Source organism: Streptomyces sp. NPDC053750 (assembly GCF_044544295.1).
In the GTDB taxonomy this organism is placed as follows: Bacteria; Actinomycetota; Actinomycetes; order Streptomycetales; family Streptomycetaceae; genus Streptomyces.
This window is the reverse complement of sequence record NZ_JBITXB010000019.1, coordinates 1-57,671: the sequence shown is the minus strand read 5'-3', so window position 1 is coordinate 57,671 and position 57,671 is coordinate 1. Positions and strand designations below refer to the sequence as shown.

Annotated in this window: 45 protein-coding genes and 1 pseudogene (1 of these 46 running past the window's edge); 22 read left to right on the top strand and 24 right to left on the bottom strand. The window is 73.2% G+C overall.

All coding sequences use genetic code 11. From position 1 onward, the window contains the following. The 3 genes and pseudogenes from ACIGO6_RS35070 to fxsA all read left to right on the top strand — a co-directional run. Positions 1 to 1,374: the 3' portion of an amidohydrolase gene (locus tag ACIGO6_RS35070; protein WP_399883565.1), read on the top strand. 231 nt of this gene lie to the left of the window's left edge; only the last 1,374 of its 1,605 coding nucleotides appear in the window; its start codon lies beyond the left edge, outside the window; the stop codon is at positions 1,372 to 1,374. Between the two features lie 526 nt (positions 1,375 to 1,900). Further along, positions 1,901 to 2,788, top strand: a pseudogene (locus tag ACIGO6_RS35065) (polyprenol monophosphomannose synthase); the annotation flags it as partial. A 175-nt stretch (positions 2,789 to 2,963) separates the two neighbouring features. After that, positions 2,964 to 3,548, top strand: a complete 585-nt coding sequence (fxsA, locus tag ACIGO6_RS35060; protein ID WP_399883562.1) for an FxsA family membrane protein — start codon at positions 2,964 to 2,966, stop codon at positions 3,546 to 3,548. 116 nt (positions 3,549 to 3,664) lie between these two features. On the opposite strand, the gene ACIGO6_RS35055 is transcribed toward fxsA, so the two are convergent. From ACIGO6_RS35055 to ACIGO6_RS35040, 4 genes are all read right to left on the bottom strand, one after another. After that, entirely contained in the window at positions 3,665 to 4,039 is a 375-nt protein-coding gene (locus tag ACIGO6_RS35055; RefSeq protein WP_003977404.1) for an RNA polymerase-binding protein RbpA, read from the bottom strand. A 277-nt stretch (positions 4,040 to 4,316) separates the two neighbouring features. Next, positions 4,317 to 5,672, bottom strand: a complete 1,356-nt coding sequence (locus ACIGO6_RS35050; RefSeq protein WP_399883560.1) for an MFS transporter — start codon at positions 5,670 to 5,672, stop codon at positions 4,317 to 4,319. Between the two features lie 75 nt (positions 5,673 to 5,747). Beyond that, on the bottom strand, positions 5,748 to 6,515 hold the full coding sequence (locus ACIGO6_RS35045) for a glycerophosphodiester phosphodiesterase (RefSeq protein ID WP_399883557.1): 768 nt from the start codon (positions 6,513 to 6,515) through the stop codon (positions 5,748 to 5,750). Further along, positions 6,512 to 7,174, bottom strand: a complete 663-nt coding sequence (locus tag ACIGO6_RS35040; protein WP_399883554.1) for a YitT family protein — start codon at positions 7,172 to 7,174, stop codon at positions 6,512 to 6,514. Before ACIGO6_RS35040 ends, ACIGO6_RS35045 begins: the two co-directional genes overlap by 4 nt. Positions 7,175 to 7,272: 98 nt before the next feature. Here ACIGO6_RS35040 and ACIGO6_RS35035 point away from each other — a divergent pair, with 98 nt between their 5' ends. After that, on the top strand, positions 7,273 to 8,772 hold the full coding sequence (locus ACIGO6_RS35035) for a PLP-dependent aminotransferase family protein (RefSeq protein ID WP_399883551.1): 1,500 nt from the start codon (positions 7,273 to 7,275) through the stop codon (positions 8,770 to 8,772). Between the two features lie 68 nt (positions 8,773 to 8,840). Here ACIGO6_RS35035 and ACIGO6_RS35030 read toward each other — a convergent pair whose 3' ends face one another. Both ACIGO6_RS35030 and ACIGO6_RS35025 read right to left on the bottom strand, forming a co-directional pair. Then, positions 8,841 to 10,613 (bottom strand): hypothetical protein, encoded by a 1,773-nt coding sequence (locus tag ACIGO6_RS35030; RefSeq protein ID WP_399883548.1) that lies wholly within the window; start codon positions 10,611 to 10,613, stop codon positions 8,841 to 8,843. A gap of 52 nt (positions 10,614 to 10,665) precedes the next feature. After that, entirely contained in the window at positions 10,666 to 10,860 is a 195-nt protein-coding gene (locus ACIGO6_RS35025) for a hypothetical protein (RefSeq protein WP_399883545.1), read from the bottom strand. Between the two features lie 311 nt (positions 10,861 to 11,171). Between ACIGO6_RS35025 and ACIGO6_RS35020 the strand changes: the two genes are divergently transcribed. From ACIGO6_RS35020 to ACIGO6_RS35005, 4 genes are all read left to right on the top strand, one after another. Beyond that, positions 11,172 to 11,564 (top strand): ankyrin repeat domain-containing protein, encoded by a 393-nt coding sequence (locus ACIGO6_RS35020; RefSeq protein WP_399883542.1) that lies wholly within the window; start codon positions 11,172 to 11,174, stop codon positions 11,562 to 11,564. A gap of 346 nt (positions 11,565 to 11,910) precedes the next feature. Beyond that, positions 11,911 to 13,329, top strand: coding sequence for a HEAT repeat domain-containing protein (locus ACIGO6_RS35015; RefSeq protein WP_399883539.1), 1,419 nt, complete (start codon positions 11,911 to 11,913; stop codon positions 13,327 to 13,329). Positions 13,330 to 13,786: 457 nt separating this feature from the next. Beyond that, a complete protein-coding gene (locus tag ACIGO6_RS35010) occupies positions 13,787 to 14,914 on the top strand; it encodes a glycosyltransferase (protein WP_399883536.1) in 1,128 nt (375 codons plus the stop codon). After that, complete coding sequence (locus ACIGO6_RS35005) at positions 14,911 to 16,068, top strand: glycosyltransferase (protein ID WP_399883533.1); 1,158 nt, start codon at positions 14,911 to 14,913, stop codon at positions 16,066 to 16,068. The genes ACIGO6_RS35010 and ACIGO6_RS35005 overlap by 4 nt, the downstream gene beginning before the upstream one ends. Before the next feature lie 375 nt (positions 16,069 to 16,443). Here the strand turns inward: ACIGO6_RS35005 and ACIGO6_RS35000 are convergent, their stop codons facing one another. The 5 genes from ACIGO6_RS35000 to ACIGO6_RS34980 all read right to left on the bottom strand — a co-directional run bounded on the left by ACIGO6_RS35000 (position 16,444) and on the right by ACIGO6_RS34980 (position 20,906). Further along, positions 16,444 to 17,313, bottom strand: coding sequence for a biotin-dependent carboxyltransferase family protein (locus tag ACIGO6_RS35000; RefSeq protein ID WP_399883530.1), 870 nt, complete (start codon positions 17,311 to 17,313; stop codon positions 16,444 to 16,446). Continuing rightward, a complete protein-coding gene (locus tag ACIGO6_RS34995) occupies positions 17,310 to 17,936 on the bottom strand; it encodes an allophanate hydrolase subunit 1 (protein WP_399883527.1) in 627 nt (208 codons plus the stop codon). The genes ACIGO6_RS35000 and ACIGO6_RS34995 overlap by 4 nt, the downstream gene beginning before the upstream one ends. Next, complete coding sequence (locus tag ACIGO6_RS34990) at positions 17,933 to 18,691, bottom strand: LamB/YcsF family protein (RefSeq protein ID WP_399883524.1); 759 nt, start codon at positions 18,689 to 18,691, stop codon at positions 17,933 to 17,935. Before ACIGO6_RS34990 ends, ACIGO6_RS34995 begins: the two co-directional genes overlap by 4 nt. Before the next feature lie 62 nt (positions 18,692 to 18,753). Further along, on the bottom strand, positions 18,754 to 19,569 hold the full coding sequence (locus ACIGO6_RS34985) for a putative hydro-lyase (protein WP_399883756.1): 816 nt from the start codon (positions 19,567 to 19,569) through the stop codon (positions 18,754 to 18,756). Between the two features lie 14 nt (positions 19,570 to 19,583). After that, positions 19,584 to 20,906 carry an MFS transporter gene (locus ACIGO6_RS34980; RefSeq protein WP_399883521.1) on the bottom strand — a complete coding sequence of 441 codons (1,323 nt, stop codon included), beginning with the start codon at positions 20,904 to 20,906 and terminating at the stop codon, positions 19,584 to 19,586. A 129-nt stretch (positions 20,907 to 21,035) separates the two neighbouring features. Here ACIGO6_RS34980 and ACIGO6_RS34975 point away from each other — a divergent pair, with 129 nt between their 5' ends. The 4 genes from ACIGO6_RS34975 to ACIGO6_RS34960 all read left to right on the top strand — a co-directional run bounded on the left by ACIGO6_RS34975 (position 21,036) and on the right by ACIGO6_RS34960 (position 29,063). Then, positions 21,036 to 21,731, top strand: a complete 696-nt coding sequence (locus ACIGO6_RS34975; protein ID WP_399883518.1) for a GntR family transcriptional regulator — start codon at positions 21,036 to 21,038, stop codon at positions 21,729 to 21,731. Positions 21,732 to 21,844: 113 nt separating this feature from the next. Beyond that, positions 21,845 to 23,371 carry a hypothetical protein gene (locus ACIGO6_RS34970; RefSeq protein ID WP_399883515.1) on the top strand — a complete coding sequence of 509 codons (1,527 nt, stop codon included), beginning with the start codon at positions 21,845 to 21,847 and terminating at the stop codon, positions 23,369 to 23,371. A 61-nt stretch (positions 23,372 to 23,432) separates the two neighbouring features. Then, positions 23,433 to 24,314 (top strand): hypothetical protein, encoded by an 882-nt coding sequence (locus ACIGO6_RS34965; RefSeq protein ID WP_399883512.1) that lies wholly within the window; start codon positions 23,433 to 23,435, stop codon positions 24,312 to 24,314. Between the two features lie 87 nt (positions 24,315 to 24,401). Continuing rightward, entirely contained in the window at positions 24,402 to 29,063 is a 4,662-nt protein-coding gene (locus ACIGO6_RS34960) for a hypothetical protein (protein WP_399883509.1), read from the top strand. On the opposite strand, the gene ACIGO6_RS34955 is transcribed toward ACIGO6_RS34960, so the two are convergent. From ACIGO6_RS34955 to ACIGO6_RS34935, 5 genes are all read right to left on the bottom strand, one after another. After that, entirely contained in the window at positions 29,052 to 30,173 is a 1,122-nt protein-coding gene (locus ACIGO6_RS34955; protein WP_399883507.1) for an aromatic ring-hydroxylating dioxygenase subunit alpha, read from the bottom strand. The genes ACIGO6_RS34960 and ACIGO6_RS34955 overlap by 12 nt on opposite strands. Next, positions 30,170 to 31,339 carry an N-methyl-L-tryptophan oxidase gene (solA, locus tag ACIGO6_RS34950; RefSeq protein WP_399883504.1) on the bottom strand — a complete coding sequence of 390 codons (1,170 nt, stop codon included), beginning with the start codon at positions 31,337 to 31,339 and terminating at the stop codon, positions 30,170 to 30,172. The genes ACIGO6_RS34955 and solA overlap by 4 nt, the downstream gene beginning before the upstream one ends. Before the next feature lie 10 nt (positions 31,340 to 31,349). Next, positions 31,350 to 33,803 carry an FAD-dependent oxidoreductase gene (locus ACIGO6_RS34945; protein ID WP_399883501.1) on the bottom strand — a complete coding sequence of 818 codons (2,454 nt, stop codon included), beginning with the start codon at positions 33,801 to 33,803 and terminating at the stop codon, positions 31,350 to 31,352. After that, a complete protein-coding gene (locus ACIGO6_RS34940; protein WP_399883498.1) occupies positions 33,800 to 34,885 on the bottom strand; it encodes an S-(hydroxymethyl)mycothiol dehydrogenase in 1,086 nt (361 codons plus the stop codon). The genes ACIGO6_RS34945 and ACIGO6_RS34940 overlap by 4 nt, the downstream gene beginning before the upstream one ends. A 92-nt stretch (positions 34,886 to 34,977) precedes the next feature. After that, on the bottom strand, positions 34,978 to 35,802 hold the full coding sequence (locus ACIGO6_RS34935; RefSeq protein WP_399883495.1) for an IclR family transcriptional regulator: 825 nt from the start codon (positions 35,800 to 35,802) through the stop codon (positions 34,978 to 34,980). A gap of 249 nt (positions 35,803 to 36,051) precedes the next feature. On the opposite strand from ACIGO6_RS34935, the gene ACIGO6_RS34930 reads away from it, so the two are divergent. Both ACIGO6_RS34930 and ACIGO6_RS34925 read left to right on the top strand, forming a co-directional pair. Then, on the top strand, positions 36,052 to 36,375 hold the full coding sequence (locus ACIGO6_RS34930) for a bifunctional 3-phenylpropionate/cinnamic acid dioxygenase ferredoxin subunit (RefSeq protein WP_399883492.1): 324 nt from the start codon (positions 36,052 to 36,054) through the stop codon (positions 36,373 to 36,375). Further along, positions 36,372 to 37,556: an NAD(P)/FAD-dependent oxidoreductase gene (locus tag ACIGO6_RS34925; protein WP_399883489.1), complete on the top strand. Its 1,185-nt coding sequence runs from the start codon at positions 36,372 to 36,374 to the stop codon at positions 37,554 to 37,556. The genes ACIGO6_RS34930 and ACIGO6_RS34925 overlap by 4 nt, the downstream gene beginning before the upstream one ends. A gap of 13 nt (positions 37,557 to 37,569) precedes the next feature. Here the strand turns inward: ACIGO6_RS34925 and ACIGO6_RS34920 are convergent, their stop codons facing one another. Continuing rightward, positions 37,570 to 38,139 (bottom strand): hypothetical protein, encoded by a 570-nt coding sequence (locus ACIGO6_RS34920; protein WP_399883486.1) that lies wholly within the window; start codon positions 38,137 to 38,139, stop codon positions 37,570 to 37,572. 422 nt (positions 38,140 to 38,561) lie between these two features. Between ACIGO6_RS34920 and ACIGO6_RS34915 the strand changes: the two genes are divergently transcribed. The 4 genes from ACIGO6_RS34915 to ACIGO6_RS34900 are packed head-to-tail and all read left to right on the top strand — an operon-like array spanning position 38,562 to position 42,767. Then, the gene (locus ACIGO6_RS34915; protein ID WP_399883483.1) at positions 38,562 to 41,273 is read left to right on the top strand and encodes a nitrate- and nitrite sensing domain-containing protein; all 2,712 of its coding nucleotides are present in this window, start codon (positions 38,562 to 38,564) and stop codon (positions 41,271 to 41,273) included. Beyond that, positions 41,270 to 41,704, top strand: coding sequence for a roadblock/LC7 domain-containing protein (locus ACIGO6_RS34910; protein ID WP_399883480.1), 435 nt, complete (start codon positions 41,270 to 41,272; stop codon positions 41,702 to 41,704). The genes ACIGO6_RS34915 and ACIGO6_RS34910 overlap by 4 nt, the downstream gene beginning before the upstream one ends. A gap of 10 nt (positions 41,705 to 41,714) precedes the next feature. Continuing rightward, positions 41,715 to 42,110: a DUF742 domain-containing protein gene (locus tag ACIGO6_RS34905; RefSeq protein WP_399883476.1), complete on the top strand. Its 396-nt coding sequence runs from the start codon at positions 41,715 to 41,717 to the stop codon at positions 42,108 to 42,110. Positions 42,111 to 42,161: 51 nt separating this feature from the next. Next, the gene (locus ACIGO6_RS34900) at positions 42,162 to 42,767 is read left to right on the top strand and encodes a GTP-binding protein (RefSeq protein WP_399883473.1); all 606 of its coding nucleotides are present in this window, start codon (positions 42,162 to 42,164) and stop codon (positions 42,765 to 42,767) included. Positions 42,768 to 42,856: 89 nt separating this feature from the next. On the opposite strand, the gene glpK is transcribed toward ACIGO6_RS34900, so the two are convergent. From glpK to ACIGO6_RS34880, 4 genes are all read right to left on the bottom strand, one after another. Further along, positions 42,857 to 44,377 (bottom strand): glycerol kinase GlpK, encoded by a 1,521-nt coding sequence (gene glpK / locus ACIGO6_RS34895; protein ID WP_399883470.1) that lies wholly within the window; start codon positions 44,375 to 44,377, stop codon positions 42,857 to 42,859. A gap of 81 nt (positions 44,378 to 44,458) precedes the next feature. Then, positions 44,459 to 45,208 carry an MIP/aquaporin family protein gene (locus ACIGO6_RS34890; RefSeq protein WP_399883467.1) on the bottom strand — a complete coding sequence of 250 codons (750 nt, stop codon included), beginning with the start codon at positions 45,206 to 45,208 and terminating at the stop codon, positions 44,459 to 44,461. A gap of 786 nt (positions 45,209 to 45,994) precedes the next feature. Further along, positions 45,995 to 46,186 carry a hypothetical protein gene (locus tag ACIGO6_RS34885; RefSeq protein ID WP_399883464.1) on the bottom strand — a complete coding sequence of 64 codons (192 nt, stop codon included), beginning with the start codon at positions 46,184 to 46,186 and terminating at the stop codon, positions 45,995 to 45,997. A gap of 56 nt (positions 46,187 to 46,242) precedes the next feature. Continuing rightward, the gene (locus tag ACIGO6_RS34880) at positions 46,243 to 47,868 is read right to left on the bottom strand and encodes a GGDEF domain-containing protein (RefSeq protein ID WP_399883461.1); all 1,626 of its coding nucleotides are present in this window, start codon (positions 47,866 to 47,868) and stop codon (positions 46,243 to 46,245) included. 149 nt (positions 47,869 to 48,017) lie between these two features. Here ACIGO6_RS34880 and ACIGO6_RS34875 point away from each other — a divergent pair, with 149 nt between their 5' ends. Continuing rightward, on the top strand, positions 48,018 to 48,842 hold the full coding sequence (locus ACIGO6_RS34875; protein WP_399883458.1) for a M15 family metallopeptidase: 825 nt from the start codon (positions 48,018 to 48,020) through the stop codon (positions 48,840 to 48,842). Positions 48,843 to 48,889: 47 nt separating this feature from the next. Then, positions 48,890 to 49,426, top strand: coding sequence for an NUDIX domain-containing protein (locus tag ACIGO6_RS34870; protein ID WP_399883455.1), 537 nt, complete (start codon positions 48,890 to 48,892; stop codon positions 49,424 to 49,426). Here the strand turns inward: ACIGO6_RS34870 and ACIGO6_RS34865 are convergent. After that, complete coding sequence (locus ACIGO6_RS34865) at positions 49,417 to 51,795, bottom strand: glycoside hydrolase family 31 protein (protein ID WP_399883452.1); 2,379 nt, start codon at positions 51,793 to 51,795, stop codon at positions 49,417 to 49,419. The genes ACIGO6_RS34870 and ACIGO6_RS34865 overlap by 10 nt on opposite strands. Before the next feature lie 213 nt (positions 51,796 to 52,008). Here ACIGO6_RS34865 and ACIGO6_RS34860 point away from each other — a divergent pair, with 213 nt between their 5' ends. After that, positions 52,009 to 53,985 carry an acetoacetate--CoA ligase gene (locus tag ACIGO6_RS34860; RefSeq protein WP_399883450.1) on the top strand — a complete coding sequence of 659 codons (1,977 nt, stop codon included), beginning with the start codon at positions 52,009 to 52,011 and terminating at the stop codon, positions 53,983 to 53,985. Positions 53,986 to 54,106: 121 nt separating this feature from the next. Further along, positions 54,107 to 54,997: a hypothetical protein gene (locus ACIGO6_RS34855; RefSeq protein WP_399883448.1), complete on the top strand. Its 891-nt coding sequence runs from the start codon at positions 54,107 to 54,109 to the stop codon at positions 54,995 to 54,997. Between the two features lie 60 nt (positions 54,998 to 55,057). On the opposite strand, the gene ptsP is transcribed toward ACIGO6_RS34855, so the two are convergent. Together ptsP and ACIGO6_RS34845 are read right to left on the bottom strand one after the other, a co-directional pair. Next, the gene (gene ptsP, locus ACIGO6_RS34850) at positions 55,058 to 56,728 is read right to left on the bottom strand and encodes a phosphoenolpyruvate--protein phosphotransferase (RefSeq protein WP_399883446.1); all 1,671 of its coding nucleotides are present in this window, start codon (positions 56,726 to 56,728) and stop codon (positions 55,058 to 55,060) included. Positions 56,729 to 56,804: 76 nt separating this feature from the next. Beyond that, complete coding sequence (locus ACIGO6_RS34845; protein ID WP_399883444.1) at positions 56,805 to 57,254, bottom strand: PTS glucose transporter subunit IIA; 450 nt, start codon at positions 57,252 to 57,254, stop codon at positions 56,805 to 56,807. Positions 57,255 to 57,671 lie beyond the last annotated feature (417 nt).

The window sequence follows — 57,671 nt, the reverse complement described above, 5'->3', positions numbered from 1 at the left end:
GGCCTCGCCCTCACCGGGCTCGACCTCTCCGGCGCCGCCTCGCGTCCGGAAGCGCTCGCCCGCGTACGGGACTTCGCCGCGGCCCGCCCGGACGACCGTGTCCTGCTGGGCCACGGCTGGGACGCCTCCCGCTGGCCCGACGGCCTCCCCCCGACGCGTGCCGAGCTGGACGAGGCCACCGGCGGTCGCCCCCTCTACCTCAGCCGTATCGACGTCCACTCGGCCGTCGTCACCACCGCCCTGCTCGACCTCGTCGCCGGTGACCTCGCGCGCGTGGACGGCCCGCTCACCGCCGACGCCCACCACGCGGTGCGCGCCGCCGCCCTCGGGGCCGTCACCTCCGCCCAGCGCACCGAGGCCCAGCGCGCCGCTCTCGCGCACGCCGCCTCGCTGGGCATCGGCACCGTTCACGAATGCGCAGGCCCGGAGATCTCCTCCGAGGACGACCTCACCGGGCTGCTCCGCCTGGCGGCCGAGGGGGGCGTGCCGCGCGTGCTCGGCTACTGGGCCGAGCAGGATGTCGACAAAGCGAGGGAGCTGGGCGCGATCGGGGCCGCCGGTGACCTCTTCGTCGACGGCGCCCTCGGTTCGCACACCGCCTGTCTGCACCAGCCCTACGCCGACACCGGCCACACCGGTACCGCCCACCTGGACGCCGCCGCGGTCGCCGCCCACGTGGTCGCCTGCACCGAGGTAGGCCTCCAGGCGGGCTTCCACGCCATCGGTGACGCCGCCGTGACCACCGTCGTGGAGGGCGTGCGCGCCGCCGCCGACAAGCTCGGCCTCGCCCGGATCCGCGCCGCCCGCCACCGTGTCGAGCACGCGGAGATGCTCACCCCCGAGACCGTCGCCGCCTTCGCCGAACTGGGCCTGACCGCCTCCGTCCAGCCCGCCTTCGACGCGCTGTGGGGCGGCGAGGACGGCATGTACGCCCAGCGCCTGGGCGCCGAGCGGGCCCGCACCCTCAACCCCTTCGCGGCCCTGCTGCGCGCGGGTGTCCCGCTCGCCTTCGGCTCCGACAGTCCGGTCACGCCCCTCGACCCGTGGGGCACCGTCCGGGCCGCCGCCTTCCACCGCACACCGGAGCACCGCGTCTCCGTCCGTGCGGCCTTCACGGCGCACACGCGCGGCGGCTGGCGCGCGATCGGACGCGACGACGCGGGCGTCCTGGTGCCGGGCGCGCCCGCGGACTACGCGGTGTGGCGTACCGACGAGCTGGTGGTCCAGGCCCCCGACGACCGGGTCGCGCGCTGGTCGACCGACCCGCGCTCCGGGACCCCCGGCCTGCCCGATCTGACCCCGGGCCGGAACCTGCCCGTCTGCCTGCGCACGGTGGTGGGCGGCCGGACGGTGTTCGTAGGGCCGGGCGAGTGATCTCCACGGCCGACGGGACGGTGATCTTCTACCGCGTACTCCCGGGGCGTCCTCCGCGCTGACCTGGGCATTGGCGCGGAAGTCGCAGGTCGAACGACTGTTGACAGGCAACCGCGGGGGGCCGGTAGGTTCGGCGGAGTCCACCACCGGACGCCCGACCGGGGAACCTTCCGCGCATGTGTCGCGGCGCCGCTGGGTCAGGGACGGTGTGCCGCACCGGGGCACCGCCACTGGGAGCCAGGCTCAGCGCTCGCGCAGCGACCAGGGAACGTTCCGGCCGGTCGGGAGGTGTGACCCGGGTGGGGCCCGGGCGCTCAGTAGACAACGGCTCAGGTCGACCCGCAGCCGGCGGGTCCCTGGCCGGCCCGAAGGGCGCCGGGCCCCCATCCGCCGTGGAAACCGTCCTTAACCGCGCATCCCTACCCCGCTTTTGTGGAAACGACACCACCATACGAACGTCCTGTCACGTCGGCGCAGGCCGCGGCCATTATGGTGGTCCTCTGCGTACGGACATGAAGGGACAGCGGTGAACGACGGCGACGGGACGCCCGCGGCAGCGGGGCAGGGGAGGCGGTTCGGCCCCCTGGGCACGGCCTTGGTGATCATTCCGACCTACAACGAGGCGGAGAACATCAAGGCGATCGTCGCGCGCGTGCGCGAGGCGGTCCCCCGGGCCCACGTTCTCGTGGCCGACGACAACAGCCCCGACGGCACCGGCAAGCTCGCCGACGAACTGGCCGCCGAGGACGACCACGTCCACGTTCTGCACCGCAAGGGCAAGGAGGGCCTGGGGGCCGCCTACCTCGCGGGCTTCCGCTGGGGCCTGGAACACGGCTACGGCGTGCTGATCGAGATGGACGCCGACGGTTCCCACCAGCCCGAGGAACTGCCTCGTCTGCTGACCGCCCTCAAGGGCGCCGACCTGGTGCTCGGCTCCCGCTGGGTGCCCGGCGGCCGGGTGGTGAACTGGCCGAAGTCCCGCGAGTTCATCTCCCGCGGCGGCAGCATGTACTCGCGCCTCGCCCTCGACCTGCCGCTGCGCGACGTCACCGGCGGCTACCGCGCCTTCCGGCGGGAGACCCTGGAGGGGCTCGGCCTGGACGACGTCTCCTCCCAGGGCTACTGCTTCCAGGTCGACCTCGCCCGCCGGGCGATCAAGGCCGGCTACCACGTCGTCGAGGTGCCGATCACGTTCGTCGAGCGCGAACTCGGCGACTCCAAGATGAGCCGCGACATCCTCGTCGAGGCGCTCTGGCGGGTCACCACGTGGGGCGTGGGGGAACGGGTCGGCAAGGTCCTGGGCCGGGACAGGCTCCCCGGCAGGGCGACCGGTGGCCAGGCGGGCGGCCCGACCGACGGGCCGACGGCCGAGGCGACGGAGAAGCCGAGCGAGGAGCCGGCCGAGGCCGCCGGGAAGCCTGCCGACGTCAGCGAGAGGCGGGCCGAAGACGGCGAGGAGCCGGCCGAGGCTGCCGAGAAGCCGACGGAGGCGTCCGGGGAACCCGCCGACAAGTCGACACAGGCGCCGGACAAGAACGCCTGATCGTCCCCTTATCCCGCACTGAGCCGGGGCCAGGCACACTGGGGGCATGACGACTGGCGCCCAGACCCCCAGGTCCCCCGCCCGGCCCCCACGCTCGCGGCTGCGCACGTTCCTGCCGCTGGGCATCGCCGCCTGGCTCGTGCTGGAGATCTGGCTGCTGACCGTGGTCGCGGGAGCGTCCAGCGGGTTCGTGGTCTTCCTGCTGCTGGTGGCGGGCATCGTCCTCGGCTCGGTGGTGATCAAGCGCGCGGGCCGCCGGGCCTTCAGGAACCTCACGGAGACGCTGCAACAGCAGCAGGCCGGAATGATGCCCGAGGCCCGTCCGAACAGCGAGGGCAACGGCCTGATGATGCTGGGCGGTCTGCTCCTGATGATCCCCGGCCTGATCTCGGACGCGCTGGGCCTGCTCATGCTGCTGCCACCGGTCCAGAAGGCCGTGAGCCGCTATGCCGAGCGGACGGTGGAGCGCAAGCTCCGCGAGGCCCGCCCCGGCACTCTGGGCGACGCCTTCCGCCAGGCCCGTATCCACCAGCCGGACGGCAAGGTCGTCCAGGGCGAGGTCATACGCGACGAGCCGCACGACGCCCCCGACGACGCGCCGCAGGGCCCCCGCCCTCCGCTGACGCGCTGACCCGACCGGGCGGGCCCGGACCCGGCCCGCCGGAACACACCAAAACCGCGGGTGCCGTACGTGAAGCTCACGTACGGCACCCGCGGTGTTCGGTCTGTGCTGTTTACGGTTTCCCGCTACGCACTCTTGCGGCTGTCTCGCGGATGCACCGCGATGTTCATCGCGCCGGAGCGCAGAACGGCCAGCCGCTCCTCGAGGACCTCTTCGAGCTCCTCGCGGGTGCGCCGCTCCATCAGCATGTCCCAGTGCGTACGCGCGGGCTTGGCCTTCTTCTCCTCAGGGCCGTCGCCATCCACCAGGAGTGCCTGGGCCCCGCAGACCTTGCACTCCCACTCCGGCGGGATCTCCGCCTCGACCGAGAAGGGCATCTCGAATCGATGCCCCTTCTCGCATGCGTACTCCACGGCCTGGCGCGGGGCCAGGTCGATGCCGCGGTCCGTCTCGTAGCTGGTCACCACGAGGCGCGTGCCGCGAAGAGCTCGCTCACTCATGAATCGTGCCTCCCGGGCTTGTCGCCCACAGGACAGGTGTCGCTGTCGTCGTCATCCGGTCAACGTCCGGGCGGCGGTAAAGATTCCCGTCCGGACTCCCGATCCGGGCCCTGCGTCGCCGTCGCAGCCGCAGCCTTGCAACCAGTGCAGTACCCGCCGACGTCCGGTTTGTCACCTCTGCTAGCAGATGTGACATAGCGATTCGGCACCTTTGACGCGCAGTAACGGTACGCCTGGCAGGCCAAACGCGTACACTACAGCCCTTTCGCGCCGAGTGCTAAATCCTTTCGGGTACGGGATTGCCCGCGTCGCCGATCGCCCGCCGCACCGGGACCCGTGCGAGCAGCGCGAAACCGAGGACGAAGAACACCACCAGCGAGATGATCGCGTCCCGGTAGCTCCCGGTCAGCTGGTAGGTGAGCCCGAACAGCAGCGGCCCGAGCCAGCTCATGCCGCGGTCGCTGAGCTCGTACGCCGAGAAGTACTCGGCCTCCTTGCCGGGCGGGACCAGATGTGAGAACAGGGAGCGGGACAGCGCCTGGCTGCCGCCCAGGACGAGCCCGATCCCGGCGGCCAGCACGAAGAACCACACCGGTTCCCCGGCCGGCAGGAAGTACCCGGCCGCGAGCGTGACCGTCCAGGCGACCAGCGACCCCAGGATTGTGCGCTTCGCCCCGTACGTCCGCGCCAGCCGGCCCAGCGCCAGCGCGCCCGCCACCGCCAGCGCCTGGACCAGCAGGACGGCCACGATCAGCGTGGACTGACCCAGGTCCAGCTCCTCGGAGCCGTAGACCGACGCCTGGGAGATCACCGTCTGGATGCCGTCGTTGTAGACGAGGTACGCCAGCAGGAAGGCCAGGGTCAGCGGACGGCGGCGCATGTCGCGGACGGTCGCCGCCAGCTGCCGGAAGCCGGGCAGGGCGGCCTCCCGCGCGGGGGCGCGGCGGTCGCGCAGCCGGCGCAGCGGGATGAGCGCGAAGGCTCCCCACCACAGGCCGGCCGATGCCAGGCAGATGCGGACCGCCGCGCTCTCGGTCAGCCCGAAGGAGTCGTGGGCGGTGTAGAGGATCAGGTTCGCCACCAGGACCAGCGCCCCGGCCGCGTAGCCGAAGGCCCAGCCGCGCGAGGAGACCGCGTCGCGTTCCTCGGGCGGGGCGATCTGCGGCAGGTAGGAGTTGTAGAGCATCATCGCGACGGACTGGGCGGCGTTGGCGACCACCAGGAGCAGACCGCCCAGGAGATAGCGGTCGCCGTCGAGGAGGAACATGGCGGTCGTCGCCGCCGCTCCGGTGTACGCGGCGGCGGCCAGCAGCGGCTTCTTGCGGCCCGTGCGGTCGGCCGCGGCCCCCACCAGGGGCATCACCAGCACTGCCACGATCACCGACAGGGACACCGAATACGCGAAGAACGACCCGGCGCGCATCGGTATGCCCAGCGGGTGCACGTATCCGTCCGCGTCGGCCGCCGACTCGGCGACCGAGGTCAGATAGGGGCCCAGGAACACGGTGAGCACGCTCGTCGAGTAGACCGAGCACGCCCAGTCGTAGAAGTACCAGCCGCGCTGTTCGCGCCGCCGTTCGGCGGCTCCGTCGGCTCCGTCGGCCGCGTCCGTCCGCAGGGTGTCGGTACCCACCCGTGCCCTCGCTTCCCCGTGAACGCGCGACGTCCCGGGAGCCGGGCCGCCGGCCTCGGACGGTCCCGGACGGTCTCAGACCCAGACGCCGCGGTCCTCCATGACCTTGCGCAGTGTGTCGATGTGATCGGTCATGATGCCATCCACGCCCAGGTCCAGGAGCCGGTGCATGCGGTCGGGGTCGTTCACCGTCCAGACGTGCACCTGGAGGCCGCGCGCGTGGGCGGTGCGCACGAAGCGGTGGTCCACCACCTGGATGCCCGACTGGGCCTCGGGCACCTGTGCGGCCACCGCCGAACGGCGCAGCGCGGCCGGGACGCCCCAGGATCGCAGCCGCAGGTTGAGGACGCCGCGGGTGCCGTACGAGGTGGCGAGGCGGGGGCCGGCCAGCCGCTGGGCGCGCACCACGCGTGCCTCGGAGAACGAGCCGACGCAGATCCGGTCCCAGGCGTCCGTCCGCTCGATCAGTTCCAGGAGGGGCCGCAGGGCCGGCTCCGCCTTCACGTCGATGTTCCAGCGCACCTCGGGGAACGTCTCCAGGAGTTCCTCGAAGAGCGGCACCGGTTCCTCGCCCGCCACGCGCGCGTGCCGCACCTTCTCCCACGGCAGGTCGGCGATCCGCCCGGACCCGTCCGTCACCCGGTCCAGGGTCGCGTCGTGGAAGGCGACGAGCTTGCCGTCCCGCGTGGCGTGGACGTCCGTCTCGATGTACCGGTAGCCCGCCTCGACCGCGCGCCGGAACTGTCGCAGGGTGTTCTCCAGGCCGTCCGCCGCACCGCCCCGGTGGGCGAAGGGGATGGGGCCGGGATGGTCCAGGTAGGGGTGGCGTATCGCGGTGCTCACCCCCGCAGTATGGCGCGCCGGGGTTGACCTGCGGCAACCACCGTGCTGCCGCCGGATGCCGACGGGACGGCGAACACGCGCAGGAACACCTGGGCGAGCGGGCCGATCGACAGGGCGTACAGCAGGGTGCCGACTCCGACGGTGCCACCGAGGGCGAAGCCGGTGACCACGACGGTGATCTCCACGGCCGTACGCACCAGGCGCACCGACAGGCCCGTGCGCTGGTTCAGCCCGGTCATCAGGCCGTCGCGCGGGCCCGGGCCGAACCGTGCGGCGATGTACAGTCCGGTCGCCGCGCCGTTCAGGACGATCCCCGCCACCATCGTCGTGATCCGCAGCGTCCAGCCGTGGGCGTCGGGCACCAGGGTCAGGGTCGCGTCCATCGCGGCGCCGATCACCAGCACGTTGGAGACCGTGCCGAGCCCCGGCCGCTGGCGCAGCGGGATCCACAGCAGCAGGACGGCCGCGCCCAGGATCGTCAGCACCAGGCCCATCGACAGGCCCGTGCGCTCCGCGAGCCCCTGGTGCAGCACGTTCCACGGCTCCAGGCCGAGCCCCGACCTGACCAGCAGCGCCGAACTCGCGCCGTACAGCACGAGCCCGCCGTAGAGCTGGGTCAGTCGCCGGGTGAGATGCCGCTGTCCGGATTCGCTGGACAAGTCTGCCCCCTGTGGTGGTAGTGGCCTGCTGCATGACACCCTGTGGCTTGAGAAGCAGAGTCAACCATGGCCAATCCGGGGAAGGTGGACTGATTTTCATGCCGCAGTGGACCTCGGCGGTGGGGGCGGGTCAGCTCGCCCGGCTGCTCGGCTCCCAGCAGGACCGCCCCGCCGGGCCCGGCACCCGCCGCCCGCCCGCCTACCGCGCGCTCGCCGACGGCATCCGGCTGCTGGTGCTCGAGGGGCGGGTGCCCGTCGCCGCCCGGCTGCCCGCCGAACGCGAGCTGGCCCTCGCCCTGACCGTCAGCCGCACCACCGTCGCCGCCGCCTACGAGGCCCTGCGCGCCGAGGGCTTCCTGGAGTCCCGGCGCGGCGCGGGCAGCTGGACCGCCGTACCGGCCGGGAACCCCCTGCCGGCGCGCGGCCTGGAGCCGCTGCCCCCCGAGGCGCTCGGCTCGATGATCGACCTGGGCTGCGCGGCACTGCCGGCCCCCGAACCCTGGCTCACCCGGGCCGTGCAGGGCGCCCTGGAGGAGCTTCCCCCCTACGCGCACACCCACGGCGACTACCCGGCGGGGCTGCCCGCGCTGCGCGCCATGATCGCCGAGCGCTACACCGCGCGCGGGATCCCGACCATGCCCGAGCAGATCATGGTGACCACGGGGGCGATGGGCGCGATCGACGCCATCTGCCATCTCTTCGGGGGACGCGGCGAGCGCATCGCCGTGGAGTCGCCCTCGTACGCCAACATCCTCCAGCTGATGCGCGAGGCCGGGGCCCGGCTGGTCCCCGTCGCGATGGCCGAGGGGCTCACCGGCTGGGACGTGGACCGCTGGCGCCAGGTGCTGCGCGAGGCAGCGCCCCGCATCGCCTACGTCGTCGCCGACTTCCACAACCCCACCGGCGCGCTCGCCGACGACGACCAGCGCCGGCGGCTGGTGGACGCGGCCCGGTCGGCGGGGACGGTGCTCGTGGCCGACGAGACGATGAGCGAGCTGTGGCTGGACGACGATGTCGCGATGCCGCGCCCCGTGTGCGCCTTCGACGCGGCCGGATCGACGGTCGTCACCGTCGGCTCCGCCAGCAAGGCCTTCTGGGCCGGCATGCGCATTGGCTGGGTCCGCGCCGCGCCGGACGTGATCCGCAGCCTGGTCGCCGCGCGCGCGTACGCCGATCTGGGCACGCCCGTACTGGAGCAGCTGGCCGTGAACTGGCTGTTCAGCACGGGCGGCTGGGAGCAGGCGGTCCAGGTGCGGCGCGAGCAGGCCCGGCAGAACCGGGACGAGTTGGTGGCGGCGGTCCGGCGGGAGCTGCCCGACTGGGAGTTCGAGGTGCCGCGAGGCGGGCTCACCCTGTGGGTGCGGACCGGAGGTCTCTCCGGCTCGCGGCTGGCCGAGGCGGGGGAGCGCGTGGGCGTGCGGGTCCCGTCCGGGCCGCGCTTCGGCGTCGACGGGGCCTTCGAGGGGTATGTCCGGCTGCCGTTCACCGTCGGCGGCGCGGTGGCGGAGGAGGCGGCGGTACGACTGGCTGCGGCGGCCCGGCTGGTGGAGAACGGGGGCGTCGGGGGGAGCGAGCCGCCGCGGACCTTCGTGGCATAGCCGGTGGGGGCGGGCGGGACGCCCGCCCGCCCCGGTCGCTCGCCGCGATCCCCCGTCCCGGTGGCCCGTCAGGTCGTCTCCGCCGCGACCGCCTTGGCCGGGACCGGCTCCGGGGCCGAGGAGATCGTCGCCGTCTCTGCCGCGACCGGTGCCGACTGGGCATCCGCCTCGGCGGTCTCCGGCTTCGGCTCGGGCTGGCCTTCGGGTGCGCCTTCGGGTGCGCCTTCGGCTTCGAGTTTGTGTTCGGCGGGGGAAGACCTATTCTCCGTCTTCTCCGTGGAGATCTTCCTCAGCTCCGCCTCCGCGGGCGTCGATGCCTGCTCACCGTCGGCGGGCGTCGTGCGCGGGGGAAGCAGGGCGAGGACCGCCTGCCGGTGGGCGTCGCCGGTCGCCTCGTCGTACGGGTCCGGCGTCGCCGGGACCTGGAGGCGGTGCACCGGGCCCGCACCCAGGCGGGCGTAGCCGCGGCCGGGCGGGACCTGGTCGACGGGTGTCGTGTGCGGGGGAACGCCCAGTACGGCCGTCAGCTCGTCCGCCGTGGCCGGGCCGAGGACGACACGCGCGCGTGTGTGCTGCCGTACGGCGTCGCTGAGGCTGTCCAGGGCGTCCAGCTGGTCGGCGACGACCACCGTCACGTTGGCGGCCCGGCCGTGCCGCAGCGGGACCTGGAGCAGGGACTGCGGGTCTTTGCGGCCGTCGGCGGCGGCCAGGTGTGTGAACGCGCTCGGCCGGTCCAGGAGGATCCACAGGCGCCGTTTGGTGTCGTCGGGCGTCGGCCGGCCCTCCTGACGGGCCCGGTTGACGGAGATCAGCCGGCGTTCCGTCTCGTGGGCGGCCCATTCGAGGCTGGTCAGCGCTCCGGCGAGGCCGCACTCGACGGCCAGGACACCGTCCCGGCCGATCAGGCACGCGTACTCGCCGGTGCCGCCGCCGTCGACGATCAGCAGGTCGCCGTGGTGCAGCGCCTGCAGCGCCACCGAGCGCAGCAGGGTGGAGGTGCCGGTGCCCGGCTGCCCCAGAGCCAGCAGATGGGGCTCGGTCGAGCGGATGCCCGTGCGCCAGACGACCGGTGGCACGTCCTGCCGCTGCGCGCCGTGGGTGAGCGGGAGGGTGCGCTGGACCCGGGTCGGATCGGTGAAGCCGAGGACGGTCTCGCCGGGCGCCGTGACGAAGCGCTGGACGGGGATGTCGGTCGGCAGCGCCGCGAGCACGTCGAGGCAGAGGTGGTTGGCCTCCTCGTTCCAGCTGAAGTGGTACTCGCGGCCACGGCCGGCCTTCGCGGTGAGCAGGTGCTCGATCCGGGCCCGGGACTCGGCCTCCCCGTCGGTGAAGTACGCGGGATAACGGATCACCAGGTGGGTGAAGCGGCCGGTGTCGTCGAACTCGAAGGCCGGAAACGCCTTCTGCCACACACCGCCATGGGTGTACAGGGGCTCGGGGTCCTCGGCGACGGAGAAGTACGGGACCAGTGCCTCGTAGAGCGACTGCAGGCGCTCGCTCCGGGACTCGTCGGGGCCCTCCGGCGCAGGCGCGCGGTCCCGGCCCTGCCATGCTGCCGCCGCCATCAGGGAGATGACGGCGAGCAGCGGGCCGTACGGCACCAGTGCCAGGACCAGGATCACCGACGCCACCAGGAACAGCAGGGCACCACGCCGGTCCTTGGGCGTCTCGGTCCATCTGCGCCGCGCGGCCACGGCCAGTCGGCGCAGACCGCGGGCGATCGTGATCAGCGGCTGGAGGACGTCCGTGGCGCTGTCGGCTGCCGTCCGGGCCAGCTCCCGGCTCCGGGCGAGCTGTGCGCCGCCGTTGCTCAGAATGCGGGGGAGGGGCCGCCGGGCCACTGCTGCCTCCTGGGAGTGCGTACGTGCGGATGTCGGGCGGGGAGCCGGGCGGTCAGAACTTGATTCCGCCGAGGAGGCCCGCCAGGCTCTCGCCGCCTGCCTTGATGCTCGGGGCGATCGCCGTGCTCGCGAGGTAGAAGCCGAACAGGACGGCGATCAGGGCGTGTACGGACTTGAGGCCGTCCTTGCGGCAGAAGATGAAGAGGACGATGCCGAGCAGGACCACGCCTGAGATCGAGAAAATCATGTGAGTTCTCCTGGTTCGCGGGGACAGTCACCATGAGTACTTCCAGGCTCACAGCATGTATCCATACGATAAAAGGTGCAAATGGGGGAAATTTCCTGGAATTGCCCCAGCTGGCGGAGTGGTTGTTGAGCCGGTTGAGCAGGGCTGTTGCGCGCTGCGGCGGCCGTGCCGATCTTTACCTCGGGCGCAACGGCTCAGGGGTGGCGCGAGCCAGTACCCTGGCGATTCACTCGCACGGCCGCACCGCTCGCGTCCGTGCGCACACGCAGTCCCCAACGTTCGTACGTTCGTAGTGAGAGGCGGTCCCGCCGATGAGTGAAGCCCCCGACCCCGAGGTCGTGGAGCTGGCGACCAAGATCTTCGATCTCGCCCGGCAGGGGCGGACCGAGGAACTGGTGGCGTATGTGGACGCCGGCGTTCCGGCCAACCTCACCAACGACCGCGGCGACTCCCTCATCATGCTCGCCGCCTACCACGGCCACGCCGACGCGGTGCGCGCGCTGCTGTCCAGGGGCGCCGAGGCCGACCGCGTCAACGACCGGGGTCAGACCCCGCTCGCCGGCGCCGCCTTCAAGGGTGAGACGGAAGTGACCAAGGCTCTCCTCGAAGGAGGGGCCGACCCCTTGGCCGGTACGCCGTCGGCCGTCGACACCGCCCGGATGTTCGCCCGGACGGAGCTGCTGGAGCTGTTCGGAGCCCAGTGACCGGGTGCGGTTCCGGATCTGCCACGAGACGGCTCCGGTTCCGCTCCACACTTTCTGACCAGGTAAAACACTGAAAACGGGGGAGGCGGTACAGGGCCGCCGAAATTTCGGTCGCGGCAGATGTGACCGCCGGGTCATCATGACGACGTGGTTCACGGACGTGATGGCTGGGCAGGTGTTGCCGCACCGCGCGGGCCGTGACACCGGTCCGCAAGGGCCACCGACGAGAGGCAGAGGAACATGGTCTTCAGCAAGCAAGAGACGGCGGGCGATCCGACGTGTTGGCGCACGGCCAGGTAATGCGTGTGCCCCGGTTGCGTCGACGCTTGATGTGAGGCTGTTTCCCATGTTCGATCCGGTCATAGCGCCCAGCGGTACGCTGCTCGGCCTGCTCCAGCGGGGTCGCGGCGACGGCACGCTGCACGCGCTCACCGCCCCGCGCGCCGAGGCGCTCGCGGCACTGAACCACTGTGTGCTGCACGATCCCCGCCACGACTGGCAGGTGGAGAACCGCTCCCTCTACTACGCCCGCCTCTACCTCGACCTGAACGGCGAGCTGGACGCGATCGAGGCGCACCTCTTCGACCCCGAGGACGTCCTCGACTCCGACGAGTCACGGACCGGACTGGCCCTCGCGGTCCTCGGCCACCTCGCCTCCTACGGCAGGCTGGACGCGCTCGGACTGCTGCGCAGGTACGCCGCGCACGGCGTCAACTGGGCGTGGGCCCTGGACGAGCTGGCGCTGCGTGACGACGACGCCGGTCTGCGCGCCCTCGCGGCGCCCGTACTGGCGCGCTTCCCGCGCGATGCCGAGGGCGACGCGGAGCTGGCCGTCGCCGTGCGCGACGCCTTCGAGCCCCGGCCCTGGCGCCTGTGGGCCGACGATCCGCGCGAATCGATCGCCACGCGCGTGCGTGCCGCCCAGGAGACCGGCTGCTTCGACCGCTGGCAACGGCAGCTGAGTCCCACCGGGCCGCGCCCCGGCTGGAGTGTGCGGGCCGTGTTCGAGTGGGCCGAGCAGGGCGTCGAACGCGGCGCCGCGCTCCACGTGCCGGCCGCCCGGTGCCTCATGGCCGTAGCCGGCCCCGAGGACCGGTCCGAGATCGTCGAGGCCGCGCGGACCGGCGCCGAGGGCGCACGCTGCACCGCGCTGCGCTATCTCGCCGACGGCAATGATCCGGACGCCCTCGACCTGATCGAGGGTGCCGTGGCCACCGGCTCGTCGCCGGTCGTGGAGGCCGCCGTCTCCGCCTTCGAGCGCATGCGCAGTCTCGCCGCCGTCGACCGGGCCCGCGGCTGGGTCCATCGGCCCGACGCCCTGGGCGCCGCCGCCGGGCGGGTACTCGCCTGCCGGGGCGGAACACAGGACCGCGACCTCGTGCTCACCGCTCTGCGGGAGGCCGTGCGCGGCGAGGGCCCCGACGCGCCGACCCTGTGGACCCTCGTCGACGGCACCGGCCGGCTCGGCATCGCCTGTGCCGCCCCCGTACTGCGCCACGTCTATCGCGAGACCGCGTCCTCCCACCTACGCGGCCGGGCCGCCCGCGCGCTGGCCGCCACCGACCCGTCCTTCGCCGCCGGGTTCGCCATCGAGTGCCTGTGGGACTGCGAGGAGACCACCCGCGAAATCGCCGCCCGCCATGCCGAGACCGGCGACAACCGCGTCGTCGAACGGCTGCGCAGGCTCGCCGCCGATCCGGCCGAGGAGGACGAGGTCCAGACGGCGGTACGCAGCCGCTTCGGACCGGACGCGCCGGCTGTGTGAGGGAGGGAGGCCCGTGCGGTGCGACGGGCCCCGGCGTGGAGCGGCCGGCGAAGCCCGCACGCGCGGGCGCGGGTCCGCTGTGTGCCGGCGCGGGGGCGGAGCGCACCGGACCGGGGGCCCGCGGTGCGCGGGTCGCGGGCATCGGTGAGCGAGCCGTGCGCGCTCCCCTCGGCCGATGGGCGTCGTCGCCACCGCGCCGGCGGGCGAGGAATCGCCGGTGTGATCGGCGCTCCCTGTCCCCGCCGGGCGAGGCGCCCCGCGTGCGGGCGTCACCCGCCGTGCGCCGGGCCGCCGCCCTTCCGTGTGAACGACGGATGGCCCGCGGGTCAGGCGGGCGTGGCCGTGATCCGACCCGCCCGGGTGCGCAGGGCGTGCACAGGGCAACGCTCATGGGACGTTCCGCGTCCGGAAAGATCGACGTTGACGCGAGCACGTCCGGTCCGGCGACAACACCGGTATGCGTGTCGTCATCGTGAGCGAATCCTTTCCCCCCGATGTGAACGGCGTGGCCCACTGCGCGCTCCAGACCGCCCGGCACCTCGTCGACCGCGGTCACGACTGCGTCGTCGTCGCCCCGGCCACCGCGGCCGGCGACGAGGCGGACACCTCCGCGCCGTGCCCCCTCGTCCGGATCCCCTCCTTCCCGCTCCCCGGCTACCCCCAGGTCCGCGTCGCCCTCCCCAGCCGACGCGTCGCCGCGGCCATCACCGAACACCGCGCGGACCTCGTCCACCTGGCGAGCCCGTTCGTCCTCGGCGTCCGGGGCATGGCCGCCGCGTCCCGGCTCGGTGTCCCGGCCGTGGCCGTCTACCAGACCGACCTCGCCGGCTACGCCCGTACGTACATGGGGGCGGGGGAGGCTGCGGCCTGGCGGCGCATCCGCTCGGTGCACGCCGCCGCCGACCTCACCCTCGCCCCGTCCGGCGCGGCCCTGCGCGACCTCCGGGCGCACGGCGTGCCCCGGGTCGGGCTGTGGCCCCGCGGGGTGGACGCCGTCCGCTTCCGGCCCGACCGGCGTGACGAGGAGCTGCGCCGGCGACTCGCCCCGAACGGTGAGCCGATCGTCGGCTACGTCGGGCGGCTCGCCCCGGAGAAGCAGGTGGAGCTGCTGTCCGGCGTCTGCGGTCTGGACGGCGTGCGCGTCGTGGTCGTCGGGGACGGGCCCAGCCGGCCCGGCCTGGAGCGGGCGCTGCCGGGCGCGATCTTCCTCGGCCGTCGCACCGGCGACGACCTCGCCCGGGTCTTCGCCTCACTGGACGTCTTCGTGCACACCGGCCCGTTCGAGACGTTCTGTCAGACCGTGCAGGAGGCCATGGCGAGCGCAGTGGCCGTCGTGGCGCCCGCCGCGGGTGGTCCGCTGGACCTCGTGGCCCACGGGCGCACCGGGCTGCTGGTGCCGCCGCGCGACGCTGCCGCCGTACGGGACGCGGTGTGGTCCCTGGCCGCCGACCCCGCGCTGCGGGCCGCGTACGGTGCGGCCGGGCGGGCGACCGTCGAGGGGCGCACCTGGGCGGCCGTCGGCGACCGGCTGATCGGGCACTACACGGACGTGCTCGCCTCGCGGAAGGCGGTGCCGGCGGCATGAGCGCCCTGCGGATAGTCCGGCTCGCCAACTTCGTCGCACCCGCGTCCGGCGGCCTGCGCACCGCGCTGCGCGAGCTGGGCAAGGGCTTCCGGGCGGCCGGACACGACCCCGTCCTCGTCGTCCCCGGCGCGCGTGCCGACGACCGGGAGACCGCGCAGGGCCGGGTGATCACCCTCCCGGGGCCGTTGCTGCCCGGCACCGGCGGGTACCGCATCCTGACCGGACGGCGGCGCCTGGCCGCGCTGCTGGAGGAACTGGCACCGGACCGCCTGGAGGTGTCCGACCGCACCACGCTGCGCTGGACCGGCAAGTGGGCCCGGCGGGCCAGGGTCCCCGCCGTGATGGTCTCCCACGAGACCACCGACGGTGTCCTGCGCACCTGGGGCCTGCCCGAAGGCGCGGTCCGGCACACCGCCGACGCCCTGAACATCCGCACGGCCCACACGTACGCACGCGTGGTGTGCACCACGGAGTTCGCCGAGCGGGAGTTCGCCCGCATCGGGGCCCGCAACGTCGTACGGGCTCCCCTGGGCGTCGACCTCGCCGGGCGGCATCCGACGCTGCGCGACCCGGGGCTGCGCGCCCGGCACGCGCGCGTGGACGAGACCCTGCTGCTGATGTGCTCCCGGCTGTCCGTGGAGAAACGGCCCGGCACGGCGCTCGACGCCCTGGCGGTGCTCCGGCGGCGCGGGGAGCGCGCCGTGCTGGTGGTGGCCGGGGACGGGCCGCTGCGTCCGCGGCTCGAACGGCGGGCGAGAGAGCACGGGCTGCCGGTGGCCTTCCTCGGGCACGTGACCGACCACGGGTTGCTCGGCGCCCTCCAGGCGTCCGCCGACGTGTGCCTGGCCCCCGGACCGGCCGAGACCTTCGGGCTGGCCGCGCTGGAGGCGATGGCGTGCGGCACGCCCGTGGTGGCCAGCGCGTCGTCGGCGCTGCCGGAGGTGATCGGCGCGGCCGGTGCCGTGGCAGCCGACTGCGGGGAGGCCTTCGCGGACTCCGTGGGTCTGCTCCTCCAACGCCGGGAGACGGACCGGCGTGCGGCGGCACGCGCGCGTGCGGAGTGCTTCGGCTGGGACGCGGCGGTCGAGGCGTTCCTGGCCGCGCACGACGCCACGGTCCCGGCGCGTCGTGCGCGGCCGGAGGTTGTGTGGTGAGCGCGTGCCGAGGGGGCAGCGGTTCGCTCCGGTGACTCGCCGACCGAGGGGCATGGGAGACGTCGACGGTGCGGGTGGACCGCGCCGCTTTTTGGCCGGACTCGCCGAGGGGACCCGGGCGCTCATGACCCTCGCCCCCGGTGTGGCGCGGACAAGAGACGTGACCGTGCGTCAACCGCCGGCCGGACGCGCCCGGGGCCCGGCGTCGTGCCGTCGACGCCGGTGCCCACGCATCCTGCGCGCCGTACCGCGACCCGAGCACCCGCGCAGCCCGGCTCGCCGTGCACGCCTGCTGGACCGGTGCACGCCGCGAGGCCCTTGCGTGCCCGTCGGCGTCCGGGCCGGCCTCGCGGCTCGGACGGTCCGGCCGGCGACTCAGCGGCGTCGTACGGGCACGAAGCGTGCCGGGGTTCCCGGCCGGGCCTGGGCCGCCGCGGGGAGGTCGGCGGTGCGGACGACCGCGATGACCGGGTAGCCGCCGGTCGTCGGGTGGTCGGCGAGGAACACCACCGGCCTGCCGTCGGGCGGCACCTGCACCGCGCCCAGCACCATGCCCTCACTGGGAAGCTCGCCCGGGCGGGCGCGGGTCAGCGCGGGTCCGTCCAGGCGCAGGCCGATGCGGTTGCTCGCGGACGACACCCGGTACGGGCGGGAGGCGAACGTCCGTACCGCCTCGGGCGTGAACCAGTCGGCGCGTGGGCCCGGCGTCACCCGCAGGACCAGCTCCGCCGGCGGCGCCGGCTGCGGGGCGACGTCCACGCGCGCGTGCGGCCCGTGCGGCCGCCCGAGGGGCAGCACCGCGCCGTCCGCGAGAGGCGGCGGTCCCAGGCCGGACAGCAGGTCGGTGGAGCGACTGCCGAGCACCGGCTCGACCACGATGCCCCCGGCCACGGCCACGTAGGTGCGCACGCCTGAATCGGCCGCCCCGACGTTCAGCAGCGCACCGCCCGGCACGTCGACCGGCGCGCCCCAGGGCGCCGGCCGTCCGTCCACCGACACCGCGCAGGGGGCGCCGGCGACGGCCACCGTCACCGCGCACCGCGGGCGCAGGGCACAGCCGGTGAGCGTGGTCTCCAGGAGGGCGGCGCCGGGCGGATCGCCGACCAGCCGGTTGACCAGCGCCGCCGCGGGCGCGTCGAGAGCCCCGGAGCGGGGGACGCCGAGGTGGGCGTGACCGGGTCGGCCCCGGTCCTGCACGGTGGTCAGGGCCCCGGCCCGGACGACGACGAGCGCGCGGTCCGTCATCGGCCCTCCTGGGCCCCTCGGGGAACGAACCGCACGCGCGTGCCCGGCGACAGCAGCGCCGCGGGTACGCGCGTGTGGTCCCACAGCACGGCGTCCGTCGTACCGATCAGCTGCCAGCCGCCCGGCGACGAACGCGGGTACACGCCCGTGTACGGCCCGGCCAGCGCCACCGAACCGGCCGGGACGGCCGTGCGCGGGGTGCCCCGGCGCGGCACCTCGTACCGCGCCGGCAGGCCGGTGAGATATCCGAAGCCGGGGGCGAACCCGCAGAAGGCGACGTGGAACTCGGTACCCGCGTGGATGCGGCCGACCTCGTCCCGGGCCACACCCCAGTGCGCGGCGACATCGGCGAGGTCCGGGCCGTCGTAGCGGACCGGGAGATCGACGACGCGCCCCGCGCGCGCGGGCGCGGGCGGCACCTCGGCGGCGGCGAGTTCGGACGCGATCCGGGCCGGATCGGTGAGGCCGTCGAGGAGCACCGTGCGGGCCGCCGGGACGATCTCCCGCACACCGAGCGAACCCTCCGCGCGGCGCCGCACCAGCTCCGCGTGCAGCGCCTCGGCCTCGTCGCCCGAGGAGACCTCGACGAGCAGGGCATCGTCACCGACCGGGAGGACGTTCATGCGAAGGCCTCCACCGGGACCCCCGACGCCGTCAGCCGCTCCCGGACCCGGCGCGCCAGCTCCACCGCGCCGGGCGTGTCGCCGTGCACGCACAAGGAGCGGGCGCGGACCTCGACCCGCGCCCCGGAGCGGGCGGCGACCGTGCCGGTGACGGCCAGCCCCACCGAGCGCTCCACGACCTCGTCCGGGTCGGCGACCACGGCGCCCTCCTGCCCACGCGGCACGAGCGTGCCCGCGTCGGTGTACGCGCGGTCGGCGAACGCCTCCGTGACCGCCGGGAGCCCGGCCCGGCCGGCCAGCTCAAGCACGCGTGAGCCGGGCAGCCCCAGCACGGGCAGCGCACCGCCCGCGAGCAGCACACCCTCGACCACCGCCGCGGCCTGCGCCTCGTCGTGCACCACCCGGTTGTACAGGGCACCGTGCGGTTTGACGTAGGCCACGCGCGTGCCCGCCGCGCGCGCGAAGACCTCCAGGGCGCCGATCTGATAGGCCACCTCGGCCGCCAGTTCGGCGGGCGGCACGTCCATCGCGCGCCGCCCGAAGCCGGCCAGGTCCCGGTAGGAGACCTGCGCGCCGATCGTCACGCCCCGCTCGGCCGCCAGCTCGCACACCCGCCGCATGGTGGCCGGGTCCCCGGCGTGGAAGCCGCAGGCCACGTTGGCGCTGGTGACGACCGAGAGCAGGCTCTCGTCGTCGGTGAGCCGCCAGCGGCCGAAGCCCTCGCCGAGGTCGGCGTTCAGGTCGATCGGGGTCATGTCTCCAGTGTCTCCAGTGTCGCCGGTTCCCGGGCCGCTCCCGGGCTTCCGCGGGGCCTGCGTCAGGCCACCCGGTACTGCTCGTCACGGGCGTCCGTGAGGAGCATCTGCCCCGGCGCGTGGGTGAGGGCGAAGGGCGGGCGCGAGGCCATGACCGCCGCCTGCGGGGTCACTCCGCATGCCCAGAAGACCGGAATGTCGTCCGGCTCCATGTCCACGGCATCGCCGAAGTCCGGCCGGGCGAGGTCGTCGATGCCGAGCGCCGCCGGGTCACCGCAGTGCACCGGGCTGCCGTGCACCGCGGGGAGCAGGCTGGTCTCGCGGATCGCCGCCGACAGATGGCGGGGCGGCACCGGGCGCATGGACACCACCATCGGGCCGCGCAGCCGTCCGGCCGGGCGGCACGGCCGGGTGGTGACGTACATCGGGACGTTGCGCCCCTGCTCGACATGGCGGACCGGCACGCCGGCCGCGCTCAGTGCCCCCTCGAAGGTGAAACTGCAGCCGATCAGGAACGTCACCAGGTCGTCCCGCCAATGGGCGCGGACGTCCGTCGGCTCCGCCACCAGCTCGCCGTCCCGCCACACCCGGTAGCGCGGCAGGTCGGTGCGCAGGTCCGCGTCGTCGGCGAGGACGGTGGTCCAGGACCCGGCGTCCGTCACGTCGAGCACCGGGCACGGCTTCGGATTGCGCGTGCAGAACAGCAGCATGTCGTAGGCCCAGTCGGCGGGCACCGAGATCAGATTGGCCTGGGTGTGTCCCGCGGCGAGCCCGGCCGTGGGGCTTGTCAGCCCTTCCCGGAAGCGGGAGCGGGCCGTTTTCGGGCTCCACGCGTGCGCGTGCTCGTCGACGAGGGCGATCGGCCGGTCCTCGGCCATGTGGTGCGAGTGGTTCACGCCAGTTCCTTTCCGCGCGTCTCCGGCAGCCCCAGCAGGGCCAGTGCCGCGATGCCGTAGCCGATGGCGCCGAAGACCAGCGCGCCGCCCACGCCCCAGCTGTCGGCCAGGAAGCCGACCGTGGTGGGGAAGACGGCGCCCACGGCGCGTCCGGTGTTGTACGTGAAGCCCTGCCCCGCACCCCGTACCGCGGTCGGGTACAGCTCGCTCAGGTACGAACCGAAGCCGCTGAAGATCGCCGACATGCAGAAGCCGAGCGGGAAGCCGAGCACCAGGAGCAGCGTGTTGGCGCCGCTGGGGATGTTCGCGTACGCCAGGATGCAGACCGCCGACAGCAGGGCGAAGAGCCAGATGTTGCGTTTGCGGCCCAGCCGGTCGGTGAGCCAGCCGCCGGTGAGGTAGCCGATGAAGGCGCCCGAGATCAGGAAGGTCAGGTAGCCGCCGGTGCCCACCACCGACAGGTCGCGTTCGTCCTTCAGGTACGTCGGCACCCAGGTGGCCAGGGTGTAGTACCCGCCCTGGACGCCGGTGGAGAGCAGACTCGCGAAGAGCGTGACACGCAGCAGACCCGGAGTGCCGGCCGTGCCCGGCTTGAAGATCGCCGCGAACGAGCCCTTTCCGGCGCCCTCGGCACGGGCCACCGCGGCCTCGGGGGCGTCGTGGACACTGCGTCGCACCCAGACCACGAGCAGCGCGGGCAGTGCGCCGGTCCAGAACATCACGCGCCAGGCCAGGTCGTCGCCGACCAGCGAGAAGACGAGCGTGTACACGACCACCGCCAGCGCCCAGCCCACGGCCCACGAGCTCTGGATCGCGCCCAGTGTGCGGCCCCGGTGCCTGGCGCTCGCGTACTCGGCGACCAGGATCGCGCCGACCGCCCACTCGCCGCCGAAACCGAGTCCCTGGAGGGCGCGGAAGACCAGCAGTGTCTCGTAGTTGGGTGCGAAGCCGCAGGCCACCGTGAACACGGCGTAGGTGATCACGGTGAGCAGCAGCGCCTTGACCCGGCCGACGCGGTCCGCCAGAACGCCCGCGAGGGCGCCGCCGACGGCCGAGACGACCAGCGTGACCGTGGTGAGCAGACCGGTCTGCCCGCTGTCCAGGCCGAAGTACGCGGTCAGCGCGACCATGGTCAGCGGCAGCGTGAAGTAGTCGTACGAGTCGAGCGCGTAGCCGCCGAACGCGCCGCCGAAGGCGCGGCGGCCGCGCGGGCCGAGAGCGCGCAGCCAACCGAACGGGCCGTCTTCCACGGCGTGTTCGGCCGTGCCGGGGGGACGAGGACCGGCGGGGAGGGTTCGTGGGGGAGGGGGAGTGCTCATGGTGCACCTCGCAGTGGGAGGACGGAGGGTGCTGGTCGAGCGAGTACGTGGTGGCACCGTAGGGGATCGTTCAACGATCCCTCAATACCCCTGTTGTTTCGTTCTGACATCTACGATTGAATTCCGGGCATGGCAGAGCAGTTGACGGGACTGGCCGACGACCGCGCCCTCCTCGGGCGGACCAGCACCGCCGAGCGGGTCTCGGACATCCTCAGGAGTCGGATCGCCGAGGGCTACTTCCCGCCCGGGACCCGGTTGTCGGAGGACAGCATCGGCGGCGCCCTCGGTGTCTCCCGCAACACCCTGCGCGAGTCGTTCCGCCTGCTCACGCACGAACGCCTGCTGGTCCACGAGCTGAACCGGGGCGTCTTCGTCCGCGTCCTCACCGTCGAGGACGTCGAGGACATCTACCGCACCCGCTCCCTGGTGGAGTGCGCCGTCGTCCGCGGTCTCGGCGACCCGCCGTACCCGCTGGAGGGGCTCGCCGACGCCGTCGAGGACGGGCGGCGGTCGGCCCGCGAAGGTGACTGGAAAGGCGTGGGTACGGCCAACATCCACTTCCACCGTGAGCTCGTGGCCCTCGCCGGCAGCGAACGCACGGACGAGCTGATGCGCAGCGTCTTCGCCGAACTGCGCCTCGCCTTCCACGTCGTGGACGACCCGCGGCGCCTGCACGAGCCGTACATCGCCCGGAACGCGGAGATCCTCGAGACCTTGGAGAGCGGCGAACGGGAGACGGCGGCGCGGTTGCTCGCGGTCTACCTGGAGGACTCGCTGAAGCGCGTCGTGGAGGTCTACCTGCGGCGGGTCGGCGACGAGGGATAGGTCCACGCTCCCCGGCGACCGGCGACCGGCGACCGGCGACCGGCGCCCTGTCGCGTCGGGGCGCATCTGTGCCGTTTGGGTCGTTGTCAGACCGAGGACCTAGTCTGTGCACCGTGACTTCGCCTGCATCGACGGACAGCGTTCCGCCCCAGCTCAGCGCGGGGCCGCGCCCCGCCCCGGGCCCGGCCGCCGACGAGGGACTGGCGCGGCGGCTGCGCGCGCTCGCCTGCACGGCGCCGTTGCACGACCTCGACGCACGCAAGGCCAACCTCGCGGGTGAGTACTCGGTGTACGGCATGGCGGAGGTCGCCCTCGCCGCCATCGACCTCGTCACATTGAACATGGACTTCGACACGGGCGCCGACCACGACCAGATAGTGGCCCGGCTGATCCCGCGCGTCGCCGCCCAGGCCCCGGGGCGCCCCGCCGCCGAGCACGAGCGGGTGGCCCGCTGGGTCCTGGAGAACCTGATCAACGTCGGCAGCGTCGACCGCGGTTTCCGCGCGGTGTACGGCACGTTCGGCCCGGACGGCACCTACGTGCGCCGCGACTACGACTTCAAGCTCCTCGAGGAGGTCCCCGGCCCCGGCGGCACCGTCTACCTGCGGACCACCGACGAAGCGGTCAACGTCCTCGTCGGCGCCCTGGACACCGACGTCACCAGCGCCCAGATCGCCGCCGAGGTCAAGCTCGAGGTGCTGATCAGCCGCGGCCGGCTCGCCGACGCCCAGCTCGCCGCCGAACAGGCGCGGTACCGGACCGTGCAGTACTCGGAGACCCTGCGCAAGGCCCTGGACGCCACCCGGCGCAACGTCCGCGCGGTGGACTGGCTGACCGCCGTCCCCGACATGATCGCCGAGGCCCTGGACCACGTCGCCGACCGGTACCGCCACGAGAACGCGATCCTCACCAACATCCGCAAGGCACGTGACGAGTCCGAGGAGCCCGAGCACAAGCGCCGCGCGGCCGAGCTCGTCGACATCGTCAAGGACTGCATCCGCCGCCACACCCAGCTCCAGTCCCGGCTCCTGGAGGCCGGCCCGCTCTTCCGCGCCGAACAGGACCGGCAGGCCTTCGCCACCCCCCTGACCACATCGGGCCTGGACCTGTACGGGCACCTCGTCGCCCCCGTCCTGCCCCTGCCCCTGGAGCGGGCGCTCCGCGTCACCGACGCCTTCTTCGCGCGCGGCACCGGCCTGCGCACACCCGTCTCCGTCCGGGTCGGCGACCTCGTCGACATCCTGCTGACCCCGCCCGTCGAGCGGGAGCACCTGGGCGCCGAGATGCCCGAACCCGACCTGGTCGCCACCCCGGACGACAGCCGCTTCAGCGAGGAGCAGCTCGCCGCCGCCATGGAGCTGCTCGACCTTCCGCACGACGCCCCGCGCCGGCTGTCCGGGCTGCTGGCCGACGCCCGCGCCCAGGATCCCGACCTGCCCTACCTCGTCGCCCTGCTGGCCGTCCACGCGGCGAGCCCGCCCGTGGGCACCGCCTACCGCCAGGGCGAGCCGAAGCTGCTCTTCGCCGTGGACGACGGCACCGAGCTGGACGACCCCGAGTTCGGCGGCGCCGACCTCATCGTCGGCACGGCACTGCTGGACGCGGCGGGGATGGCCGCGGACCGGACGGAGGCGGCATGACCGGCTCCCACGAACTCATCCACGAGCGACACGAGCGACAACACAGCAAGGAGTACCGACCGTGACCGAGCACGTCGACCGGAGCGAACCGGAGGCGGGCGGCGCGCCGGCCACCGCGGCCGTCACGCCCGCCGACGCCGCCGACGCGGCGCGGCTCGTCGCCTTCGGCCTCCAGCCCAAGCTGGTGCCCGCCCGCGACCAGGAGTACGCCGACCTGCTGCGCCGGTACCGCGAGGACCCGCCCTTCGCCCGGCTCACCGACGCCGTGGCGGCCGGCCTGGGCCTGATCGTCCTGGAGGTGTCCCCGCGCGCGGGCATGGCCGTGACCGCCGCCGAGGACTCGGTGTTCGCCGTCCGCATGGGCGACTACGCGCGTCGCGCCGCCACCGACTCCGGGGACCGCTTCCTGCACGGCCTCGCCCACCTCGCCGTCGCCGCCATGGCCTACCCGCGCCCCGAGGACCTCGCCGACGACGGCTACATCGGCCGCGTCACCGTCAACGGGGTGGACGCCTTCGTCCGCCAGGCCTGCCGGCGGCTGGAGGAACGGGCCGAGGAGCAGGGTGAGAACACCGACCCGGCCACCGACGCCCCCGGCCTGGAGGCCGCCTGGCGGATCTGGGCCAGACGCAGCGCGACCGGCGCCACCAAGGACGCGCGCAGACTCCCCGGCTCCACCACCGGCATCGTCGGCAAGGCCGCCGCCTTCCTCACCGAGTCCGGCTTCCTCCAGCGCACCGGCGACGACAACGGCGGCACGTACCGCACGACGGCCCGCTACCAGCTCCAGGTGCGCGACATGGCGGGCAGCGCCGCCATGGCCGAGCTGCTGGACCTGGGCGTCGTGCCGGTCACCGACGGAACGGCGACGCTGCTGCCCGCCGAGGAGACGGACGACCTGGAGCTGGTGGCCGACGCCGGGCTGCCGTTCCACTCCTCCTGACCCCGCCACCCGTCCGCGCCACGCCCTGCCGCCTCCCGCCCCGACTCCGCCGCCCCCCGACTTCCAGAAGACTTACGAGAGTCCGCCATGTACGAGCTGTCCCGGGTCCGCCTCTACTCCATCGGACCCGCCGGTGCGCGCTACGCCGACACCGTGCTTGACCTGCGCGGTGTGGGCGAGCCCGTGCCCGACCCCGCGCCCACGCAGGCGGAGTTCTTCGAGGAGGAGCCCGTCGGCCCGCCGCGCCGGCCCGCGCCCGCCGGCGTGCTCTTCCTGGAGAACGGCGGCGGCAAGTCCGTCCTGCTCAAGCTGATCTTCTCGGTGATGCTGCCGGGCCACCGCAACACCCTGGGCGGCGCCAGCTCCGGAGTGCTGCGCAAGTTCCTGCTCGCCGACGACTGCGGACACGTGGCGCTGGAGTGGCAGCACGTGCAGACCGGCGAATGCGTCGTCGTCGGCAAGGTCAGCGAGTGGCGCGGACGCCAGGTCTCGGGCGATCCGCGGAAGTTCGCCGAGGCCTGGTACTCCTTCCGACCCGGCCCCGGACTGACCCTGGACAACCTGCCCGTCGCCGAGGCCACCGCCGTACGCCCGCCCGTCGAGGGCGTCTCCGGCGCCCAGGGCCGGCGCCGCACCATGAAGGGCTTCCGGGACGCCATCACCGAGGCCGGCAAGGCCTACCCGCACCTGGAGGTGCACTGGGAGGAGACCCACGACCGCTGGATCGAGCACCTCGGCGACCTCGGCCTCGACCCCGAACTCTTCCGCTACCAGCGCGAGATGAACGCCGACGAGGGCGAGGCCGCCGGCCTCTTCGCGGTCAAGAAGGACTCCGACTTCACCGACCTGCTGCTGCGCGCCGTCACCGACACCCGCGACACGGACGGACTCGCCGACCTCGTCAGCGGCTTCGGCAACAAGCTGGGCCGACGCGCCGAGCTGATCGCCGAACGCGACTTCACCGCCGGGTCCGTCGACCTCCTCGGCCGGATCGTCGAGGCCGCCGACGCCCGCACCCGCGCGCGGGACATCCACACCGCCGCCGAACGCCGGACCAGGACCCTGGCCCGCCGGCTCTCCGCCCGCGGCGCGCAGGAGCGGGTCCGGGCCGGTGATCTCGCCCAGCGGGTCACCGCCGCCGCGTACGCCGTGACGCACGCCGAGTCCGCCCGGGACCGCAGCGCCCTCATCGCCGCCGAACTCGCCTACCGGCACGCCTCGCTGGCCCTGACCGCCGCCGAGAAGTCGGCCGCCGCGCAGAAGCGTGAACTCGCCGACGCGCGCACCCTGCACTCCGCCTGGCAGGCCGCCGAGGCCGTCCTGCGGCACCGCGCCGCCGCCGACCGCGTCGCCCGCGTGTCCGCCGCCATCCAGGAGGCCGAGCGGGACGCGGCCCCCGCGCTCGCCGCCCGCGCCAAGGCCGCCGTCGACCTCGTGCGCGCCCTGCACGCCGCGGCCGGGAAGGCCGAGGACCACGCCAACGAGGAGGAGGAGCGGTCCGCCGCCCTCCAGGAGGTCAGCGACGCCGCCCACCGGGACTCCACCACCGCCGCCACCGAGGCGCAGCGCGCCCGCAGCGAGACCGGCCACCTGCGCCAGCGCCTCGCCGAGGTCGAGCAGGAGACCGCCGAGGCGGTCCGCGCCGGCTGGCTCGACGACAGCGCGCCCGACGCCGACCCCGCCCGCGCCGCCCTCGCGGCCAGCGACGCGGAGAAGACGACGGTCGCCGCCTGGGACACCGCCCGGGAGGCCGCACGCCGGGCCACCGAGCGCGCGCGCGAGGCGGCCGGCGCGGAGAGCCGCGCCGAACTGACGGCGGCCCGTGCGGCGGACGCGGCCACCGCGGCCGAGCGCGCCCACGCGGCCGAGCGCCGGACGGCCGCGGCCCTGGCGGCCGAGGAACGGCTCGTGGAACTGCTCGGCCTGTCCGCCGGGACCCGCCCGGGCATCCCGCAGCCCCGCCGGGAAGCGGACCGTGACCGGGCCGTCGACGCCACGGCCGCCGACGGCCTTCTGACCCCCGAGGAACTCGACCGCTTCGCCGACGAGCTGCGCGAACTGCTCGACGACACCGTCTCCTCGGCCGAACGCCAGCTGTTCGAGCTGCGCACCGCCGCCGCCGACGACTCCCGCATCCTCGGCGCGCTCGGCGACGGCGGACTGCTGCCGCCCGGCCCGGACGTCCTGGCCACCGTGGAGTTCCTCGGCGAGCACGGCATCCCCGCCCTGCCCGGCTGGCGCTACCTCGCGCAGGCCGTCGACCCCGCCGACCACGCGCGCGTCCTGGCCGCCCGGCCCGAGCTGGTCGACGGCGTCATCATCACCGACCCCGACTCGCACACCCGCGCCCGCGACGCCCTCGCCGACGCGGCCCTGCTGCCGCGCTCCGCCGTCGCCGTCGGCACGGCCGCCGCCCTGCTCGCCCCCACCCCGGCCCCCGACTCCGACTCCGGCGACGTCTTCCTCGTACCGCCGAACCCCGCCATGCACGACGAGCACGCCGCCGACGAGGAGCGGCACGCGCTGCGCGCGCGGGCGAGCGAGCGGGACGAGGAGATCCGCTCCCTCGCCGCCCGGCTCGGCAAGGACCGGGAGTTGGCGGCCCGGCTCGCCTCCTGGCGCACCGGCTGCCCCGCCGGACGCCTCGCCGAACTGGCCCGGGCCGCAGAGGAGGCACGCGCCTTCGCCGAGGAGACCGAGGCCGAGCTGACCGAGGCGCGCACGGTGCGGGCCGAGGCCGACGAGAGCGCCGCCGAGGCCGTACGGGTGCGGGACGAGCGGCAGGAGGCCGCGCAGAAGGCCCGCCGCGCCGCCGACGCCCTCGCCGGGCTCGCCTTCCGGCTGCGCGAACGCGCCGGCTGGCAGGTCCGGCTCCGCGAGCTGGCCGACGAGGGCGCCGAGGCCGAGGCCCGGGCACAGGCCTGCCTGGAGCGGGCCCGCGCCGCCGACGAGGACCGGCGCGCCGCCCAGCGCGCCGCCGACGACGCCCGCCGCACCGCCCGCGCCCTGCGCGCCGAGCGCTCCGAGATCGCCGGCGCCCCCGACGACGTACCGCAGGACGCCCCCGAGAGCGGCACGGACGCGGCGAAGGCGTCCCTGCCGGCCCTCCGCGAGGCCTACCGGGCCGCCTCCCAGGTGTACGAGAAGGTCGGCGTCGGCGCCGACCTGCGCGCCGAGCAGGCCCGCGCGGAGAGCGACGAGAGCGCGGCGCGCACCGAACTGGACCGGCTCAGCAACAAGGTCCGCACCCGCGCCGGACAGTTGCTGGAGTCGCCCGACGGTTCCGACGGGCCCTCCCGGCAGGCCGCCGCCGCCCGCGCCGAGGAGCTGGTGCAGCTCCTGGAGACCCGCATGTCCAGCGCGAGCGAGCAGCTGGGCCGACTGCGCGGCGAGGCCGAACGCCATGCGCCCGAGGAGGGCGACGCGCACACCGACCTCCCCGAGGACCTCCTCCCGCGCGACGCCGAGCACGCCCAGACCCTGCTGCGCACGGCGACCGCCGAACTCGCCTCCCGCACCGAGGCCCTGGCCCAGGCCCGCGACGCCCACGCCGGACTGCTCGACGCGCACCGCGCCGCCGAGGACGCGGCCGGCGGCTTCGACGAGATCGCCGCCATGCTCCGCGACCTGCTGCGCGAGCACACGCCCGAGGAGGAGCCGGAGGAGCCCGAGCCCTACGCCGGCGACCTGGAGGAGGCGCGCAGGGCCGCCGCCGAGGCCCGCCGCTCGCTGCGCGGCTGCGCCGCCGACCTGTCCGCCGCCGAGTCGGCCGTCCGCGAGGCGAGCGACGTCCTCGTCCGGCACGCCAACTCCACCCGCTACGAGCAGGTCCGCACCCCCGCGCGCCAGCAGATCCGCGAGCTGCCCGCCGCCGCGCTGCCCGAGCACGCCGGCAAGTGGGCGGAGGCCTTCGCGCCCCGGCTCCGCGTCCTCACCGACGAGCTGGCCCAGCTGGAGCGCAACCGCGACTCGATCGTGGACCGGCTGCGCGGCCTGGTCGAGTCCGCCCTCGCCACCCTCCGCTCCGCCCAGCGGCTGTCCCGGCTGCCGGAGGGCCTCGGCGAGTGGTCCGGGCAGGAGTTCCTGCGCATCCGCTTCGAGGAACCCGACCAGGCCACCCTCACCGAGCGGCTCGGCGAGGTCGTCGACGAGGCCACCCGGGCGGCCGTGAAGAAGAACTCCGACCTGCGCCGCGACGGCATGTCCCTGCTGCTGCGCGGTGTCGCCGCCGCCCTGCAGCCCAAGGGCGTCGCCGTCGAGATCCTCAAGCCGGACGCCGTGCTGCGTGCCGAGCGCGTCCCCGTCGGCCAGATGGGCGACGTCTTCTCCGGCGGCCAGCTGCTCACCGCGGCCATCGCCCTGTACTGCACGATGGCCGCGCTCCGCAGCAACGACCGGGGCCGCGACCGGCACCGCCACGCCGGCACCCTGTTCCTCGACAACCCCATCGGCCGCGCCAACGCCACCTACCTGCTGGAGCTCCAGCGGGCCGTGTCCGACGCGCTCGGCGTGCAGCTGCTGTACACCACCGGCCTGTTCGACACCACCGCACTCGCCGAGTTCCCGCTGGTCATCCGGCTGCGCAACGACGCCGACCTCAGGGCCGGCCTGAAGTACATCAGCGTGGAGGAACACCTGAGGCCGGGTCTGCCGCGGCCGACCCCGGCCGGTGAGGGCGAGGGCGAGGCGGTGCACAGCGAGATCACGGCGACCCGGATGTTCAAACGGCCCGCCCAGTCACCCGCCTAGCCGTTCCAGCAGCCACTCGTGGAAGATCCCGATGTGGTGCTCGGTCGGCACCAGCACCCCGCCCGCCCGGTAGGCACGCGAGGACATCGCCGGCTGGGTCCGCTCGCAGGCCGCGAAGTCCTGCGTGTTGACCCGGTGGAACAGCTCCACCGACCGTGACAGGTCCGCCCCGGACGCCACGACGTCCGGGGCGTACAGCCAGTCGCACTCGACGACCGTGCGGTCCTCGGCGAGCGGGAACATGCGGTGCAGGATCACGTGGTCCGGCACGAGGTTGACGAAGACCGTCGGCCGGACGGTGATGGCGTAGTAGCGGCGGTCCTGGCCCTCCGACACCTCGGGCAGCCTGCCGAAGCCCTCGCTGCCGTCGACCGTGAAGCCCCTCACCTCCTCGCCGAACTCGGCGCCGTGGCCCACGTAGTACTGCGCCGCATAGCCGTCGGCGAACTCGGGGAGCACATCGGTGAGTTCCGGGTGGATGGTCGCGCAGTGGTAGCACTCCATGAAGTTCTCGACGATCAGCTTCCAGTTCGCCCGCACGTCGTACCGGACACGTCGGCCGAGCGCGAGCTTCTCGGTCCCGTACCGCTCGATCGCGGCCGGGTCGCCGAGCCGTTCGACGGCCGCGCCCCGCACCGTCTCCTCGAAGGAGGGCGGCTCGTCGGCCAGGCACACCCAGGCATAGCCGAGCCACTCGCGCAGGGCGACCGTCACCAGTCCGTACGCGGCACGGTCGACGTCCGGCATCTTCGTCAGGTTGGGCGCGGCGACCAGCCTGCCGTCGAGGTCGTACGTCCACGCGTGGTACGGACACCGGAGGGCGCGGCGCACCTCGCCGGACTCCTCCAGGCAGAGCCGGGCACCGCGGTGCCGGCAGACGTTGAGGAAGGCGCGCAGCTCACCGGTGCGGGTGCGGGTGACGATGACGCTCTCACCGCCGACCTGCACGGTGCGGAAGGCGCCGGGCCGGTCCAGGTCGGCGCCGCGGACGGCGCAGAACCACATCGACTCGAAGATGTGCCGTTGCTCCTGACGGAAGACCTCCGGATCGGTGTAGTAGTGGCCCGGCAGGGTCGCGATGAGGCTGGGGGAGAGGGAAGTCGTCGTCACGAGCGTGCTCCTCGGGCGGGCGCGGCTACGAGGCGGGCGGGGTCGAAGAGACCGATGGGGTGCGCGGTGGTGCCGGTCAGGGCCAGGTCGGCGAGAATCTCGCCCACCACGGGCACGAACTTGAAGCCGTGCCCGGAGAAACCGCAGGCCACCGTCACCGAGTCGGGGTGCGCCGGGTGGCGGGCGATGACGAAGTGCTCGTCCGGGGTGGTGGTGTACATGCAGGTCGCGGCCTTGAGGAAGGTTCCGGGCAGGTCCGGGATGCGGCCGGACATGTGGTGGGCCATCGCCTGGACCTCGTGGTCGTACACGGTGCGGTCGATGGTCTCCGGGGTGGTGTCCTGTCCCTTGCGGAAGAAGGCGACCTTGGCACCCCGGTCGGGCCCGTCGATGGCCGGGAAGCCGTACACCTGTACGCCGGAGGCGTCCTCCCAGACGTAGACGGGCTGATTCTCGGGGAGGAAGGGCTTGGTGCCGTTCCTCGGCCGGAACCAGTACATGACCTGTCGCTCGACGGTGAACGGCACGCCGACGTCCGTGAGCAGCCGCGGCGCCCACGCGCCGGGGCAGATCACCAGCCGGGAGGCGGTGTAGGTGTTCTCGGCGGTGTGCACGCGGACGCCGTCCCGGTACGGCTCCCAGCGGGTCACCGGCTCGTCGAAGTGCAGGTCGGCGCCCTGCCGGGTGGCGAGCTGGAGGTGGGCGGCGACCGTGTTCTCGGGGCGCAGGAGACCGGCCTTGGCCTCGTACAGCGCGACCTCGTCGTCCGCCGGGGTGAGCGTCGGGAAACGGCGGCGGATCTCCCGCGCGTCCAGCATCTCGTGCGGCAGGTCCCACTCGCGGGCCGAGCGCAGCGAGCCGGAGACGGTCCAGGAGTCGGGGCGGCCGACCATCAGCCCGCCGCACAGGAGGGCGATGTCCCGTCCGGTGGCCCGCTCCAGGTCCTCGTACAGCTCGTAGGCGCGCAGCAGGAGCGGTACGTACGCCGGGTCCTCGAAGTACGACTGCCGGGTGATCCGGGAACCGCCGTGGCTGGACCCCCGGTTGTGCACCGGGCCGAACTTCTCCAGGCCGAGCACGCGGACGCCCCGGGCGGAGAGATGGTGGGCCGCGGCGCTGCCCATGCCGCCGAGACCGATGACGATCACGTCGTGGGTGGGGGACAACAGGGGCCTCCTAGCAGCGGATACGGCTCATCCTCGGGTCGAACAGCGGCTCGTCGGCGACCGTGGCGGGCACCTTCTCTCCGAAGTACTCCACGTGCACGCCGGTGCCGGTGGCCAGACCCGCGGGCAACCAGGCGTACGCGACACAGCGGCCGAGTGTGTAGCCGTACGAGGCGCTGGTCACGTAGCCGGCGGGGGTGCCGTCGACGTGGACCGGCTCCTTGCCCATGACCACGGCGGCGGGGTCGTCGAGGAGGAGCGGCGTCAGGCGCCGGGCCGGCTCACCCGCGGCCTCCAGCGCGGCCCTGCCGACGAAGTCCGCCTTGTCCGTCCGGACCGCGAAACCGACACCCGCCTCGTACGGGTTGTGCTCGTCGGTCATGTCCGTGCCCCATGCCCGGTACCCCTTCTCCAGACGCAGGGAGTTGAACGCGGAACGCCCGGCCGCGATCACGCCGAGGTCCCGGCCGGCCTCCCACAGCGTGTCCCAGAGCCGGAGTCCCAGGTCGGCGGTGGTGTAGAGCTCCCAGCCGAGTTCCCCGACATAGCTCAGACGCATCGCCGTCACCGGGACATGGCCGACGTACGTCTCCCTCGCGCGGAAGTAGCCGAACGCCTCGTGCGAGAAGTCGTCCGGGGCCAGCGGCTGCACGAGGTCCCGGGCGAGCGGGCCCCAGACGCCGATGCAGCAGGTGCCGGAGGTGATGTCCCTGATGTGCACGTCCTGGGGCGCGTGACGCAGCAGGTGGTCGAGGTCGGCGGGGGAGTTGGCGCCGACCTGGAAACGGTCGGGGGCGAGACGGGCGACGGTGAGGTCGGAGCGGATGCCTCCGGTCTCGTCGAGGAGAAGCGTGTAGGTGACCGCGCCGGGCTTCTTGCGGAGGTTGTTGGTGGTCATGCGGTCGAGGAAGTCGAGGGCTCCGGGGCCCGTGACCTCCAGGCGGCGCAGCGGAGTCATGTCGTAGAGGGCGACCTTTTCCCGGGTCGTGCGGGCCTCCGCCGCCACGATGGGGGACCAGTGGCGGGCCGACCAGGCGTCGCGGCAGGGGAGCCGCAGGCCCTCGGCGAGGCCGGCGTTGGCCTCGTACCAGTGCGGGCGTTCCCAGCCGCCGCTCTCCAGGAAGTACGCGCCGAGCTGCTGCTGGCGGACGTGGAAGGGGCTGACCCTGAGCGGGCGCGGCCGCTCCATCGGCTGGAGGGGGTGGAGGACGTCGTACACCTCCACGAACTGCTGTGAGCCGCGCTCACGGATGTACGCCGGTGAACGCTGCGCTTCCTCGAAGCGCGTGAGGTCGCACTCGTGCACGTCGAGCGCCGGCCGCCCGTCCACCATCCACTCGGCGACTGCCTTGGCGACCCCGGCCGAGTGGGTGACCCAGACGGCCTCCGCCAGCCAGAAGCCCCGCAGCGTGCGGGACTCGCCGAGGACGGGCATGCCGTCCGGGGTGAAGGAGAAGACGCCGTTGAAGCCCGACTCGACCTCGGCCGACCGCAGGGCGGGCATCAGCCGGCGGCAGTCCTCCCAGCTCGGGGCCCAGTCGTCCGGGGTGAAGGGGTACGACGACGGCATGTCCATGTGGCGGGCGCGGGCGTCGTCGTAGGCGAGGACGGCGAACGGGTCGACGGGCAGCGGACGGTGGGCGTAGGAGCCGATGCCGAGCCGGTCGGTGTGCTCACGGAAGTACAGGTCGCGGTCCTGGAAGCGGAGGATCGGCCTCGAGGCCTCCGCCGTGGCGCCGCTCAGCTCGGGCAGCGGTCCGGTGCGCGCGTACTGGTGGGCGAGCGGTTGCAGGGGGACGTCGACACCGGCCATGCGGCCGACGACGGGCCCCCAGAAGCCGGCCGCGGAGACGACGTGGTCGGCGGGGAAGGTGCCCCGGTCGGTGACGACCCCCGTGACCCTGCCGTCCTGCCGCTCGATGCCGGTGACCGTGTGCCGGTCCAGGAAGCGGGCGCCCCGCGCGGTGGCGCGGTCCAGCTGGGCGCGGGAGGCGTGCAGGGCGCGGGCCAGTCCGTCCCCGGGGGTGTGGAAGCCGCCGAGCACCACCGACTCGTCGAGGAGCGGCCAGAGTTCCTTGCAGCGGGCGGGGCCGACGATCTCGCCGCGCACGCCCCAGGCGGCGGCGTAACCGGCCCGGCGGTGCAGATCGGCGAGGCGTTCCGGTGTGGTGGCCAGTTCCAGGCCGCCGACCTGCTGGAAGCACCGCGCGCCGTCCGCCGTGAGCGAGGCGAACTTCTCGACGGTGTACTGGGCGAACGCCGTGAGCGTCCTGGACGGGCTGGTCCGGAAGACGAGGCCGGGGGCGTGGGACGTGGAGCCGCCGGGGGCGGGCAGCGGGCCCTGTTCCAGGACGGTGACGTCGTTCCAGCCGCGGGCCGTCAGCTCGTCGGCGAGCGAGCAGCCGACGATGCCGGCGCCGATGACGACCACGCGGGGCGGACGTCGCAGGTCGCGGGTGCTCACAGGACCACCACCGAACGCAGCACCTCTCCCCGGTGCATCTTGGCGAAGGCCTCCTCGACCCGGTCCAGCGTGGTGGTCTCCGTGACGAAGGCGCCCAGGTCCAGCAGCCCGTACAGGTACTGGTCGACGAGGAACGGGAAGTCGCGGCTGGGCAGACAGTCGCCGTACCAGGACGACTTGATCGCGCCGCCGCGCGAGAACACGTCGAGGAGCGGCAGCTCGACCGTCGTCTCCGGGGTGGGCACGCCGACCTGGACCAGCACGCCCGCGTGGTCGCGCATGTAGAAGGCCTGACGGAACGTTTCCGGAAGTCCCACGGCGTCGATCGCGAGGTCCACGCCGTGGCCGTCGGTGAGGGCGCGGACCGCTTCGACCGGGTCCGTGCCACGGGAGTTGACGGTGTGCGTGGCGCCGAACCGCTCCGCCCGGTCCAGCTTCGCGCCGTCGACGTCCACCGCGATGATCTTCATGGCGCCGCCCAGCGCGGCGCCCGCGATCGCCGCGTTGCCGACGCCGCCGCAGCCGATGACGGCGACCGAGTCGCCACGCCCCACGTTGCCGGTGTTGACGGCGGCGCCGTAACCGGCCATCACCCCGCACCCGATCAGACCGGCCGCCTCGGGCCGGGCGGCGGGGTCGACCTTCACCGCCTGCCCCGCCGCGACCAGCGTCTTCCCGGCGAAGGCGCCGATGCCGAGGGCGGTGGTCAGCGGGGTGCCGTCGAGCAGGGTCATCGGCTGGACGGCATTGCGGGAGTCGAAGCAGTACCAAGGGCGGCCCCGTCGGCAGGAACGGCACCCTCCGCAGGGCGCCCGCCAGGCCAGGACCACGTAGTCGCCCGGCCGGAGACCGGTGACGCCCTCGCCGACCGCCTCGATCGTGCCGGCCGCCTCGTGGCCCAGCAGGAACGGGAAGTCGTCCGTGATCGCGCCCTCCCGGTAGTGCAGGTCCGTGTGGCAGACCCCGCAGGCCTGCACCGCGACAAGAACCTCGCCGGGCCCCGGGTCAGGGACGACGATCGTCTGCACCTCCACGGGTGCGCCCTTCTTCACAGCGACTACGGCACGGACCTCGTGTGGCACGACAAGCTCCTCTGCTGTTGCGCATTGCACGATGGGTTGCGCCCTCAGAAACATAGTGGGAATGCCGTCGAGCAGCCGTCAAGAGGTACGGGTCAGGAGCCGTGGCCCATCCGGCGGGACAGCTCGACCCCCGCCGCCAGGGTGCGCCCGGCCAGCTCCGTCAGCCGTTGTGGCGTCAGCCGGTACACCGGGCCCGAGACGCTGATCGAGGCGATCACCTTGCCGTCGTGGGAGCGGACGGGCGCCGCCACGGCGGCGAGACCGATCTCCAGCTCCTCCTGGGTGATCGCGTAGCCCTGCTCGGCCACGGTCTCCAGCTCGCCGCGCAGCACGGCCGCGCCGGTCACGGTGTGCTCGGTGAACCGGTGCAGCGGGCGGGCCAGCAGCCCCTCGCGCAGGGTGGGCGGCAGGTGGGCGAGCAGCACCTTGCCGCTGGCGGTGGCGTGCAGCGGAGTGCGCCGCCCGAGCCAGTTCTGCGCGGTCACGGAGGCGGTGCCGCGGGCCTGCATGATGTTGACCGCCGCGTCGTCGTCCAGAACCGCGATGTTCGACGTCTCACCGAGCTCGTCGGCGAGCTCCCGGCAGACCGGCACGCCCTCCTGCGAGATGTCCAGGCGCACTGCCGCCGCCCCCGCGAGGCGCAGTACGCCGGCACCCAGGTAGTACTTTCCGCGCTCCTTCTCCTGGGAGACCAGGCCGCGGTTCTCCAGGACCCCCAGCAGCCGGAACGCGGTGGACTTGTGCACGTCCAGCTCGTCGGCGATCTCGGTGACGCCCGCCTCGCCGTGCCGGGCGAGGATCTCCAGCACGCTCACGGCGCGGTCCACCGACTGCACGGCGCCCGATGCGCCTCTGCCGCCCTGCCTGTTCTCCACGGGGTCCTCCCCATGGTCGGGCTGCTTCTTCGTGCGGTTCATGACTCGACACTCACCACCTGGCGCCCTTTCGGGCCGCATCCGCGGACACCCCTTGACGCGAGGCGCGCCCGCCCGGATTCTGTTGCGCATAGCGCTTTCTAGTGCGTCATGTGAAACATCATGTTACCGAAGCGTCCGGATCCCGGAAGGGCCGGAAGGGTACGCGTACCGAGCGAGGCACGCCGTGCCTCACGGGCACACCCTCCCGCAACAGCCAGGGCCCGCGTTCCGGACCGAGAGGGGGAACCCATGATTCCCGTCTGCCGCCTCGAAGACCTCCCCAAGGGCGAGTCCGCCCGCCTCGAGACGCATCCGCCCGTCGCCGTCTTCCACACCGACGACGGCGACCTCTACGCCATCGACGACACCTGCAGCCACCAGGACGCCTCCCTCTCCGAGGGCTGGCTGGAGGGCTGCCTGGTCGAATGCCCGCTGCACGCCGCCTCGTTCGACCTCCGGACGGGCCGGCCGACCTGCCTCCCGGCCCGCCGGCCGGTCCGCACCCACCGGGTCACCGTCGACGACGGCGTCGTCCACGTCCATCTCGCCGGTCAGGAGGGAAACGCCGCATGAGGACCGTGACCGTCGTCGGCGCCTCGCTGTCCGGCCTGTACGCCGCCCGGGAACTGCGCACCCAGGGGCACGACGGCCGACTGGTGATCGTCGGCGACGAGTCCCACCACCCCTATGACCGCCCTCCCCTCTCCAAGGACTTCCTCACCGGCCACGCCGACGAGGACCAACTGGCCCTCACCGATGCCGAGGAGGCCGCCGACCTCGACGCCGCATGGCTGCTCGGCGTCCGTGCCGCCGGCCTCGACGCCCGCGGCCGTGCCGTGCTGCTCGACGACGGCCGCACCGTGTCCACCGACGGCGTCGTCATCGCCACCGGCGCCTCGGCCCGGCGCCTCACCGGCGCCGGCCTCACCGGCGTCCACACCCTGCGCACCCTGGACGACGCCCGTGCCCTGCGCGCGGAACTGACCCGGGGCCCGCGCCGGGTCGTCGTCATCGGCGGCGGCTTCATCGGCGCCGAGACCGCCTCCTCGTGCGCGACCCTCGGCCACGAGGTCACCGTCGTCGAGGCGGCTCCGCTCCCGCTGGTGCCCCAACTCGGCCCCGACATGGCGGCCGTGTGCGCCGCACTGCACCGGCGCGGAGGTGTGAAGCTGGTCACCGGAGCGTCCGTGGCCGCCCTGCGTGGCACGGACACGGTCACCGCGGTGCTCCTCTCCGACGGCCGTGTCCTGCCCGCGGACGTGGTGATCGTCGGCATCGGCGCCACCCCCAACACCGCCTGGCTGGCGGGCTCGGCGCTCGCCCTGGAGGACGGCGTCCTGTGCGACGAGGGCTGCGTGACGTCACTGCCCCAGGTGGTCGCCGTCGGCGACGTGGCCCGCGTCGGCGGCAGGCGCGCGGAACACTGGACCTCGGCCACCGAGCAGCCCCGGGCCGCCGTGAAGAACCTGCTCGCCGGGCGCACCGTCACCAGCGCGAGGAGCGTGCCGTACTTCTGGTCCGACCAGTACGGCGCCCGGCTTCAGTTCGCCGGCCGGTACCAGGACGGCGACACCGTCCGCATCGTCGAGGGCGGGATCGCCGAGGGCGCGCCGGCCCGGGGCGGCTTCCTCGCCCGCTACGAACGGGACGGCCGGACGACCGCGGTACTCGCCGTGGACCGGCCCCGCCCCTTCATGCGGGCCCGACGTGAACTCGCCCGCGACACCGCCCCCGTAGACCCCGTCGCGCTGTGAGGCGTGCCGCCAGTCAGGAGTGCGACAACTGCCCCGCGCCGCCCTGCCGGCGTATCCGCTCCTGGGCCCGCTGCGCGGATCGCGCCTGCCGCCTGGCCCGGCGTCGCTCGCGCCGCATGGCCCGCGCGGTGCTGCTCGGCACCGACACCACGCCGTGCCGCTGATTCCAGACCTGACGCGTCACCCAGACGTCCAGCACGCCCCACGTGGCCACCACCGTGCCCGCGATGCTGCCGATCACCATCGGAAACGCCAGCCAGGAGCCCGCCAGCGTGCACAGGAAGGCCACCATCGCCGATATCAGCGTCACGGCCACGACGAGCACCGCACGCACGGCCGCCGTACGCACCGGATCCGGCAGCCGGCGCCGCCGCGCGGACTCCTCCGTCCACAACGGCCGGTGGACCGGCTGCTGCTCCGGTTCTTCCCGCCGCTCACGCTGCTCCGGCCGTTCGCGTGCCCTCGGGTGCGGCCCGGCCGCCGGAATGTCGCGATCCGGCGCCTCCGCGCGCGACCGGGTCCTCGACCTGGCCGCATCGCCGTCCCGCGGCGCCTCGCGCCGCTCCACCGTGCCCATCGACATGTCACTCCCCACCGCCTGCAGACAGCTCGCCCGCGTCCGAGGACACGGCTCCCCTCTGGCTGCCCGGCTTGCGCTGCTTTACGCCGCCCGGGGGCGGGATGCGGCTCCTGTGGCCGATTCCGCCTCCATTTCCCGTAGTGAAGGACGAACGACGGCCCTCCAGGATTCCCGAAAATCCCGCCCAGTCGAAAAATTTCGGCCAATCCGCCCGCCCCACCGGAAGGACACGTTCCCCTCGCCCGCCCCCGCTCCCGGGAGGCAATCTCCCGTAATGGCCGGACAACTGACCCTCGCGGGCCGCCCGTGCGGAGGTTCGGCCTCCGGACGGGCCTTCGAGTTACCAGTGCGTGAGTAGTAGGCTCGCGCCGTTTGTTGACGTACATGTGCACCCCCTGCCGGTGGGGGTCGAGCTGGGGGAGGCCATGCGCTTTCGCGGGAAGTCGATCCGCCGGAAGATCGTGGCGCTGCTTCTCGTGCCGCTGGTGTCCCTGACCGCGATCTGGGCCTTCGCCACGGTACTCACGGGACGCGAGGCGAGCCGGCTGTTCGACGTGTCGACCCTCGTCGAGGAGATCGGCTACCCGGTCGAGGACACCGTCCGCGTCCTCCAGCAGGAACGCCGCCAGACCCTCGTCCACCTCGCCGACCCGCGCGCCTCGGACGGGCTCTCCGCCCTCCGCCGCAGCCGCACCGCCACCGACGAGGCCATCGCCAAGATCCGGCACAACGCGGCGAACACCGACGTGCGCGACGCGCTGGACCAGGCCGAGGAGGAACGCCTCACGGCCGTCCTGGACGCCTTCGACGGCATCGGCTCCCTGCGCCGCAGCGTCGAGGACGGCACGATCGACCGTGCGCAGGCACTCGGCCTCTACAACCGCCTGGTCGACCCCTGTCACGAACTGCTCGCCAACCTCCACGTCGTCGACAACGTGGACCTGGACAAGCAGTACCGCGCACTCGTCAACGTCTCGCGCGCACGGGAACTCCTCTCCCGCGAGGACGCCCTCCTCGGCTCCGCCCTGGTCACCGGCCGGCTCACCCGGAGCGAGATACGTGACGTCTCCGACCTCGTGGCCCAGCGCACCGTGATGTACGACATCAGCCTGCCGCTGCTGCCCGCAGCCGAACGCGGCCGCTACCAGCGCTTCTGGAAGAACGCCTCCTCCGCCCCCCTGCGCGTCGCCGAGGAGGCCGCCCTGGCCTCCGGGACCGGAAAGCCCCGCGGAGTCACCGCCCAGAGCTGGGACACCGCCGCCGGCAGCGTGCTCGACGAACTGGGCGCCCTCGACGACCACGCCGCCGACCGTTACCAGGACCGCGTCAGCCCGGTGGCGATGGGCGTCATCTCCAAGGTGGTCGTCGCCGGCGCACTCGGCCTGATAGCCCTGCTGTTCTCCCTCTTCCTGTCCGTGCGTGTCGGCCGGGCCCTGATCCGTGACCTCAGGCAGCTGCGCCTGGAGGCCCACGAGGCCTCCGGCGTCCGCCTGCCCAGCGTGATGCGCCGCCTCTCGGCAGGCGAGGAGGTGGACGTCGAGACCGAGGTGCCGCGCCTGGAGTACGACAAGAACGAGATCGGCGAGGTCGGCCAGGCCCTCAACACCCTCCAGCGCGCCGCCGTCGAGGCCGCCGTCAAACAGGCCGAACTCCGTGCCGGTGTCTCCGAGGTGTTCGTCAACCTCGCCCGGCGCAGCCAGGTACTGCTGCACAAGCAGCTCACCCTGCTCGACACCATGGAACGCCGCACCGAGGACACCGAGGAACTCGCCGACCTGTTCCGCCTGGACCACCTGACCACCCGCATGCGCCGCCACGCCGAGGGCCTGGTCATCCTCTCCGGCGCCGCGCCCTCCAGGCAGTGGCGCAAGCCCGTCCAGCTCATGGACGTGGTGCGGGCCGCCGTCGCCGAGGTCGAGGACTACGAGCGCATCGAGGTCCGCCGGCTGCCGCGCGTCGCCGTCACCGGCCCGGCTGTCGCCGACCTCACCCACCTCGTGGCCGAACTCCTGGAGAACGCCACGGTGTTCTCGCCGCCGCACACGGCCGTCCAGGTCCTGGGCGAGCGCGTCGCCAACGGCTTCACCCTGGAGATCCACGACCGCGGCCTGGGCATGGCCGCCGACGCCCTCCTCGACGCCAACCTGCGGCTCGCCGAGACACCGGAGTTCGAGCTGTCCGACACCGACCGGCTCGGCCTGTTCGTCGTCAGCCGGCTCGCCCAGCGGCAGAACGTCCGGGTCTCCCTGCAGCCTTCCCCGTACGGCGGCACCACCGCGGTCGTCTTCGTTCCCGACGCGCTGCTCACGGACGACGCCCCGGACACCAACGGAGTCGGCTTCCGTCTCGACCGCCCCCAGCACGTCAAGGACAAGGAGCGGGAGAAGAGCCGCCGAGCCGCCCTCTCCCACGTACCGGCGACACTGCCGGGCCGGCCGGCCCCGCCGCTGGACGGGCCGGTCGAGCTGGAGGCGCCCGTCGGCCTGGACGCCCTCGACGACCTGCCGGGCGGGCTCGGCGACCAGGACAGCGAACGGGGAGGTCTGTTCCGGCCGCGCCGTTCCCTCGTCGCGGCGGACGACGAGCAGCTGACCCGCCGCGCGCAGCGACGACGCCATGAGCCCGGCCACGACAGCGGGCCGCCCGAGGGGGAGGGCGAGGCGAACGCGCCGGTCCCGCTGCCCCGCCGTCGGACTCCCAAGCTGGTCAGTTCCCACGGGCGCCCGGTTTCCGAACGATCCGCCCGGGACGCCGCGGACGAGGCACCGCCGGCAGACGGGGAGTCATCCGCGCTGCCGTCCCTCCCGGCCCGCCGCCGCAGCACGTCCCCCACGCGCGGCGACGCTCCGTCCCGCCGCGACGAGGACCGTACGCGGCCCACCGAGCCCGCCACGGAAGCACTGCCCCGGCGGGTACGGCAGGCCAACCTGGCTCCCCAGCTCAAGCAGAGCGCCGAGCCGCCCGCCGAGGACCGCTCCGACCCGGCCGACCGGGACGCCGAGGAAGTACGCAGCCGTATGGCCTCACTCCAGCGCGGCTGGCGACGCGGCCGCGAGGAGAACGCCGCGGGTGACGACTCGCCCGGCGGCCCAGCACCACAAGCACCACAAGGAACGAGTAAGGGGGACGGTCGATGACCGCACCGAAGGCGACCGACCACAGCGCGACCAAGTCGGGGGAGCTCAACTGGCTCCTCGACGACCTGGTGGACCGTGTCGCGAGCATCCGCAAGGCCGTCGTCCTGTCCGGCGACGGCCTGGCGACCGGGGTGTCCAAGGACCTGACCAGGGAGGACAGCGAGCACCTGGCCGCCGTGGCGTCCGGTTTCCACAGTCTTGCCAAGGGCGTGGGCCGCCACTTCGAGGCGGGCAGCGTCCGGCAGACGGTCGTCGAACTCGACGACGCCTTCCTGTTCGTGACCGCCGCCGGCGACGGCAGCTGCCTCGCCGTTCTGTCGGACGCCGACTCCGACGTCGGCCAGGTCGCCTACGAGATGACCCTCCTCGTCAAGCGGGTCGGTGCGCATCTGGGCGCCGCCCCGCGCACCGATCTGCCCTCGGGCGGGTAAGTGGGATGACATGAGCGCAGACGGTCAGGGAAGAAACCACTGGTTCGACGACGAGGCCGGTCCCGTCGTCCGTCCGTACGCCATGACGCGCGGCCGCACCTCCAGTGCGGCCCAGCACCGCCTCGACCTGATCGCGGTGGTCGTCGCGGAACCCGACGCGGACGACCCGGAGGCGGACGTCACGCTCTCCCCGGAACACGTGGACATCGTCGGACTCTGCCGGGACACCCCGCAGTCCGTCGCCGAACTCGCCGCCGAACTCGATCTGCCCGTCGGGGTCGTCCGGGTCCTGGTCGGAGACCTCGTGGAAAGCGAACTCGTCCACGTGAACCGGCCCGTGCCCCCGGCCGAACTGCCGGACGAGAACATTCTGCGCGATGTGATCAGCGGCTTGAGAGCCCTGTGAACCTGAGAGCCCTGTGAGTCAGCCTCCGGGCACGGTAAGGAGAAGAGATCGATGATCTTCGGGCGTTCTCAGCGCGGCAAGCCGCCGGTCGAGCCCGTCACGCTCAAGATCCTGGTGGCCGGCGGCTTCGGCGTCGGCAAGACCACCCTCGTCGGCGCGGTCAGCGAGATCCGGCCGCTGCGCACCGAGGAACTGCTCACGGAGGCCGGGCGGCCCGTCGACGACGTCAGCGGTGTCGAGGACAAGCACACCACCACGGTGGCCATGGACTTCGGGCGGATCACCCTGCGCGAGGACCTGGTGCTGTACCTCTTCGGCACGCCCGGCCAGGAGCGGTTCTGGTTCATGTGGGACGAGCTCTCCGAGGGCGCGCTCGGCGCCGTCGTCCTGGCCGACACCCGCCGCCTGGAGGACTGCTTCGCCGCCGTCGACTACTTCGAACGGCGCTCCATCCCGTTCCTCGTCGGCGTCAACTGCTTCGAGGGATCGGCCCGCTACCCGGCCGAGACCGTCCGCCGGGCCCTCGACCTCGACGCCGACGTGCCGCTGGTGATGTGCGACGCCCGCGACCGGGAGTCGGTCAAGGAGGTCCTGGTCGGCGTGGTCCAACACGCGATGGCACAGGCGGCGGACCGTCGCCGGGCCGTCACGACCTGACGGCTCGGGGCACGATCACGCGGAAACGCCACCCACGCGCGCGTGCCCCGAGCCCTCCGACGCTCAGGACCTGATCCGGCGGACAGGCCCTAACCGTCGCCGTCCTCCACCCAGCCGAAGCTCTTCTCCACCGCCCTGCGCCAGTTGCGGTACTCCCGGTCCCGCACCGACGTCTCCATGGCCGGTGTCCACTCGACGTCCCGCTGCCAGTGCGCCTTGAGCTCGTCGAGGCCGTTCCACACGCCCGTGGCCAGCCCGGCAGCGTACGCGGCGCCCAGGCAGGTCGTCTCGGAGACCCGCGGCCGGATCACGGGCACGCCCAGCACGTCCGCCTGGTGCTGCATCAGCAGACCGTTCTTCGTCATGCCGCCGTCGACCTTCAGGGCCGTGATGCGCACCCCGGAGTCCTGGTACATGGCGTCCACGACCTCGCGCGTCTGCCAGCTCGTCGCCTCCAGCACCGCGCGCGCGAGATGGGCCTTCGTGACGTACCGGGTGAGCCCGGTGACGACCCCGCGAGCGTCCGAGCGCCAGTACGGCGCGAACAGCCCGGAGAACGCGGGCACGATGTACGCGCCCCCGTTGTCCTCCACACTCTCCGCCAACGGCTCGATCTCGTCGGCGCTGCGGATGATGCCGAGCTGGTCGCGGAACCACTGGACCAGTGCCCCGGTGAGGGCGATGGACCCCTCCAGGCAGTACACGGGCGGCTCGTCACCGATCTTGTAGCCCATCGTCGTCAGCAGCCCGCTCTTCGACGGGACCGGCCGGTTCCCGGTGTTGAGGAGCAGGAAACTGCCGGTGCCGTACGTGTTCTTCGCCGTTCCCACGTCGTAGCAGGCCTGCCCGAACACGGCCGCCTGCTGGTCCCCCAGGGCCGAGGCCACCGGGACACCGGCCAACTGGCCGACGGCCGTCCCGTACACCTCCGCGGAGGACCTGATCTCGGGAAGTACGGCTTCGGGGATGTTCATCGCCGACAGGATGGACGGCTCCCACTGGAGGGTCCGGAGGTTCATCAGCATGGTGCGCCCGGCGTTGGTCACGTCGGTGACGTGCCGCCCGCCGTCGGTGCCGCCGGTGAGGTTCCAGATCAGCCAGGAGTCGAGGGTGCCGAAGGCGATCTCACCGCGTTCGGCACGTGCCCGCAGCCCCGGCACGTTGTCGAGCAGCCAGGCCGCCTTGGGCCCGGAGAAGTAGCTGGCCAGCGGCAGTCCGGTCGCCTCGCGGAAACGGTCCTGCCCGTCCGTGCCGCCCAGCCGGCGGCACAGCGCGGACGTACGGGTGTCCTGCCACACGATCGCGTTGTGCACGGGCTTGCCGGTCGCGCGGTCCCACAGGACCGTCGTCTCGCGCTGGTTGGTGATGCCGAGGGCGCTGAGCTGGTCGGCGCGCAGCCCGGCCTTGGCGATCGCCCCGGCGACCACCGCCTGCACCTTGGACCAGATCTCGGTGGCGTCGTGCTCCACCCATCCGGGCTTGGGGAAGATCTGGCGGTGCTCGCGCTGGTCGACGGCGACCATCGCGCCGTTCTGGTCGAAGATGATGCAGCGGCTCGAGGTGGTGCCCTGGTCGATCGCGGCGACGTACTTCACGGAGTGGTCCGTCATGGCTGTCCCTTGGGCTGGGTTCGGACGACTGCTGGGCTTCCTGCCGGGGTGACTGCTCGGTGTGGCCGCTCGGCCGGCGGTTCAGAAGGCCACGTTGTAGACGAGCCCGGCGAGCCCTCCGCCGATCAGCGGGCCGACCACCGGGATCCAGGCGTAACTCCAGTCGGAGGTGCCCTTGTTCGGGATCGGCAGGAAGGTGTGCACGATGCGCGGGCCGAGGTCGCGCGTCGGGTTGATGGCGTACCCGGTCGGCCCGCCGAGGGAGAGACCGATGCCGACGACGAGCAGGGAGACGATCAGCACCAGCGTCCCGGACTCGCCGAGCCCTTCCGTCAGCCCGAAGGCGAGGATCGGCAGGACGAGCCCGACGGTGGCGATGATCTCGGTGAGCAGGTTGGCGACCGGGTGCCGGATCTCCGGGATGGTGGAGAAGATGCCGAGTGTCGGAACCGGCTCGTCCGCCGTGCCCTCGGTGCTGCCGGTCTTGTGGACGTTGGCCTGGAACTGGGCGAAGTACGTGAGGTAGCACAGGACGGCACCGATCATCGCACCGATGAACTGCCCCAGCACGTAGACCCAGACCTTGCCCCACTCGCCGGTGTCGACGGCGATCCCGAGGGTGACGGCGGGATTGAGGTGCCCGCCGGAGAGCGGGGCCGCGGTGTACGCGCCCGCCAGCACGCCGAACCCCCAGCCGAACGCGATCACCACCCACCCGGCCGCCCGTGCCTTGCTGTACCTGAGCGTCACGGCGGCGCAGACACCAGCGCCGAAGAGGATGAGGATCGCGGTTCCGATGATCTCGCCGACGAAGATGTCTCCGTTGCTCATGGCGGCTCCTAGGCCCTGGCCCGGGACGGTCGGCCCCGGCCCTCACGTGCGGAGTGTGCGTGTCCCATGGCGACTTCCGCCGAGGGGGCGTGAGTGACGAGCGTGCCGTAGCAGCCGAACCGCCCGTGGGGGGAGTGGTCCTCGAAGCACAGGAGAGCCCGCGCGACGCGTACCGGAATGCGCCGAGATGTACGGCGATGTCGACTGACACCGGAAGTGTTCACCGGCACCCGGGGAGCGTCAAGGTGGCCGACCGCAACGTTTCGAACCCCCGGCCAACCAGCGACCGCCGGGCCCGCCCGGTCAGCGCCTACACGCTCCGCCGCACGCCCAGCGACGGCTACGCCCTGCCGGAGCACCAGCGCCTACCACGCCCGCCGAATGACCGGCGCCCGCTGGGCCCGGCCGGCCGGCGCCCCCCTACGTTTCGCCGAATGGCCGACGCCTGCTGGGCCCGGCCGACCAACGCCCACCACGCCCCGCCGGACGGCCAGCGACCACGACGCCCCGATGACGCGCTCATCGCCCCTCCACGCGCGCGTGCCCAGCAACCCGCCACCCCCTCCTGCCGGCTGCTGCCCTCCTGCGGCCTGCTGCCCTCCTGCCGACCGCCCCACTCGGCCGAGCCCTGGCCGCCGCCCCCAGCCGCAGCCCGACCGGTTCAGCCGGGAGTCCTGGACTCCGGCTCACCGCGTCGTCGCCGGAGCCTCGCCGCCCGTGGCTCACAAGGCTCCCGTGACCTTCCCTGCCCAACCCTCGAATCCCCCCGGCCGCCCCCTGACCGGCTCACGCCGGGTGCTCCGGAACCCGGCTCGCCTCACCGGATCCGTAGCCGGATGGCTCCCGCCGGACACCCCGCCCGGCCGCGTCCCAGCGGCGCCCGGCCGCGCTCCAGCCCCCGGCCGCGTCCCAGCGTCCGGCCGCGTCCCAGCGTCCGGCCGCGTCCCAGCGTCCGGCCGCGCCCCACCACCCAGCCACGTCCCACCACCGCCCGCCGCCCGACCGGCGCCCCGTTACCGCCAGCCCGGCTCGGCTCACCCCGCCGGTGCCGTGGCCCGGTCCGGGCCGCGCCGCACCTCGTGGCCCGGGGCCCCGGCCCGCCCCAGCACCCAACTCGCCCCGCGCAACGCCTTCGCGGCCTTCTTCAGCGGAGCCAGAGCGGCCGCCGCCGCCCGGTGGTCCGCCACGCTGCCCGGCGCGCACAGGACCGTCGCCAAGGACAGCGTCACCGGCCGCCCGCCGGCCGACCATGGCGCGTCCAGCACGGAGGCGGCCAGCGGATCCAGCTCCTCCGGATCGCTGAGCACCAGGAAGTCGTCACCGCCGATGTGCCCCACGCGCGTGGACACCGACGCCGTCCGCAGCAGCGCCCGCCCCACCGCCCGGATCAGCTCGTCGCCCGCCGCGAACCCGGCCCCGTCGTTGACCTGCTTGAAGTGGTCCACGTCGAGCCAGCTCAACGCGAACGCCCGCCCGTCGGCGATCCGCCGGTCCACCTCACCCGTGATCGCGTCCGAACCGGGCAGCCGGGTCAGCGGATTCAGCCCGACCGCCTCCTCCACCCGGCTCTCGGCCAGCGCCCGCACCAGATCCGAGAGCCGTACGACACCCACGCACCGCCCGCACGCGTCGACCACCGCCACGTCGTCCGACGTTCGGCCCCGGCCGCCGACCGCCACCACGTCCAGCACCTCCCACGCCGTCGCCTCGACACCCACCGTCCGCGGCGGGTCGCCGAGTTTCGCGGCGGGCCGGTCGGCATACAGGGCATGCCCGTAACGCCCCGACATCGACAGCAGGAAACGGGACCGGTGCACCGACCGCACCGGAACCCCGTCCCGGTCCACCAGCAGCACCCCGGACACCTCGGGCGACCCGGTCAGCAACGCCCGTACCTGCCCCGCCGAAGCAGTCACCGGCAACAGCGCGGCCGGCCGCACGAACTGCCCCACCGGCGGCCCCGAACGCGGCACCGACACGACGCCGGGAGAGTCGGGCGGAACGTACACGTCCGCAGCAGGCAGCCGCGCGGGCGGCGCGAACAACTCCCCCTGCGCCAACTGCGCCCCGCCCACCCGCGCGGCGGCACACTGCGCCTCCGTCTCCACGCCCTCGACGGACAGCAGCGCCCCCAGCTCGTCGCAGAGCGCCCGCATCGCCCGTACGGCCGCCGGCCGCCCCAGCAACGAGGCGTCGAGCTTGACCAGATCCGGCGCCAGATCCGTCAGCAGCCGCAGCGGCGCATCCCCGTCGCCGACCCCGTCCGCGCAGATCCGGAAGCCCTGGCCCCGCAGCACGGTCACCGCCTCCAGCAGCGCCCGCCGCGGCACATGGGCGTACGGCGGACAGATGTCGACGGTCACCTCCCAGGGCAGCCGGCCCGCCTCACGCACCGCGTCGTGCAACGCCTGAAGGCCACCGAGGTCGGCGAGCGTGCCTGCGAACACGTTGACGTGCAGGGGCAGCAGCGTCTCCTTGCGCACCGCCGCGCGGACCGCCGAAACCGCCAGCCGGCCGTCGAGTTCCGCGTCACGGCGGGCCTCGGCCAGGATGTCGCCACTCTCGGGGCGGGCGAGTATCTCCAGCGCCGCGACCCCGCCGGTCATGAGGTTGACCACCGGTTGGAAAGCGAAGCGGAGAGTGTCCGTCCAGGAGCGCACGGAAGCAGGATGGCGCCGCCCGCGGCCGGCCGGGCCCAGTTCATACGACGTTCACGCAGGATTCCGACGCCCTCACGGAGCGTACGAGCGGCGCGTCTCCGTCCCGCCCACTTCCCCCGCGGAACCGACTCCTGATAGATGCAGGGAACATGACACGCAACCTCCCCCGACTCACCACCGCACTGCGCGGTCTGGCCACCACCGTCGCCGCCCTGCTCGCCGTCACCGCCGTCCCCGCCACCGCCCGGGCCGCGTCCCCCGAGCCCAAGGCACCGAAAGACTTCGTGGCCCTGAGAAGCGTCGACCCGACGATCATCCAGGAGATGCGCTACGTCACCCCGCACAACTTCGTCGGCGAACGCATCGACGGCTACCGGCAGCCCCTGTGCATCCTCACCCGCCCCGCCGCCCTCGCCCTCCACCGGGCGCAGACGCGGCTGCTGCGCCAGGGCTACTCCCTCAAGGTGTACGACTGCTACCGGCCGCAACGCGCCGTCGACCACTTCGTCCGCTGGGCCGAGGACCTCGACGACCAGACGATGAAAGCGGAGTTCTACCCCCACGTCGACAAGACCCGCCTCTTCGCGGACGGCTACATCGCGGAGAAGTCCGGCCACAGCCGGGGCTCCACCATGGACCTCACCCTCGTGAAACTTCCGGCGAAGCCCACCCGGCCGTACCACCCCGGTCAGCCCCTGGAACCCTGCTTCGCCCCGCAGGACCAGCGCTTCCCCGACAACTCCGTCGACATGGGCACCGGCTACGACTGTTTCGACACCCTCTCGCACACCCTCGACCCCCGCATCCAGGGCACCCAGCGCGCCAACCGCCTGCTGCTCAAGGACACCCTGGAGGACGTGGGCCTCGTGAACCTCCCCGAGGAGTGGTGGCACTTCACCTACAAGCCGGAGCCCCACCCGGACACCTACTTCGACTTCCCGGTCTCCGCGAAATCCCTCGCCGGCCGCCGCTGAGCCCGCCGCCGGAGCCGCCCTCCCCGAGATCGGATACAGTCCGCCGCGTGTTCGAAACCCCAGTATCCGTCTCCAACTCCGTCCCGGGCTCCCACTGTTCGAGCTGCGGGACGCCCTACGGAGAGGGCGTCTCCGGCTGGCCCCGCACCTGCCCCGCCTGCGGCACCGTGGCCTACCGCAACCCGCTGCCGGTCGCGGTCGCCCTCCAGCCCGTGTACGACACCCAGGGCACCGCCCTGGTCGTCATCACCCGCACCGTCGCCCCCGCGCGCGGAGGAGTCGCCCTGCCCGGCGGCTACGTCGACGACCGCGAGGACTGGCGGCGGGCCGTCGTCCGCGAACTCGAGGAGGAGACGGGGATCGAGGCGGCGAGCCACGACGTGCGGCTCGCCGACGCCATGAGCTCGCCCGACGGCCACCTGCTGCTCTTCGGGCTCCTCCCCGAACGGCCCGCCGAGGGACTTCCGACGTCCACCGCCACGAACGAGACCGAGGGCTGGCACCTCCTGCGCAGGGCCGACGAACTCGCCTTCCCCCTCCACACGCGCGCGGTACGGGCCTGGTTCGAGGGCCGCTACCTCTGACCCGGGCGTTCGCCGAGCCCCCGCACACGTACCGGACACGACGGCTCGGCCACGCCGCCCTCGCCCTCCCGCTCGACCACCACCCGCCGGTCCTCCCAGCGGGAGACGTACCGCTCGATCTCCGGTTCCTCCCAACCGTCGCCGGCGTCCCGCACGACCAGCCCGTCACCGGTCCGCCCCCGTGCGGGCGCCCACACCTCCAGCTCCACCCCGCCGTCCTCCCCCCGCACGGGAATGACGGCCCCCGCGCGCGCGAACACCGGAATCCGCGCCGCAGGAGCATCCACCAGCACCTGACCCGGCCCCTCGTACGCCCGCTCCGTCACCGTGTCGTACCAGCGCCCGCGCGGCAGCTCCACCGCCCGCCGGTCCGCTCCCGGATCCAGCACCGGCGCCACCAGCAGGCAGTCGCCCAGCAGAAACGCGTCCTCGCACTCCCGCAACGCCCGCTCCTCCGGCGCCGACCACCACAGCGGACGCACATACGGCGCGCCCGTGCGCCGAGCCAGATGAGCCAGGGTCACGAAGTACGGCAGCAACCGCCGCCGCTCGACGAGCGCCACGCGCGCGTGCTCCAGCACCTGGGCGCCGAACTCCCAAGGTTCCCCGGGCCCCGCCCGCAGGCCCGCACGCGTGCGGAACAGCGGCAGATACGCGGCCAGCTGGACCCACCGCAGATACAGCTCCGGAGACGGCCTCCCACCGACCCCGCCCACATCCGGCCCCGCATACGGCACCCCGCACAGCCCCAGCCCCATCACCAGCGCCAGTGACGCCCGCAGCCCGGGCCACCCCGCGGCCACGCCCCCCGACCACGTGCCGCCGTAGCGCTGCATCCCGGCCCACCCGGAGCGGGAGAGGACGAACGGCCGCTCCTCGGGCGCCAGCCTCCGCAGCCCCTCGTACCCGGCGCGGGCCATGCACAACGCATACACGTTGTGTGCCTCCCGATGGTCACCGCCCCGCCCCTCCAGCGCATGCCGGGCCGACCGCGGCAGCGTCGACTCCCCGAACGCCGTGAACGAGGTGGGCTCGTCCAGGTCGTGCCAGAAGCCGGCGAAACCCCGCCGGAGGCGCTCCTCGTAGAGCGCGCCCCACCACTCCCGCACCCGCGCGCGCGTGAAGTCGGGAAAGACCACGTCCCCCGGCCACGCCACCCCGCGGACGACCGGACCCGAGGCATCGCGCACGAACACGTCCTCGGCCGCCCCGGCGTCGTGCACGGCGTTGCCGCGCGCGGCCGGCACCGCCGGACCGACGACCGACACCAACCGGACTCCCTCCCGCCGCAGCTCGTCGGCGAGAACGGACAGCTTCGGAAACCGTTCCTCGTCCACGGTGAACACCTGTCGGGCGTCGAGGTGACCGACGTCCAGATGCACGGCGTCGAGCGGCAGATCCCGCTCCTGGTAGCCGGCGACGGTCCGCCGCACCTCCTGCTCGTCACCGAAACCGCACCCCGCGTGATGGTGACCGAGCGCCCACGCCGGCGGCAGCGCGGGCGCCCCGGTGAGCGACGCCCACGTGAGCAGCACGCGCGCGGGAGTGCCCACCGCCACCCAGCACCGCAGCGGTCCGCCGTCCATCCGCAGCACACTTCTCCCGGGCCGGTCGTGCCCCGACCCGGCGCCCTCCTCGCCCTCCCGCAAGGCCACGGTGCCGTCCCAGGAACTGTCGTGGAAGACGAGATGCGTCCCCGCGTCGGCCACCACCAACTGCACCGGCATCGTGACGGACAACGGATCCTCACCCGGCGCGAAGGCCCGGGCCGGACCGGTGTTCCACAGCCGGTACGTGCCCTTCCGCAGCCGAGGCCCCTCGGACCGGCCGCCGAGCCCGAAGAACCGCGCGTCCGCCGCCACCTCCGACCGCTGCGTCCAGCGCGCCGGACCGCCACCGACCGGCTCCCACCAGCGCGGCGGCAGCTCACGGCGCAGCACCACACCTCCAGGGGTACGGACCTCGATCGCACCGTGCAGGGAGACGGCCACCGTCGCCCGCTCCGCCACCACCCGCCAGCCGCCGTCCTTGTCCGGCTCCAGCACCGCCCTGGGGTCCGGCTCCGGGCACCTGCCCGCCAACGCGTACGACGGCTCCGGCCCGGCCCCGTCCCAGCCCCAGAACACGGCACCGTTCACGGCGACGAGAATGCGCAACTCCGAACGGCCGAACCGGACGACACCACCCCCGGGGCCGGGCTCCACCTCCTGCATCGGCCCGGGCACCCGCGCACGCTCCGGACCCCGCGGTGGCAGCCCGGCGGCGTCGGCCCGCCGTCTGCGCCACGCCGCGCGTACGCCACGCAACCCCTGCGCCGCCCCCGCAGAACCGACACCTGTTATCGAACGCACCAGGTCACGACCGTCCATGCTGCTCACCCTGCCATCGACGGCCCCCGGCGCGGGTGTCGTTCAACTGCCGTTCATCCGTGATGGGACCACATCTTCATGACACCGACTATGTGCGGCGCGCCCTGGTGTAGAAGTCGATCACATGGCATCGTCCGTGTCAGCCGCGTCACGCGCACACCCCAGCCCGTGCGCGGAGGACGCACACGACGCGCACAGTCCGGGAGCCGCCCCATGTCGACCGTGAACCCGCAGCCGCTCTGGCAGCCAGATCCGAAGCGTATCGCCCAGGCACGGATCACCCGTTTCCAGACCTGGGCAGCCGAACAGCACGGCGCCCCCGCCGAAGGCGGCTACGCGGCCCTGCACCGCTGGTCCGTCGACGAGCTCGACACCTTCTGGCAAGCAGTCACAGGATGGTTCGACGTACGCTTCTCCACTCCCTACGCGCGCGTGCTGGGCGACCGGTCGATGCCCGGCGCACAGTGGTTCCCCGGGGCCACCCTCAACTACGCCGAGCACGCCCTGCGTGCGACGGCCACCCGCGCGGACGAACCGGCCCTCCTGTACGTCGACGAGACCCACGACCCGCGTCCCGTCACCTGGGCCGAGCTGAACCGCCAGGTCGGCTCCCTCGCCGCCGAGCTGCGCGCCCTCGGCGTGCGCCCCGGCGATCGGGTCAGCGGCTACCTCCCGAACATCCCGCACGCCGTGGTCGCCCTGCTGGCCACCGCCGCCGTCGGCGGCGTCTGGACCTCCTGCGCCCCCGACTTCGGCGCCCGCAGCGTCCTGGACCGCTTCCAGCAGGTCGAACCCGTCGTCCTGTTCACCGTCGACGGATACCGCTACGGCGGCAAGGAGCACGACCGCCGCGACACCGTCGCCGAACTCCGCCGCGAACTGCCCACCCTGCGCGCCGTGATCCACATCCCGCTCCTCGGCACCGAGGCACCCGAGGGCGCGCTGGACTGGGAGACCCTGACGGCCGCCGACACGGACCCCGTCTTCGAGCAGGTGCCCTTCGAACACCCCCTGTGGGTGCTCTACTCCTCCGGCACCACCGGCCTGCCCAAGGCCATCGTCCAGTCCCAGGGCGGCATCCTGGTCGAACACCTCAAACAACTCGGCCTGCACTGCGACCTGGGCCCCGAGGACCGCTTCTTCTGGTACACGTCGACCGGCTGGATGATGTGGAACTTCCTCGTCTCCGGCCTGCTCACCGGCACCACGATCGTCCTGTACGACGGCAGCCCCGGACACCCGGACACCGGTGCCCAGTGGCGCATCGCCGAACGCACCGGCGCCACCCTCTTCGGCACCTCCGCCGCCTACGTCATGGCCTGCCGCAAGGCCGGCGTGCACCCCACCCGCGACCACGACCTCTCCGCCGTCCAGTGCGTCGCCACCACCGGCTCGCCCCTCCCGCCCGACGGCTTCCGCTGGCTGCACGACGAGTTCGCAGCGAGCGGGGCGGACCTCTGGATCGCCTCCGTCAGCGGCGGCACCGACGTGTGCTCCTGCTTCGCGGGCGCCGTCCCCACCCTCCCCGTGCACATCGGCGAACTCCAGGCGCCCGGTCTGGGCACCGACCTCCAGTCGTGGGACCCGAGCGGCAACCCCCTCACCGACGAGGTCGGCGAGCTGGTCGTCACCAACCCCATGCCCTCCATGCCGATCCGCTTCTGGAACGACCCGGACGGCAGCCGCTACCACGACAGCTACTTCGACACCTACCCCGGCGTGTGGCGGCACGGCGACTGGATCACCGTCACCTCCCGCGGCTCCGTCGTCATCCACGGCCGCTCCGACTCCACCCTCAACCGGCAGGGCGTCCGCATGGGCTCGGCCGACATCTACGAGGCCGTCGAGCGCCTTCCCGAGATCAGGGAATCCCTCGTCATCGGCGTCGAGCAGCCCGACGGGGGCTACTGGATGCCCCTCTTCGTCCACCTCGCCCCCGGAGCGGTCCTCGACGAGGCCCTGCTCACCCGCATCAAGCAGACCATCCGCGCACAGCTCTCCCCGCGCCACGTCCCCGACGAGATCATCGAGGTGCCCGGCGTCCCGCACACCCTCACCGGCAAGCGCATCGAGGTCCCGGTCAAGCGCCTCCTCCAGGGCACCCCGCTGGAGAAGGCGGTCAATCCCGGCTCCATCGACAACCTCGACCTGCTCCACTTCTACGAAAACCTCGCCCGCAACCGCCCCTGACCAGGCACGCGGCGAGCCGGCCCAGGCCGAGCGGGGCCGGCTCGCCGCACCGGCCCGACGCCGTTGTCAGTGCCCTCGGTTACTGTGAGTGAGCATTGATCGACTGTGCACAGGGGGAAACATGGCGCACACCGACCAGACCATGCGACGCGTCCTGCGCCGCGAAATCGCCGGCACCATCGGAGTGCTCACCGATGAGCACGACTTCCGTGCCATGCGGCGCTACCGCAGCTTCACCTTCGACGACCACGCCGCTTATCTCCAACAGGTGGAAGCCCTCCTCCGGGCCCGCGCCTCCCAGGGCACCCACACCACGATCGCCCTCTTCGACCCGGAGGAGTACGCCGCGTTCTGCTCGGCGGCAGGACTCGACCCGGACGCCCACGCGAGCCGCACCCGGTTCACCGCGGAACTCGCCGCCACCGGACCCACCCTCCCGTACGAGGGCCAGGCCCTCGCCGACCTCCTCCCGCTCCTCGTCGACGAAGCCGTCCGCCAGGCCACCTGGGAGTACGCGGCCGGACTGCTGGCCCGCCTCGGCAGCTGCGCCACCTGCGGCGAGGATCTCGGCCGAGCCGCCTTCAACCGGGCCAAGCGCCTGGTCCTGCGCATCCTCGAAACGGCCCCACCGGGCGACCGCCACCTGGTCTGCAGCGTCTCGGGCGCCCCGGAAACCCTCGTCTCCGTCCTGCACGCCGACGAGGACATCGACGGCACCAGGCACCTGGACGAAGCCGAGGCGCTGGAATTCATCAGCGTCCTCGCCCTCGGCCTCGCCACCCGCAGCCCCGGCGGAGTGGTCATGCGCATCAGCGCCCCGAGCGGCACCGACCGCATCCACGGCTGGCGCCTGCGGGGGTACGGCCTCGAGCCCCTCACTGCCGGTGAGGTCTTCGACGCCTACTGCACCGACATGGAGACCGGCGACCTCATCTCCCCGGAATCCAACGTCGACTACTGCTCTCCGCCCGACCTCGGAGACGACAAGCCACTGCCGGGCCACCACCACTGAACGCGTGCGGGGCGCCCCCGCCCGAAGAGGGGACGCCCCGCACCACAAACCTCGCCCGGCCTACTCGCCGGACAACACCGCCTGAGCCGCGTTCCGCGCCTCCTCGGCGCTGTCCGCCGCCCGGGCGGCCGCCGCGGCGCGCTCGCACTGTGCCAGCGTGAACTTGGCCAGCGTCGCCCGGACATACGGAAGCGACGCCGCACCCATGGAGAGGGAGGTGACACCCAGACCGGTCAGCACACACGCCAGCAGCGGGTCCGACGCGGCCTCACCGCAGACCCCGCAGCTCTTGCCCTCGGCCTTCGCCGCCTCGGCGGACAGCGCGACCAGGTCGAGCAGCGCCGGCTGCCACGGGTCCTGCAACCGCGACACCGCACCCACCTGACGGTCGGCGGCGAAGGTGTACTGCGCGAGGTCGTTCGTCCCCAACGACAGGAACTCCACCTCCTGCAGAACCGAGCGCGCCCGCAGCGCGGCCGACGGGATCTCCACCATCGCACCGAACTTCGCCTGCAGCCCCGCCTCGCGGCACGCGTCCGCGAACGCCTTGGCATCGGCGCGGTCCGCCACCATCGGAGCCATGACCTCGAGGTGGACCGGCAGACCCTCCACCGCCTTCGCCAGCGCCGTCAGCTGCGTACGCAGGACGTCCGGGTGGTCCAGCAGCGTCCGCAGACCACGCACACCCAACGCCGGGTTCGGCTCGTCGCCCGGGGTCAGGAAGTCCAGCGGCTTGTCCGCGCCGGCATCCAGCACCCGCACGACCACCCGGCCCTCCGGGAACGCCTCCAGCACCTGCCGGTAGGCGGACACCTGCTTCTCCTGCGACGGCGCCTTCTTGCTGTCGTCGAGGAAAAGGAACTCGGTACGGAAGAGACCGACGCCCTCCGCCCCGGCCGCCACCGCCGCGGGCACGTCCGCAGGGCCACCGATGTTCGCGAGCAGCGGCACCTTGTGGCCGTCCGAGGTCGCGCCCGGCCCGGTCGAGGCGGCCAGCGCGGCCTTGCGCTCGGCAGCCTCCGCCGCCAGCCGCTCCTTCTTCTCCTCGCTCGGGTTCACGAAGATCTCGCCGGTGCTGCCGTCCACGGCGACGACCGTGCCCTCGGGAAGCTCCCCGGCGCCCGGAAGCGCCACCACGGCCGGCACACCGAGCGCCCGCGCGAGGATCGCGCTGTGACTGGTCGGCCCACCCTCCTCGGTGACGAAACCGAGGACCAGCGTCGGGTCCAGCAGCGCCGTGTCGGCGGGCGCGAGATCCCGTGCGATGAGAACGTACGGCTCGTCGCTGTCCGGAACGCCGGGCATCGGCACCCCGAGCAGCCGGGCGACGATACGATTCCGCACGTCGTCGAGATCGGCCACGCGGCCGGCCAGGTACTCCCCGGCACCGGCCAGCAGGGCACGGTACGCGGCGAAGGCGTCGTACACCGCACGCTCGGCCGTGCTGCCGACGGCGATCCTCCGCTCCACGTCCGCCATCAGCTCGGGATCCTGGGCCATCATGGCCTGCGCCTCGAGCACCGCCTGGGCTTCGCCCCCCGCCAGATTGCCGCGCGCCATAAGATCGGCCGCCACAGCCTCCACAGCCTTGCGGGCGCGCCCCTGCTCACGCTCCGCGTCCTCAGCCGGAATCTGCTTGGCCGGCGGTTCGAGCACCGCCGTCCCCATGTGCCGAACCTCGCCGATCGCCACACCGTGGCTCACGCCGACGCCTCGCAGCGTTGTCTCCATCTCACCCGTCCCGATAGTGCGGCGGGTCCCACCGCCGCGATGGTTGTCCTGTCAGCCGTCGTGGACGACGTTGACGTCACTTCCAGAGAAAGAGACTCTCTCCGGCCTTCACTTCGCCGTCCTCACGCAGCTCGGTGAGGGCCTCGGCCGTCGCCTCCAGGGCCACGATCGGGCAGATCGCCGACTTGCCCGCGGCCTCGACGGCGGCAGGGTCCCAGCGCACCACGCCCTGCCCACGCACGACGTTGTCGCCCTTGTTCACCAGCAGCTCGAAGCCCTCGCCGTTGAGCTGCACCGTGTCGATCCCGAGATGAGTCAGCACGCCGTGCCCGCTCTCGTCGACGACGACGAAGGCGTGCGGGTGCAGAGAGACGATGACCCCGTCCACGGGGGACACCGCCTCGGAAGGCTCCCGGACGGGATCGATGGCGGTACCCGGGCCGACCATGGTCCCGGAGAAGACGGGATCGGGCACGGCGGCCAGTCCGATGGCGCGTCCTGCGAGCGGGGACGAGACGGTGGTCATGGGAAGCCTCCCAGGGCGGAGATCTGTACGGGCCGTCACTGCCTGTCCCGGACGGCGCACTGAGCAGCAGCGTATGTCATAGGAAGTACCGGTTCCGCACGACTGTTCCGATTAGAGGTCTAGACCACACTCCTCACGGATTTGCACCCGTTCCGCGGCTCCGTGTACAGTTGTGAGTCCTGCCTGAGGCTGAGCGGTGCGTGACAACGTCCCCCCGCCCCGGCAGCAACCAACTCATCAGATCCTATCGCTGGATCGCCTTCTGCGTGCCCGCAGGACGGTGGTCAGAAGCACCGGGAAAGCCTGATAGTGTTGGAAACAACGAAGGGAAGCGCCCGGAGGAAAGCCCGAGAGATCGGGTGAGTACAAAGGAAGCGTCCGTTCCTTGAGAACTCAACAGCGTGCCAAAAGTCAACG

Bases quoted from the DNA above. Each gene is read 5' to 3' on its own strand.
- ACIGO6_RS34960 (WP_399883509.1), top strand. From the start codon at position 24,402: ATGTACGAGCTGTCCCGGGTCCGCCTCTACTCCATCGGACCCGCCGGT.
- ACIGO6_RS34865 (WP_399883452.1), bottom strand. From the start codon at position 51,795: ATGGACGGTCGTGACCTGGTGCGTTCGATAACAGGTGTCGGTTCTGCG.
- ACIGO6_RS34890 (WP_399883467.1), bottom strand. From the start codon at position 45,208: ATGAGCAACGGAGACATCTTCGTCGGCGAGATCATCGGAACCGCGATC.
- ACIGO6_RS34845 (WP_399883444.1), bottom strand. From the start codon at position 57,254: ATGACCACCGTCTCGTCCCCGCTCGCAGGACGCGCCATCGGACTGGCC.
- ACIGO6_RS34905 (WP_399883476.1), top strand. From the start codon at position 41,715: ATGAGCGCAGACGGTCAGGGAAGAAACCACTGGTTCGACGACGAGGCC.
- ACIGO6_RS34985 (WP_399883756.1), bottom strand. From the start codon at position 19,569: ATGGCCGAGGACCGGCCGATCGCCCTCGTCGACGAGCACGCGCACGCG.
- ACIGO6_RS34975 (WP_399883518.1), top strand. From the start codon at position 21,036: ATGGCAGAGCAGTTGACGGGACTGGCCGACGACCGCGCCCTCCTCGGG.
- ACIGO6_RS34875 (WP_399883458.1), top strand. From the start codon at position 48,018: ATGACACGCAACCTCCCCCGACTCACCACCGCACTGCGCGGTCTGGCC.
- ACIGO6_RS35035 (WP_399883551.1), top strand. From the start codon at position 7,273: ATGCCGCAGTGGACCTCGGCGGTGGGGGCGGGTCAGCTCGCCCGGCTG.
- ACIGO6_RS34900 (WP_399883473.1), top strand. From the start codon at position 42,162: ATGATCTTCGGGCGTTCTCAGCGCGGCAAGCCGCCGGTCGAGCCCGTC.
- ACIGO6_RS34910 (WP_399883480.1), top strand. From the start codon at position 41,270: ATGACCGCACCGAAGGCGACCGACCACAGCGCGACCAAGTCGGGGGAG.
- ACIGO6_RS34990 (WP_399883524.1), bottom strand. From the start codon at position 18,691: ATGACCCCGATCGACCTGAACGCCGACCTCGGCGAGGGCTTCGGCCGC.
- fxsA (WP_399883562.1), top strand. From the start codon at position 2,964: ATGACGACTGGCGCCCAGACCCCCAGGTCCCCCGCCCGGCCCCCACGC.
- ACIGO6_RS35020 (WP_399883542.1), top strand. From the start codon at position 11,172: ATGAGTGAAGCCCCCGACCCCGAGGTCGTGGAGCTGGCGACCAAGATC.
- glpK (WP_399883470.1), bottom strand. From the start codon at position 44,377: ATGACGGACCACTCCGTGAAGTACGTCGCCGCGATCGACCAGGGCACC.
- ACIGO6_RS34915 (WP_399883483.1), top strand. From the start codon at position 38,562: ATGCGCTTTCGCGGGAAGTCGATCCGCCGGAAGATCGTGGCGCTGCTT.
- ptsP (WP_399883446.1), bottom strand. From the start codon at position 56,728: ATGGAGACAACGCTGCGAGGCGTCGGCGTGAGCCACGGTGTGGCGATC.
- ACIGO6_RS35010 (WP_399883536.1), top strand. From the start codon at position 13,787: ATGCGTGTCGTCATCGTGAGCGAATCCTTTCCCCCCGATGTGAACGGC.
- ACIGO6_RS35055 (WP_003977404.1), bottom strand. From the start codon at position 4,039: ATGAGTGAGCGAGCTCTTCGCGGCACGCGCCTCGTGGTGACCAGCTAC.
- ACIGO6_RS34860 (WP_399883450.1), top strand. From the start codon at position 52,009: ATGTCGACCGTGAACCCGCAGCCGCTCTGGCAGCCAGATCCGAAGCGT.
- ACIGO6_RS34855 (WP_399883448.1), top strand. From the start codon at position 54,107: ATGGCGCACACCGACCAGACCATGCGACGCGTCCTGCGCCGCGAAATC.
- ACIGO6_RS34930 (WP_399883492.1), top strand. From the start codon at position 36,052: ATGATTCCCGTCTGCCGCCTCGAAGACCTCCCCAAGGGCGAGTCCGCC.
- ACIGO6_RS34925 (WP_399883489.1), top strand. From the start codon at position 36,372: ATGAGGACCGTGACCGTCGTCGGCGCCTCGCTGTCCGGCCTGTACGCC.
- ACIGO6_RS35005 (WP_399883533.1), top strand. From the start codon at position 14,911: ATGAGCGCCCTGCGGATAGTCCGGCTCGCCAACTTCGTCGCACCCGCG.
- ACIGO6_RS35000 (WP_399883530.1), bottom strand. From the start codon at position 17,313: ATGACGGACCGCGCGCTCGTCGTCGTCCGGGCCGGGGCCCTGACCACC.
- ACIGO6_RS34935 (WP_399883495.1), bottom strand. From the start codon at position 35,802: ATGAACCGCACGAAGAAGCAGCCCGACCATGGGGAGGACCCCGTGGAG.
- ACIGO6_RS34920 (WP_399883486.1), bottom strand. From the start codon at position 38,139: ATGTCGATGGGCACGGTGGAGCGGCGCGAGGCGCCGCGGGACGGCGAT.
- ACIGO6_RS35015 (WP_399883539.1), top strand. From the start codon at position 11,911: ATGTTCGATCCGGTCATAGCGCCCAGCGGTACGCTGCTCGGCCTGCTC.
- ACIGO6_RS34980 (WP_399883521.1), bottom strand. From the start codon at position 20,906: ATGAGCACTCCCCCTCCCCCACGAACCCTCCCCGCCGGTCCTCGTCCC.
- ACIGO6_RS35025 (WP_399883545.1), bottom strand. From the start codon at position 10,860: ATGATTTTCTCGATCTCAGGCGTGGTCCTGCTCGGCATCGTCCTCTTC.
- ACIGO6_RS34995 (WP_399883527.1), bottom strand. From the start codon at position 17,936: ATGAACGTCCTCCCGGTCGGTGACGATGCCCTGCTCGTCGAGGTCTCC.